Annotated in this window: 53 protein-coding genes (2 of these 53 cut by a window edge); 33 read left to right on the top strand and 20 right to left on the bottom strand. The window is 72.9% G+C overall.

Features of this window, described 5'->3' with window-relative positions; all coding sequences use genetic code 11:
* From ACSP50_RS10655 to ACSP50_RS10600, 12 genes are all read left to right on the top strand, one after another.
* Positions 1-153: the 3' portion of a phage tail protein gene (locus ACSP50_RS10655; protein ID WP_014689187.1), read on the top strand. Its footprint begins 318 nt before the window's first position; 153 of the gene's 471 nt are visible here — the last part of the coding sequence; the start codon falls outside the window, past its left edge; it ends in the stop codon at positions 151-153.
* 799 nt (positions 154-952) lie between these two features.
* A complete protein-coding gene (locus ACSP50_RS10650; RefSeq protein WP_014689186.1) occupies positions 953-1762 on the top strand; it encodes a hypothetical protein in 810 nt (269 codons plus the stop codon).
* A gap of 22 nt (positions 1763-1784) precedes the next feature.
* On the top strand, positions 1785-2456 hold the full coding sequence (locus ACSP50_RS10645; protein ID WP_014689185.1) for a LysM peptidoglycan-binding domain-containing protein: 672 nt from the start codon (positions 1785-1787) through the stop codon (positions 2454-2456).
* Positions 2446-4086, top strand: a complete 1641-nt coding sequence (locus ACSP50_RS10640) for a VgrG-related protein (protein WP_014689184.1) — start codon at positions 2446-2448, stop codon at positions 4084-4086. The genes ACSP50_RS10645 and ACSP50_RS10640 overlap by 11 nt, the downstream gene beginning before the upstream one ends.
* A gap of 20 nt (positions 4087-4106) precedes the next feature.
* A complete protein-coding gene (locus tag ACSP50_RS10635) occupies positions 4107-4502 on the top strand; it encodes a PAAR domain-containing protein (protein WP_014689183.1) in 396 nt (131 codons plus the stop codon).
* Positions 4499-4897, top strand: coding sequence for a GPW/gp25 family protein (locus ACSP50_RS10630; protein ID WP_014689182.1), 399 nt, complete (start codon positions 4499-4501; stop codon positions 4895-4897). Before ACSP50_RS10635 ends, ACSP50_RS10630 begins: the two co-directional genes overlap by 4 nt.
* Complete coding sequence (locus ACSP50_RS10625; protein WP_014689181.1) at positions 4894-6837, top strand: putative baseplate assembly protein; 1944 nt, start codon at positions 4894-4896, stop codon at positions 6835-6837. The genes ACSP50_RS10630 and ACSP50_RS10625 overlap by 4 nt, the downstream gene beginning before the upstream one ends.
* Positions 6834-7337, top strand: a complete 504-nt coding sequence (locus ACSP50_RS10620; protein ID WP_014689180.1) for a phage tail protein — start codon at positions 6834-6836, stop codon at positions 7335-7337. The genes ACSP50_RS10625 and ACSP50_RS10620 overlap by 4 nt, the downstream gene beginning before the upstream one ends.
* A 61-nt stretch (positions 7338-7398) precedes the next feature.
* Positions 7399-7749 (top strand): hypothetical protein, encoded by a 351-nt coding sequence (locus ACSP50_RS10615; RefSeq protein ID WP_014689179.1) that lies wholly within the window; start codon positions 7399-7401, stop codon positions 7747-7749.
* A gap of 90 nt (positions 7750-7839) precedes the next feature.
* Positions 7840-8064: a hypothetical protein gene (locus ACSP50_RS10610; RefSeq protein ID WP_231956894.1), complete on the top strand. Its 225-nt coding sequence runs from the start codon at positions 7840-7842 to the stop codon at positions 8062-8064.
* A 192-nt stretch (positions 8065-8256) separates the two neighbouring features.
* Positions 8257-8604, top strand: a complete 348-nt coding sequence (locus ACSP50_RS10605) for a PadR family transcriptional regulator (protein ID WP_043511166.1) — start codon at positions 8257-8259, stop codon at positions 8602-8604.
* Positions 8601-10010: a hypothetical protein gene (locus tag ACSP50_RS10600; protein WP_014689176.1), complete on the top strand. Its 1410-nt coding sequence runs from the start codon at positions 8601-8603 to the stop codon at positions 10008-10010. The genes ACSP50_RS10605 and ACSP50_RS10600 overlap by 4 nt, the downstream gene beginning before the upstream one ends.
* A gap of 18 nt (positions 10011-10028) precedes the next feature.
* Here ACSP50_RS10600 and ACSP50_RS10595 read toward each other — a convergent pair whose 3' ends face one another.
* Together ACSP50_RS10595 and ACSP50_RS10590 are read right to left on the bottom strand one after the other, a co-directional pair.
* Positions 10029-11483: a HAMP domain-containing sensor histidine kinase gene (locus tag ACSP50_RS10595; protein ID WP_014689175.1), complete on the bottom strand. Its 1455-nt coding sequence runs from the start codon at positions 11481-11483 to the stop codon at positions 10029-10031.
* A complete protein-coding gene (locus tag ACSP50_RS10590) occupies positions 11480-12160 on the bottom strand; it encodes a response regulator transcription factor (RefSeq protein ID WP_043513908.1) in 681 nt (226 codons plus the stop codon). Before ACSP50_RS10590 ends, ACSP50_RS10595 begins: the two co-directional genes overlap by 4 nt.
* A 95-nt stretch (positions 12161-12255) precedes the next feature.
* On the opposite strand from ACSP50_RS10590, the gene ACSP50_RS10585 reads away from it, so the two are divergent.
* Positions 12256-13644, top strand: coding sequence for a DUF2079 domain-containing protein (locus ACSP50_RS10585; RefSeq protein WP_014689173.1), 1389 nt, complete (start codon positions 12256-12258; stop codon positions 13642-13644).
* A gap of 24 nt (positions 13645-13668) precedes the next feature.
* Here the strand turns inward: ACSP50_RS10585 and ACSP50_RS10580 are convergent, their stop codons facing one another.
* The gene (locus ACSP50_RS10580) at positions 13669-14106 is read right to left on the bottom strand and encodes a chemotaxis protein CheW (protein ID WP_014689172.1); all 438 of its coding nucleotides are present in this window, start codon (positions 14104-14106) and stop codon (positions 13669-13671) included.
* 144 nt (positions 14107-14250) lie between these two features.
* Here ACSP50_RS10580 and ACSP50_RS10575 point away from each other — a divergent pair, with 144 nt between their 5' ends.
* Complete coding sequence (locus ACSP50_RS10575; protein ID WP_014689171.1) at positions 14251-15075, top strand: LLM class flavin-dependent oxidoreductase; 825 nt, start codon at positions 14251-14253, stop codon at positions 15073-15075.
* Here the strand turns inward: ACSP50_RS10575 and ACSP50_RS10570 are convergent, their stop codons facing one another.
* Both ACSP50_RS10570 and ACSP50_RS10565 read right to left on the bottom strand, forming a co-directional pair.
* Positions 15076-15705 carry a PilZ domain-containing protein gene (locus ACSP50_RS10570; RefSeq protein WP_014689170.1) on the bottom strand — a complete coding sequence of 210 codons (630 nt, stop codon included), beginning with the start codon at positions 15703-15705 and terminating at the stop codon, positions 15076-15078. It lies immediately after the preceding gene.
* A gap of 149 nt (positions 15706-15854) precedes the next feature.
* On the bottom strand, positions 15855-17099 hold the full coding sequence (locus tag ACSP50_RS10565) for a hydrolase (protein WP_099343732.1): 1245 nt from the start codon (positions 17097-17099) through the stop codon (positions 15855-15857).
* 131 nt (positions 17100-17230) lie between these two features.
* Between ACSP50_RS10565 and ACSP50_RS10560 the strand changes: the two genes are divergently transcribed.
* The 3 genes from ACSP50_RS10560 to ACSP50_RS10550 all read left to right on the top strand — a co-directional run bounded on the left by ACSP50_RS10560 (position 17231) and on the right by ACSP50_RS10550 (position 20151).
* Positions 17231-18355 (top strand): sensor histidine kinase, encoded by a 1125-nt coding sequence (locus tag ACSP50_RS10560; protein ID WP_014689168.1) that lies wholly within the window; start codon positions 17231-17233, stop codon positions 18353-18355.
* Positions 18343-18984 (top strand): response regulator transcription factor, encoded by a 642-nt coding sequence (locus ACSP50_RS10555; protein WP_014689167.1) that lies wholly within the window; start codon positions 18343-18345, stop codon positions 18982-18984. Before ACSP50_RS10560 ends, ACSP50_RS10555 begins: the two co-directional genes overlap by 13 nt.
* A 69-nt stretch (positions 18985-19053) precedes the next feature.
* Positions 19054-20151, top strand: a complete 1098-nt coding sequence (locus ACSP50_RS10550) for an NADH:flavin oxidoreductase (RefSeq protein ID WP_043511160.1) — start codon at positions 19054-19056, stop codon at positions 20149-20151.
* A gap of 12 nt (positions 20152-20163) precedes the next feature.
* On the opposite strand, the gene ACSP50_RS10545 is transcribed toward ACSP50_RS10550, so the two are convergent.
* Positions 20164-20607, bottom strand: coding sequence for a MarR family transcriptional regulator (locus ACSP50_RS10545; RefSeq protein WP_014689165.1), 444 nt, complete (start codon positions 20605-20607; stop codon positions 20164-20166).
* A 25-nt stretch (positions 20608-20632) separates the two neighbouring features.
* On the opposite strand from ACSP50_RS10545, the gene ACSP50_RS10540 reads away from it, so the two are divergent.
* Both ACSP50_RS10540 and ACSP50_RS10535 read left to right on the top strand, forming a co-directional pair.
* Positions 20633-21817: a multidrug effflux MFS transporter gene (locus tag ACSP50_RS10540; protein ID WP_014689164.1), complete on the top strand. Its 1185-nt coding sequence runs from the start codon at positions 20633-20635 to the stop codon at positions 21815-21817.
* A 157-nt stretch (positions 21818-21974) separates the two neighbouring features.
* The gene (locus tag ACSP50_RS10535) at positions 21975-23552 is read left to right on the top strand and encodes a methyl-accepting chemotaxis protein (protein ID WP_043511159.1); all 1578 of its coding nucleotides are present in this window, start codon (positions 21975-21977) and stop codon (positions 23550-23552) included.
* A 119-nt stretch (positions 23553-23671) separates the two neighbouring features.
* Here ACSP50_RS10535 and ACSP50_RS10530 read toward each other — a convergent pair whose 3' ends face one another.
* The 6 genes from ACSP50_RS10530 to ACSP50_RS10505 form a co-directional block, all read right to left on the bottom strand.
* Positions 23672-24283, bottom strand: a complete 612-nt coding sequence (locus ACSP50_RS10530) for a TetR family transcriptional regulator (protein ID WP_014689162.1) — start codon at positions 24281-24283, stop codon at positions 23672-23674.
* 8 nt (positions 24284-24291) lie between these two features.
* Positions 24292-26136, bottom strand: coding sequence for a PAS domain-containing sensor histidine kinase (locus ACSP50_RS10525; RefSeq protein ID WP_014689161.1), 1845 nt, complete (start codon positions 26134-26136; stop codon positions 24292-24294).
* Positions 26137-26361: 225 nt separating this feature from the next.
* Positions 26362-28074, bottom strand: a complete 1713-nt coding sequence (locus tag ACSP50_RS10520; protein WP_014689160.1) for an ABC transporter family substrate-binding protein — start codon at positions 28072-28074, stop codon at positions 26362-26364.
* A gap of 83 nt (positions 28075-28157) precedes the next feature.
* A complete protein-coding gene (locus tag ACSP50_RS10515) occupies positions 28158-30299 on the bottom strand; it encodes an ABC transporter ATP-binding protein (RefSeq protein ID WP_014689159.1) in 2142 nt (713 codons plus the stop codon).
* The gene (locus ACSP50_RS10510; protein ID WP_014689158.1) at positions 30296-31204 is read right to left on the bottom strand and encodes an ABC transporter permease; all 909 of its coding nucleotides are present in this window, start codon (positions 31202-31204) and stop codon (positions 30296-30298) included. Before ACSP50_RS10510 ends, ACSP50_RS10515 begins: the two co-directional genes overlap by 4 nt.
* Before the next feature lie 11 nt (positions 31205-31215).
* Positions 31216-32214, bottom strand: coding sequence for an ABC transporter permease (locus ACSP50_RS10505; protein WP_014689157.1), 999 nt, complete (start codon positions 32212-32214; stop codon positions 31216-31218).
* A 506-nt stretch (positions 32215-32720) separates the two neighbouring features.
* Here ACSP50_RS10505 and ACSP50_RS10500 point away from each other — a divergent pair.
* The 7 genes from ACSP50_RS10500 (at position 32721) to ACSP50_RS10470 (ending at position 39825) form a co-directional block, all read left to right on the top strand.
* Positions 32721-32927, top strand: coding sequence for a hypothetical protein (locus ACSP50_RS10500; RefSeq protein ID WP_043511156.1), 207 nt, complete (start codon positions 32721-32723; stop codon positions 32925-32927).
* A 157-nt stretch (positions 32928-33084) separates the two neighbouring features.
* The gene (locus ACSP50_RS10495) at positions 33085-33981 is read left to right on the top strand and encodes a TauD/TfdA family dioxygenase (protein ID WP_155123469.1); all 897 of its coding nucleotides are present in this window, start codon (positions 33085-33087) and stop codon (positions 33979-33981) included.
* Positions 33978-35099, top strand: a complete 1122-nt coding sequence (locus tag ACSP50_RS10490; RefSeq protein ID WP_014689155.1) for an alpha-hydroxy acid oxidase — start codon at positions 33978-33980, stop codon at positions 35097-35099. Before ACSP50_RS10495 ends, ACSP50_RS10490 begins: the two co-directional genes overlap by 4 nt.
* 98 nt (positions 35100-35197) lie before the next feature.
* The gene (locus ACSP50_RS10485) at positions 35198-36400 is read left to right on the top strand and encodes a cytochrome P450 (protein ID WP_014689154.1); all 1203 of its coding nucleotides are present in this window, start codon (positions 35198-35200) and stop codon (positions 36398-36400) included.
* A 19-nt stretch (positions 36401-36419) separates the two neighbouring features.
* Positions 36420-37262 (top strand): alpha/beta fold hydrolase, encoded by an 843-nt coding sequence (locus ACSP50_RS10480; protein ID WP_014689153.1) that lies wholly within the window; start codon positions 36420-36422, stop codon positions 37260-37262.
* A complete protein-coding gene (locus tag ACSP50_RS10475) occupies positions 37259-38587 on the top strand; it encodes a hypothetical protein (RefSeq protein WP_014689152.1) in 1329 nt (442 codons plus the stop codon). Before ACSP50_RS10480 ends, ACSP50_RS10475 begins: the two co-directional genes overlap by 4 nt.
* Entirely contained in the window at positions 38584-39825 is a 1242-nt protein-coding gene (locus tag ACSP50_RS10470) for an MFS transporter (protein WP_014689151.1), read from the top strand. The genes ACSP50_RS10475 and ACSP50_RS10470 overlap by 4 nt, the downstream gene beginning before the upstream one ends.
* A gap of 15 nt (positions 39826-39840) precedes the next feature.
* Here ACSP50_RS10470 and ACSP50_RS10465 read toward each other — a convergent pair whose 3' ends face one another.
* Both ACSP50_RS10465 and ACSP50_RS10460 read right to left on the bottom strand, forming a co-directional pair.
* A complete protein-coding gene (locus ACSP50_RS10465; protein WP_014689150.1) occupies positions 39841-40650 on the bottom strand; it encodes an SDR family NAD(P)-dependent oxidoreductase in 810 nt (269 codons plus the stop codon).
* Between the two features lie 58 nt (positions 40651-40708).
* Positions 40709-41938: an MFS transporter gene (locus ACSP50_RS10460; protein WP_014689149.1), complete on the bottom strand. Its 1230-nt coding sequence runs from the start codon at positions 41936-41938 to the stop codon at positions 40709-40711.
* An 85-nt stretch (positions 41939-42023) separates the two neighbouring features.
* Here ACSP50_RS10460 and ACSP50_RS10455 point away from each other — a divergent pair, with 85 nt between their 5' ends.
* Positions 42024-42572 (top strand): ABATE domain-containing protein, encoded by a 549-nt coding sequence (locus tag ACSP50_RS10455; RefSeq protein ID WP_014689148.1) that lies wholly within the window; start codon positions 42024-42026, stop codon positions 42570-42572.
* 32 nt (positions 42573-42604) lie between these two features.
* Here the strand turns inward: ACSP50_RS10455 and ACSP50_RS10450 are convergent, their stop codons facing one another.
* The 6 genes from ACSP50_RS10450 to ACSP50_RS10425 form a co-directional block, all read right to left on the bottom strand.
* A complete protein-coding gene (locus ACSP50_RS10450; RefSeq protein ID WP_014689147.1) occupies positions 42605-43111 on the bottom strand; it encodes a flavin reductase family protein in 507 nt (168 codons plus the stop codon).
* 5 nt (positions 43112-43116) lie between these two features.
* Positions 43117-44529, bottom strand: coding sequence for a trehalose-6-phosphate synthase (locus ACSP50_RS10445; protein WP_014689146.1), 1413 nt, complete (start codon positions 44527-44529; stop codon positions 43117-43119).
* 58 nt (positions 44530-44587) lie between these two features.
* Complete coding sequence (locus tag ACSP50_RS10440) at positions 44588-45646, bottom strand: zinc-binding dehydrogenase (RefSeq protein ID WP_197688126.1); 1059 nt, start codon at positions 45644-45646, stop codon at positions 44588-44590.
* A 38-nt stretch (positions 45647-45684) separates the two neighbouring features.
* Positions 45685-46860, bottom strand: a complete 1176-nt coding sequence (locus ACSP50_RS10435) for an acyl-CoA dehydrogenase family protein (protein ID WP_014689144.1) — start codon at positions 46858-46860, stop codon at positions 45685-45687.
* An 87-nt stretch (positions 46861-46947) separates the two neighbouring features.
* On the bottom strand, positions 46948-48117 hold the full coding sequence (locus ACSP50_RS10430; RefSeq protein ID WP_080127769.1) for a transposase: 1170 nt from the start codon (positions 48115-48117) through the stop codon (positions 46948-46950).
* 32 nt (positions 48118-48149) lie between these two features.
* The gene (locus ACSP50_RS10425) at positions 48150-49694 is read right to left on the bottom strand and encodes a GMC family oxidoreductase (RefSeq protein WP_014689142.1); all 1545 of its coding nucleotides are present in this window, start codon (positions 49692-49694) and stop codon (positions 48150-48152) included.
* Between the two features lie 549 nt (positions 49695-50243).
* Between ACSP50_RS10425 and ACSP50_RS10420 the strand changes: the two genes are divergently transcribed.
* From ACSP50_RS10420 to ACSP50_RS10395, 6 genes are all read left to right on the top strand, one after another.
* Positions 50244-51596, top strand: coding sequence for a M1 family metallopeptidase (locus ACSP50_RS10420; protein WP_099343730.1), 1353 nt, complete (start codon positions 50244-50246; stop codon positions 51594-51596).
* A gap of 40 nt (positions 51597-51636) precedes the next feature.
* Positions 51637-52353 (top strand): dienelactone hydrolase, encoded by a 717-nt coding sequence (locus ACSP50_RS10415; RefSeq protein ID WP_014689140.1) that lies wholly within the window; start codon positions 51637-51639, stop codon positions 52351-52353.
* 37 nt (positions 52354-52390) lie between these two features.
* Positions 52391-52840 (top strand): hypothetical protein, encoded by a 450-nt coding sequence (locus ACSP50_RS10410; protein ID WP_014689139.1) that lies wholly within the window; start codon positions 52391-52393, stop codon positions 52838-52840.
* Between the two features lie 119 nt (positions 52841-52959).
* Positions 52960-54528: a polysaccharide deacetylase family protein gene (locus ACSP50_RS10405; protein WP_014689138.1), complete on the top strand. Its 1569-nt coding sequence runs from the start codon at positions 52960-52962 to the stop codon at positions 54526-54528.
* A gap of 171 nt (positions 54529-54699) precedes the next feature.
* Positions 54700-56016, top strand: coding sequence for a hypothetical protein (locus ACSP50_RS10400; RefSeq protein WP_014689137.1), 1317 nt, complete (start codon positions 54700-54702; stop codon positions 56014-56016).
* Positions 56013-56814, top strand: the beginning of a protein-coding gene (locus ACSP50_RS10395; protein WP_014689136.1) for a PAS domain-containing sensor histidine kinase. Its footprint extends 1127 nt past the window's final position; only the first 802 of its 1929 coding nucleotides appear in the window; it begins with the start codon at positions 56013-56015; its stop codon lies beyond the right edge, outside the window. The genes ACSP50_RS10400 and ACSP50_RS10395 overlap by 4 nt, the downstream gene beginning before the upstream one ends.

Here is a 56814-nt window from a genome sequence, read left to right as displayed (position 1 = left end):
GACGGCCGTGGCCGTGCCGTACAGACATGGCGGTTCACCGACGCGTATCCGGTGCGGTGGACCGGGCCGAGGCTGGCCGCGACCTCCCGGGACCTGGCCGTCGAGGAGTTGGAGGTCTGCCACAGTGGTTTCACGATGGCGGCCGGTCGCTGACCGGTCGCGCCGCACGCACGCCTCGCCGCTGATCGCGGTCGTCCCGGTGCGCCGGCCCCGGTGGCTGGCCGGTGTGCTGCTGCTGCGGCGGCTGCGGGCCGGACGTCTGCCGTCCCCGGCGGACCGGATGCCGCTCGGCCGGGCCCGGCAGCCGGCCGGTCGGCGGCCCCCTCGTCACGAGCCGGCGCATGATCGGATCGCTGCCGGCCGTGGCTGCCGGACATCCGGGATTGATCGTCCGGCCACGCCCGCACGGCGTGGGCCGGGGCCGCTGATCGAGGTGGGGGCGGTCGCCGGGCTCCGGGTGGCGGGTGGATTCGCGCCGCCACCGGAGCCGGCCTTCGCGGCGGCGGCGCCCTCCGGCCCTCGACGTGCCCTAGCCGCCGGTCCGGTCGCGAGCGGACACCGGAGCGCCGGCCCTCGACGGCTCGCCCTGTGCGGTCGCGCCGTGCCCGGTCTCGGCCGGCCGGCGCGGCGTGCCGTCCGCCGGGGCCGGGTGGTCGCGGGGGCGATCGCGCGTTTCGATGTCCGGCCCGCGGCGTCCCGGTATCCCCGGCACGCCGGTTCCGCCGGGCCCGCGAAGGCCGAGGGGTCCGGTGGCCCCCATGGCGCCGCCGGCCCCCACGGGTCCACCGGTCACCCCGGGCCCGCCGGGTCCCCCGGCCCGGCTCGGTCCCCCGGCCCGGCTCGGTCCCCCGGTCCGGCTCGGTCGCGGCATCCCGCCGGTTCCGCTGAGCAACGCTGGCGGGCCGCCGTGGCACGGCTGCCGCTCGAGGCGCCCCGACCCTTCCCCACACGGATGTCTCCCCTGCTCAGGGTGCTCACCGGCGGGATCTCGGCGCGATACACCACCGGGCGCGCCACCCGGCTGGCCCTGCGGGCGGCCGGCGCGTACGGCGCCACGACGCGCGCCACGGTCCACCTGCCCGACGAGCCGGCCCGGGTCGATCCCGGCCTGCTCGCCCACGAGCTGGCGCACGCCCGCACTCCGGTCGGCCGGCCGCGCTTCTCGCTGCGGTCGGCGCACGGTGCGGCCGACGCCGACGAGCGGGCGGCCCGCCGGGACGAGGCCACGATGCGACGGATCGTCGCGGGTGACGTGCCGGTCGCGTCCCTGCCGGTCGGCCAGGCCGCCGCGGTGCCCCTCGGCAGCGCATCGGCGCGCCCTCTCGGCGACCGCCATGCGCCGTCTTCCGGCACCGTCGCGACACCGGCTGCCGGCCACCTCGCCGCCCTGTCTGCCGGCAGCGTCTCGGCGCTGCCGGTCGGCACCGGCGCCGCGGCGATGCCCGCCCTGATCGAGGCGGCGGTCCGCGCCGCCGAGGAGGCCGCCCGAGCGGTCCTGGACACCGGGACAGCCGGGACGCCCGGCCTCCCCCCGACCTGGGACACCGGCCCGGTCCTCGCCCCGGGCCGCCCCACCGGCACACCGGCCGGGCCGGCCGACCCGGCCGCGGCGGTCGTCGAGGCGGCGCCGGTTCCCGGCCCGAATCCGGGACACGAACCGGGCGCCCGCGAACGGGGCGTCGACGAGATCATCCGCGCGGTGGAAGAGCGGGTCCTGGACCAGGTGGAGCGTCGCGGCGGCCGGTTCTCGTCGTTGTTCTGATCAAGAGGGGAGGAGGGAGAGCGTGGACCAGCCCGCCAAGGCCTACATCGAGGTCGAGCGCACCGGCGAGCGGATCGACTGCCTGTTCAACCCGGCCGAGCTGACCGTCGTGAAGGCGAACACCTGGCAGGCCGGGGAAGCGAAGGGCGTCGACGCGCCGCTGCTGCGGTTCCAGGCCGGCCAGTCGGCGACCATCGCGCTCAGCCTGGTGTTCGACACCACCAGGACGGGAGGCGACGTAACCTCGTACACCTCGAAATTGTTGAATCTGCTCCGGGTCGATCCCGATCTGCCGTCGAACGACCCGGCGCGCGCCTCCGGCCGCCCGCCCTGGGTGAAGTTCCACTGGGGTGAGCTGCACAGTTTCCGCGCGGTGATCGACCGGCTGCAGGTGCGGTACACCTACTTCGCGTCCAGCGGACGGCCGCTGCGCGCCAAGGCCGACCTCACCCTGCGCCAGCTTCAGGACGAGCACGAGCATCCCCTGCAGAACCCCACGTCGCACACCCCCGCGCCGCACTCCGTCCACGTGGTCCGGCCCGGAGAGACGCTCGACCGGATCGCCGCCGCGCGATACGCCGATCCCGGCCAATGGCGGCTGATCGCGGCGGCGAACGGCGTCCTGGACCCGCTGGATCTGCCGGCCGGCACCTCGCTGGTGATCCCGGAGAGGCCGGTACGCCGTGACCGCTGACCGGGGGCTCGACACCGTGGCGATCACCGTCGACGGTGCGCCGCTGCCGACCTCGCTCTATCCCCGGCTGATCCGGGTCCGGGTCCAGGAGTCGATCCACCTGCCCGACCAGTTCACGATCCGGTTCGAGGACGCCCACTTCCAGCTCTTCGACCAGCACCGGTTCCGTCCCGGCACACGGGTGGAGATCGCGTTCCGGTCCGACGCCGACCCGGTGGTGGTGACCTCCGGGGAGGTCACCACGGTCGAGGTGGCGCCCGGCGTCTCCGGACGTCACGAGCTGGTGCTCACCGGCCTGGACCTGGCGCACCGGCTCGCGCGCGGCCCGCGGACCCGCAGTTTCACCGGCATGTCGGACGGCGATGTCGCCGCCCGGATCGCCGCCGACCACGGCTTGGACGCCGATGTGGACGCGACCGGCGCCGCGCAGGACTACGTGCTGCAGATCGCCGAGACCGACCTCGCGTTCCTGCGCGGGCTGGCCGCCCGGACCGGGTTCGACGTCTGGGTCACCGGTGGGACGCTGCACTTCAAGCGCCGCCCGTCGAGCCGGGTCACGCCGCCCCCGATGCGCTGGGGCGACAACCTGCTCGACTTCAGCGCCCGGTTCGCCTCGGCCGAGCACTGCGACGAGGTCGTGGTGACCGCCTGGGACCCGGTGGAGAAGCGGACGGTGACCGGACGGGCGGCCGAGCCGGAGTACGGCACCGACGCGCCGGCCGCCGCCCAGTCGGCGGAGGCCGCCCGGGGCGCGTTCGGCCGTACCGTCCGCCGGACCGGACAGGTGCCGGCGAGCGGGCTGGCCGAGGCGGAGGCCTACGCCCGATCGCTGTTGTCGAAGGCCTCCGGGTCCGAGGTGGTGCTGCGCGGCCTCGCGAAGGGCAACCCGCTGATCGCGGCCGGGGCCCGGGTGCAGCTGGAGCGGGTCGGGCAGCGGCTGGCCGGCGGCTACCGGGTGACCTCGGCCGAGCACGACTTCGGGGCCGGCGGCCCGTACCTGACCAGGTTCGTCTGCGGCACCCGGGACGCGGGTGAGCTGGCCGACCTGCTGCGCCCGGCGCCCGGCGCCGAGCCGCGGTCGCTGATCAGTGCCGTGGTGACCTCGAACGCCGATCCGGAAAAGCTCGGCCGCGTACGCGTACGCTTCCCGACCCTGTCCGAGCAGGACGAGAGCGCCTGGGCCCGGGTCGTGACGCCGGGAGGCGGTCCGGGCCGGGGCATGCAGTGGCTGCCGGAGGTCGAGGACGAGGTGCTGGTCGGGTTCGAGCTCGATGACCGGACCCGCCCGTACGTCCTCGGTGGTCTTTTCAACCGCCGTGACGTGCCGCCGGATCCGGACGTGGCCCGCGACGGCGCGGCGACCCGGCGGGTGCTCGCGAGCCGCTGCGACCACCGGCTCACCTTCGACGACGACAGCCCCGGCGCGGTGGAGCTGGCGCTGTCCGGGGGCGACTCGGCGCTGCGCCTGACCGGGGACGAATCGGCGCTGCGGGTCGCCGGCGCCCTGAAGGTCACCGGGCGCACGATCGAGATCGCCGCCACCGACCGGCTCGTGCTGCGCGCGCCGACCGTCGAGATCACCGCGGACGCCGAGCTGCGCGCCGCCGGCCGGCCGATCCGGCTCAACTGAGACCTCAGGGAGAGACACCCATGCCGAACGCGGCCCGGGAGGGCGACCCGGTCACCGGGACCGACACCCACCTCGTGCTGGTGCCCGGGCCGGGCGGGCCGGTGCCCGTACCGCAGCCGCTGCCCTTCGCCGGGACGCTCGTCAGTGGGCTCTCCCCGGACGTGCTGATCGACGGGCGACCGGCCGCCGTCGTGGGCAGCGGGGTGGTCAACAGTCCGGGACACCTGCCGGTCCCGCCCGGCACGGGCTTCGTCAACCCGCCGCTCAATCGGGGCACCGTACTGAGCGGCTCGCTGACCGTGCTGGTCAACGGCGCGGGCCTGGCACGGCTGGGCGACCCGGTGACGACCTGCTGTGACGTCCCGGGTGCGCCCGCCACGATCACCGCGGGCTCGCCGGGCGTGGTGGCGGGATGAGCGACCTGATCGGCGCCGGCTGGGCATTCCCCGCCGGGGTGACGCCCGCGGGCGGGGTGCGCCTGGCCCGGGGCGGCGACGAGCTGGACGGCGCGATCCGCATGATCCTCGGCACCGCGCCGGGCGAGCGGGTGATGCGCCCGGACTTCGGCTGCGCGCTCTGGGAGCAGGTCTTCGCGCCGGTCAACCCGGCGACGCTCGGGCTGATCGAGCAGGCCGCCCGGGAGGCCCTGGCCCGCTGGGAGCCCCGGATCGTGGTCGAGGACGTGACCGCCTCCGCGGACGGCGAGGCCGCCGTGCTGGTCACCGTCGGCTACCGGGTCCGGGCCACCAATGACCGCCGCAACCTGGTCTACCCGTTCTACGTGATCCCCGGTGAGGAGCCGACCGAGTGAGCCTGCCCGCGCCCGACCTGGACGACCGCACGTTCCAGGACATCGTCGACGAGGCCAAGCGCCGGGTCGCCGCCGCCTGCCCGGCGTGGACCGACCACAACGTCTCCGATCCCGGCGTCGCGCTGATCGAATTGTTCGCCTGGATGACCGAGATGACCATCTACCGGCTGAACCAGGTGCCGGACCGGCTCTACCTCAAGTTCCTCGAACTGGTCGGCATCACGCTCGCCTCCGCGACCCCGGCCCGTACCGGCCTGCTCTTCCGCCTCGATGGACCGGCTCGGGACACGGTCGTCGTCCCGCGCGGCACCCGGGTCGGCACCGCGCGCGGCCGCGACGGTGACCAGGTCGTCTTCATGACCGACGCGGACCTGCGGGTCACTGTCCCCGAGGTGATCGCGTGCCGGACCAGGACCGGCGGGACCGACACCGACCACACCGGTGAGCTGCGAGCCGGGGAGGCGCGCATCGCGGTCTTCCCCGGGGTGGCCGCCGGCGACGCGCTCTACCTCGGCCTGAGCGCGGACCACGGCGGCAACCTGCTGCAGCTCGACCTCGCCGTCGCGGGCGCGCACGGCGCCGGCATCGACCCGGAGCACGCCCCGATCGTCTGGCAGTACTGGAACGGGGGCGGGTGGGAGGACGTACGGGTACTCACCGACACGACCGGCGGCCTGAACCGCCCCGGGACCGTCGAGATGCTGATCGGCCCGGTGCAGGGTGAGCTGGTGATCGGGGGCGTGCCGGCGCACTGGCTGCGCTGCGTGCTGCGCCCGGCCGCCGGGCAGACCGGATACCGGACCTCGCCGATCCTGCGGTCGGTGGCGATCGGGGGCTACGGCGGGCTGGCGCCGGCCCTGCACGCCGAGCCCGCGCCGGGCGAGCTGCTCGGAGTCAGCGACGGCCGGCCCGGGCAGACGTTCGTGGTCCGCCGCGCACCCGTGCTACCCCGGGCCGACGGCGAGACCGTGCTGGTGGTCCCCGGCAACGGTGCCGGCCAACCCGAGGAGTGGACCGAGGTGGCGTCGTTCGCCGGCGCCGGACCGGACGACCGGCATCTCACCTGGTGCGGCGCCACCGGCGAGATCCGGTTCGGCCCGCGGGTCATCGACCGGCACGGCCAGGCCCGCAGTTTCGGAGCCGTGCCGCCGGAGAACGCGCAGATCCGGGTCACCGGATACCGGTTCGGCGGCGGGGCGCGCGGCAACGTGGGCGCCGGAAAACTCACGGTGCCGCTCTCCGCCGTGCCGCAGCTGCGCACGGTCACCAACCCGGAGGCCGCCACGGGCGGCGCCGACCCGGAGACCACGGACAACGCCCGGATCCGCGGGCCGCTGGCGCTGCGCAGCGCCGACCGGGCGGTCACCGCGGCCGACTTCGAGCGGTTCACCACCGAGGTCTCCGGCGTGGCGCGGGCCCGCTGCCTCCCGCCGGACGAGCCGGGCGGGCCGGTCCGGCTGCTGGTGGTGCCGGCGACCGCGCGGTCGCCCCGGCACCTCGGGCTCGACGATCTCCGACTGCCGGAGGCGGTCGGCGAGGACATCCGTCAGGAGCTGGACGGCCGGCGCCTGCTGAGCGTGCGGGTCCGCGTCGAGGTTCCCCGCTACCAGGGCATCCGGGTCAGCGCCGGGGTACGGGCCACCGCCACGGTCTCCGCGGACGTGGTCGGGCAGGACGCCGAGGACGCGCTCTACCGGTTCCTCGACCCGGTGGCCGGTGGTCCGGGCGGTCACGGCTGGCCGTTCGAGCGCGCGCTCGGGGTCGGCGACATCTACCTGGTCCTGGGCGCGGTGCCGGGAGTGGCCGCCGTGACCTCGGTCAATCTCACGCTGACCGATCTGTGGGGTGAGCGCGAGGACGCTCCCGGGGGCCAGGAGGTACCGCTCGTACCGTCCGCACTCTTCCTCTCCGACCGGCACACGGTGGCGGTGGCCTGGTGACCTGGCTGCTCGCCCAACTGCCGCAGACGATGGCCCGTGACCCGTTCCTGGCCGGGTTCGTCACCGGTTGCCAGCAGGTGGCGGACTCCGTCCGGGCCCAGATCGACGACCTGGAACACGAGCTCGACGTCGACCTGGCCTCACCGGAGATGCTCGCGTACCTCGGGTCCTGGCTCGCGGTCTCGCTGCGGCCGGCCACCACCCCGGCCGAGCTGGACGACCAGCGTCGGCTGATCCGCGCGGTCGGATCGGTGATCGGGTACCGGGGCACCTGTTACGGGCTCGAACGCCTGCTGAGCGCACTGACCGGGGCCCACGTCACGATCGGCGACCCGGGCGGGGTGGCGTTGCCCGGTGAACCGGACCGGCCGGGTGGTGACGTACGGATCGAGATGTCCGGCACCGGGAGGTGTGACGTGGCCCAGGTGCACGCGGCGATCCGGGAGGAGCTGCCGGTCGGCGTCGGCTACCGGCTCGTCGTGGCCGGCCGGGAGCAGTGATGCGGCGCCTGCGACGCGGTCCCCGCGTTTCCGGCCCGCGCGTCTTCTCCGGGGACATGTGATGGAGCCGGACGATCGGATGTTGCGCCTCCCCCGGACCCCGGGACAGGAGGCGGACACGGGTGGCCGGAGCGCTGCCCGTGACGACCGGCTGCGGCCACCGGAGAAGCGCGTCCCCGGCCCGCGATGCCCCGACTGCGGTCACGGCAACCCCACGGCCCGGGTACGGTGCGAGGTGTGCGGCGCGGAGCTGTGGCCCACCGCCGCGACCCGGCCGTCACCGCCGCTCGCGCCGCCCGATCCGGCCCCGACCGTGTCCCCCGACCGCCGCCCGGCGCTGGTGCTGCTGCTCGTGCCGCTCGCGGTGACGGGTGCGATCTTCCTCCTGGCGTACTTTCTGATCAGGCACTGATGGCCCGGTGAGCGGCGGCGGCCTCCGCTCCTGACCCGGGCCGGAAAGGGGGCGGGGTGGCCGGGTCGCCCGGATGACACCATGATCGGCATGACCGCCGACGAACACGCCGCCCGCGCCGCCGAGCTCATCGACGAGGCGGAGCGCCTCTACCAGATCTGCCTCGTCGACTATCACACCAACATCAACGAGGACGATCACTCCGAGGAGCCGTACGTGCCGGGCGCGGACCTGGCGATGCTCACCGCCACCACGCAGCTCGCCCAGGTCCACGCCACTCTCGCACTGCGCGGCCCGGCCGCCGCGAACGGCTGACACACGCCGGCCGCCGCAAACGGCTGACACACGCCGGCCGCCGCAAACGGCTCACGCACGCCGGCCGCCGCGAACGGCTGACACACGCCGGCCGCCGCGAACGGCTGACGACCGCCGGCTGACGACCGTACCGAGTAATCGATGGTGCCCTTGATCTTGTCTCATATAAAGATCATCTTTATATTGGGCGGCATGACGGAACCGATGCGCGACCCCAGCTTCTGGGTTCTCACCGCCCTGGCGCCCGAGCCGCGGCACGGCTACGGGGTGATCCGGGAGGTGAACCGACTCTCCGACGGCCAGGTGACGTTGCAGGCCGGGACCCTGTACGCGGCCCTCGACCGGCTCACCTCGCTCGGCCTCATCGAGGCGGACCGTGAGGAGACGGTGGACGGGCGGCCGCGACGGTACTACCGGCTGACCACCGACGGCGCCGCCGCGCTGGACGCCGAGACGGAGCGGCGGCGGGCGGCGGTCGCCGCGGCCACCGCGCAGCTGTCGGCGCGCCGCCGGCTCGGGCTGAGCCTGAGCACCTCGTGAGCGAGCGGCTGGCCCGCCGGTATGCCCGGCTGCTCCGGTGCTATCCGCCCGGCCCCCGCCGCGCCGAGATGCTCGGCACCCTGCTGGAATGCGCGCCGCCCGGACGCGACCGGCCGACCGCGGTGGACATCGTGAACCTGACCCGTTACGGGCTGCGGGCCCGCCTCGGCCGGCCCGCGAGCACCAGCGTGGTGCTGCTGTCCCTGCTGGTCGCGCTCGTCTGCGGGCTGCTGGGCGCGGCCACCGGCGCCCGCCTGGGCTGGATGCTGCAGAAGCCGCTGCCCTCGGGGGCGCAGGCGCGAGAGCTCACGACGGCCGCCTTCCCCGGGCTGCCGGTGCTCGGTGGCGGCGACGCCCCGCCGTTCGTACCGGCCTCCGGCGCGGACGGCGGTGAGGTCTACGGCTTCGCCGAGTACTGGGTGCGCAACACCCCGGAGACCCGCGACGTGCCAGCCTACACCAGAGGCGTCCGGGACCGGCTGGCCGGTGCGGGCTGGCAGATCCGCGACGACGTCACCGCCGAGCAGGACGACGAGCAAGCGTCGTGGAGCGCCGGGTTCACCGCCACCCGGGACGACCTGATCCTGAACTACAGCGCCTACTACGTGAAGGACCACCCCTGGTACGACTCGGACGGCTCGGCCGGCTTCCAGTTGTCCCGCACGACGCCACCGTGGCCGGCCCGGTTCGCGGTGCCGGCCGGGCTGCTCGCGGCATGCGCCGGCTGGCTGCTGTTCGGCTGGGCGAGCCGACGCAGCGAGGGCCGTCCGGCCCGGACCAGAGGCGCCGTCCTGCTCGTCTGGTCGGCGATGCTCGTGGTCGCGGCGAGTCTGTACTTCATCTGCCTGTGGTACACCCAGCCCGGGCCGCTGGAGGGCCGCCCGCTGTGGACGACCCTGGATCAGCTGTCCGGGGCACCCACCACGCTGGTGTTCGGCCTGGGCATGCTGGCGCTGGTGACGGCCGCCCTGCCGGCCCGGCACAGGATCCTCGCGGCGGCGGCGCTGGTGCTGTTCATGGTGGTCGCCATGAACGGCCGGCCGAGCTGGACACGACCGGGATGCACCCCGTCCGGGCCGCCCGCCGCGCTGCCGGCCGCCGAGGTGGCCACCGGCCTGACGGCCCGCGTCTACGTGACCGGCGACGCCTCCGCCGAACAGCGCAACATCGCCCAGGCCGCGATCTGGCATGTGCCGTCCGTGCGGTCCACGGCCTGGTCCGGCGACGTGACCGACCAGGACTACCGCGACGCGTACTGCGGCGGCGGCCGGATCACCGGTGCCTCGCGGGCGACGCTGCCCGGGTTCTGGCTGGTGGAGCTGAGCAGCCCCGGCGGGTTCGACGGCCTGGTGGCCGAGGTGGGCGGCCTGCCCGGGGTGGCGGCCGTCCGGCACTCCGCCCCCTGAGGACCGGGACCGGACCATTCAGGCGGCGGTGACGGTCAGGGTCAGCTCGAACGTCGCCCCGGGGACGGGCCGGTCCGCCACCCGCAGGATTCCCCCGAGCTGGGTGGCCAGCTCCCGCGCGAGCGACAGTCCGAGGCCGGCGCCGCCGGCGTGCCGGTCCCGCGCGGCGTCCACCCGGGTGAAGCGGTCGAAGATCCGGTCACGGTCGCCCGGGTGGATGCCCGGGCCGTCGTCGGCGACCTCGACCCGCAGCCGGGTCCGCCCGGCGGCGGCCGGGTCGGCGGTGATCCGGATCTCGACGCGCCGTCCGGCATGCCGGACGGCGTTGTCGAGCAGGTTGCGGACGATGCGTTCGAACGGGACCCGGGCGAGCCGTACCGGCACGGGCGGGCCGGCGGGGCCGGTCACCGTGACGCCGTCGCGGGTGATGGTCTCGACCGCCATCCGGGACAGCACGGCGACGACGTCGGCGTCGACCTCCGGTTGCGGTGGCGCGGTGCCCGCGTCCAGGCGGGCCAGCAGGAGCAGGTCGTCGGCCAGGCCGGTGAGCCGCTGGGCCTGGGCCACCGCGGTCGCCGCGGTGGCCGGCCAGTCCGTGCGGTCCGGATACGCCTGGGCCACCTCCAGGCCGGCCCGCAGGATCGCCAGCGGGCTGCGCAGCTCGTGGGCGGCGTCGGAGACCATCCGGCGCTGGGCCCGATCGGCGCGCTGCAGCCGGTCCAGCATGGCGTTGATGGTGGTGGCCAGCGCCGCGATCTCGTCGCCGGTGGCCGGCACCTCGACGCGGTCGGCGAGCCGGCTGGCGGTGACCTCCGCCGTCCGGGCCCGGATGGCCTCCACGGGGCGTAACGCCCGGCGGGTGGCGAACCACGCGACCAGGGCCACCACCAGGACGGCCAGCGGGACGGCGCCGACGAGGATCCGGTCGACGGTGGCCACCGCCCGCTCCGCGGCGAGCGGGGTGACGAACACGTAGACGGCGAACGTCGGCCCGAGTTCCGGGTGGTCGGTCATGCTGACGGGGGCGCCCTGGATCCGGACGCCGGTGACGGTCCGGCCGTCGAGGGCGTGGTCTCCGGGTGGGTCGGCCAGCCGGACCGTGGCGGAGACCTCCGGCGTGTCCATCGAAATGTCGCCGGGCAGCGGGTCCGCCGCCGGCATGACGGCCCGCCCGTCGCTCTCGTACGGGGCCAGGTCGGGGCTGGCCGAGAGCACCGCCCCGGTGGTGTCGACCACCTCGAAGGTGACGTCGGGGTAGAAGGCGGGCCGCAGTTCCTCCGCGCCGCCCGTCCCGATCGTGGTCGCCGCCAGACCCATGGCGTTGACCTGCTGGACGGCGCTGCGCCGGCCCGCTTCCAGCTGCTGCTGACCGACGAAGTGCCGGGCCCACAGTCCCCCGCCGGTCAGTATCACGGCGGCCGCCGCGGCGGCCGCCAGCGCGGATCGGGCGCGCACCGACCGCAGGCCGGTCATGCCGCCGCCCGGTCGTCGACGAGGCGGTAACCGGTGCCCCGCACCGTACGCAGGCTGCTGCGCCCGAAGGGCAGATCGATCTTGCGGCGGAGCCGGCCGACGCGCACCTCGACCAGGTTCGGGTCGTCCACGTCCTCGGGCCAGACCTGACGCAGGATCTCCAGTTTGGTGACCGGCTCGCCCGCACGGTGCGCGAGGAGGTCCAGGATCGCGAACTCGCGGGGGGTCAAGGTGATCGGCACCGTACCGCGCCGGCAGGTCCGCGCGGCCCGTTCCAGGACGAGGTCGCCGACGGTGAGCCGGACCGGGACGGCGGCCGGACCGCGGCGCACCAGCGCCCGCAGCCGGGCGACCAGCACCGGGTAGGAGAACGGTTTGCTCAGGAAGTCGTCGGCACCGGTGTCGAGCGCCTCGATCTGGTCGTAGTCGCCGTCCTTCGCGGTCAGCACCAGGATCGGGGTGCGGATCCCCTCACGGCGCAACGTCGCGCAGACACGGTAGCCGTTGAGTCCCGGCAGCATCAGGTCGAGCACGATGCCCGCGTAGTCCTCGAAGCGGGCCAGGTCCAGCGCGACCCGTCCGTCACCGGCGACGTCGACGGTGTACCCCTCGGCCGTCAGTCCCCGTTGCAGGATGGTCGCCAACTCGGGCTCGTCCTCGATCACCAGCAGGCGCATGGCGTGCAGCATCGCATGGCGCCGGATCGTTTCCTGATCGCTCGGTCAGGTCGGGTCAGGTACGGGTCAACCCGCCCGGCGCAGGATCCCGCTCCATGATCGTCCTCAGCCACGACGTGGTCCCGGCGGCGCGCGCCACCCCGGTGCGCCGCTCCGGCGCCGTGCTCGCCTGGTCCGGCGCCGGCGGACTCGCCGTGATCTACCTGCTGCTGTCCCTGCTCAACCATCGGCGGCTCCGGACCACCGGGTTCGACCTGGGCATCTTCGAACAGGCGGTGCGTTCGTACGCCGCGGGCCGGCCCGGCCTCGTACCGCTCAAGGGGCCCGGTTTCCCGCAGCTCGGTGACCATTTCTCGCCCGTGCTGGCCCTGCTGGCACCGCTCTACCGGATCTTTCCCACACCGGTGACGCTGCTCGTGGCCCAGGCGCTGCTGCTGGCGGTCGCCGTCGTACCGATCATGTCGCTCGCCCACCGGCGGCTCGGCGCGTTCGCGGCGGTGACCGCCGGGGCGGGCTACGGACTGTCCTGGGGGATCGCGTCGGCCGTCGGCTTCGACTTCCACGAGGTGTGCTTCGCGGTGCCGCTGCTGTCGTTCAGCCTCGCCGCGCTCGCCGACCGGCGGCTGCGGGCGGCCAGCGGGTGGGCGCTGCCCCTGCTGCTGGTCAAGGAGGACCTGGGCCTGACCGTGGCGGTGATCGGCCTGCTCGTCGCGGCCTTCGGGGCCCGCCGCCTGGGTGGCGGGCTCGCCGCCGCCGGGCTGCTCGGCACCGCACTGGCGATGGGGGTCGTCGTCCCCGCCCTGAACCCGGACGACGCCTACGCCTATTCGGCGGCGGTGGGTTCCGGGCTGCAGCATCCGGTGACGGCGGTCAAGCTGCTGACCGTGCTCGCCCTGCTGGCGCCGACCGCCGGCGTCGCGCTGCGATCACCGCTGGCCTGGGTCGCGGTACCGACGCTGCTCTGGCGCTTCGCCTCCGGCAACCCGAACTACTGGGGCACCGGCTTCCACTACAGCGCCGTCCTGATGCCGGTCATGATGCTGGCGTTCGTCGACGGCCTGACGCGCCGGCGGCCCGCCGCGGACCGCACCGGTGCCGCGGCGACCCGGCTCGTGCTGGTGGCCAGCCTCGCCGTCACCGGGTTCCTGCTGCCGCGGTACCCGCTGGCGCAGTTGGCCTCGGCGCCGATCTGGCGGGGCGACCCCCGCGGTACCGCCGCGCATCGGGTCCTCGACCTGATTCCGGACGGCGCGACGGTGTCCGCCGCCAACCGGCTCGTTCCGCAGCTGACCGGACGGACGACGGTCACGCTGTTCGGGCTGGACTATCCGGGCCCGGCTCCCCGGTACGTCGTGGTCGACCTGGAAGTCGACGACTGGCCGCTGCCGCGCGACATCCGGCTCGCCAGGGTCGAGGCCCTGGTGGCCGCCGGCTACCGGACGGTCACCAGGGACAGTGGATTCGTGCTGCTCGAACGTCCCTGACCGGAGATCCCGGCCGGTGCCGCCTCAGGCGGTGACGCGCGAGGTGTTCACGCACTCGGCGACGTCGAGCACCAGCAGCAACCGGCCCTCGGTCTTGTACGCACCGGTGACCAGCGCCCGGGACGGGCCGGTCAGCGTCGCCGGCGGCTCCTCGAACATCTGCGCGTCCAGGTACGCGACCTGGCCGATGCGGTCCACCAGCAGGCTCACCGGCTCGCCGTCGTGCCGGACGATCACGTTCATCACCAGGCCGGTCATGTCCCGGCGGGGCAGACCGAACTGCACCCGCAGGTCCACCGCGGCGATCACCTGACCGCGCAGGTTGAACAGGCCGCCGACCGCGGTGGGGGCCATCGGCACCGGGGTGTACTCGCTGTAGGACAACACCTCCTGGACGGCGTCCACATCCACGCCGAAGAACTGACCGGCGACCTCGAAGGTGACGAACTGACGACTGGACAAGAGCGGACTCCCAGGTGAGGACATGCCACGGCGGAACACCAGGTTTATCGGTGGATCCGGGGCCGACCCAAGAAGTCCGGCGGGACCGATCCGGAAATCTCGGCGGTCCGCCACTTTCGACGTTTCACCCATGGGAGAGAACGGGTGGAGCTGGGCACCGCGGTCATCCCGATCGGCTACGAGAGCCCGTTCCGCCTCGCCGAGGACCTGTCGCTGGCCGACGTGCTGTCCCGCGGGCGCCTGCAGGCCGGGTTCAGCGCCGGGACCCCGCCGCACGCCGAGCTCCTCGGGCCGCTGGTGTTCGACGGCGACTGGCGCGGCTTCGACCTGTCGCACGGGCGGATCGCCCGCCTGGCCGACAACCTGCGCGGGGACTACCTGGGCGGGCCGGATACGGTGATCCGGTCGCCGGGCAACACCCAGCGGCCCCGGCTGCAGCCGCACAATCCGGGTCTGATCGACCGGCTCTGGTACGGCGTGGGCAGCGCCACGTCGGCCCGCTGGGCCGGGGCGAACGGCCTGAACCTGCTCAGCGGCAACATCGTCGCCGGCGAGCGGCACGACGACTTCGCCGCCGCCCAGCTGCACCTGCTCGAGGAATACCGGCGCGACGTCGCGCCGGGCCGGCCGGCCCGGGTCGCGATCGGCCGGGTGATCGTGCCGACCGACAGTGCCGATCGGACCACCCGGGACCGCTATCGGGCGTACGCGGCGAGCCGTCACGACCGCACCGGCAAGCCACAGGGCGAGCGGCGGATCCTGTTCGCCCCCGACCTCGTCGGCCCGGCCGCGGAGATCGTCGAGCGGCTCACCGCCGACCCGGTGCTGGCCCGGGTGTCGGAGCTGAGGCTGGAGCTGCCGTACGAATTCCGCCGCGACGACTACGAGCAGATCCTGCACGACACGGTACGGCTGATCGCGCCCGCCCTGGGCCGGCGCGGCGCCGCACCGGCCGCCGCCCGGGCCTGATCAGCCGACCACGGCCGGGGCACTCGCCTCGACGAACCGGACGACCCGGGCCCGGACCTCGGGGTTCATGTTGATGAACAGCAGGCGCACGTCGCCCGGCTCGTCGCCGCCGGCCCGGACCTGACAGGTGATCCCGGCCAGCCCGTCCGGCAGCCCGATCTGCACCTCGATCAGGACGTCGCGTTCCAGGTCCTCGACGAGCCGGATCAGCGCCTCGTCGCCGATCTCCTCCAGGTCGACGGTCACGTGCGCCCCACCGGCCGACAGGTCGACCGTCCGGCCGGGGAACAGCTGTCCGGACGGCAGCCGCACCGCGGCCGGCAACTGCACCCGCACCCGCTCGGTCCGCCGCCGCTGGATGCCGCCGGCCGCCCCGTCCACCCGCAGGTAGACGCCGGGGAGGCTGCCGGCCGGCGGGGCGATCACCGTGCCGTCGATGCTGCACCCGCGATTGTTCTGGGTCCACAGCAGCGTGGCGTCGACCCCGATCATCGCGAACCCGGTCAGCCCGAGGCGCAGGGTGCCGTCGGCCTGCCGGGTGACCCGGCAGGTGCGCGCCTCACCGCCACCGAGCGACACACTGACCAGTGGCACAGCCCACGGCTGCGGCTGCTCCCACGTCGCACTCATGCCGTGCCCGTCCCTTCCTGGAACCCCTCACGCGAGCCGCCGGGGCGGCTGTCCATGCCGCATGGTTATCGGCACCGCGCGGACGCGCTGAAGAACGAACCGCAGCCGCTCTCCCCGGGACCGGCCACCCCGCCGTGGGCGAAGCCTCGTCACCGGACGAAGTCGATCTCCGGGTAACGCGGGTCCGGGGCGGCGAGCAGGCGACCGTCCCGGCCTCGCAGGTGCCGGTCGAAGAAGGCGCGCAGATAGGTGCGCTGGATCCCGATGGATCGTGCCGGGTCGAGGGTTCCGACCAGGTCCGCCAGCTGTTGCGGGGTGAGCCCGATCTCGGTGCCGGCCTGGGGATAGAGGGCGATGCCGTCGTTGAACGACCCGTGGACCGAGTCGCGCAGTCTCAGCTGGCGCTTCCAGCCGCGGTGGGCGGCCCAGAACGTGTTCCAGGTGGGATCCTCGGCGCCGGGCCCGTGGTCGCTGCTGACCAGCAGGAACGGCCGGGTCGAACCACCGGCCGCGGCGGGGCCGACGAAGGTGCCGTCCAGGTTGACGCCGGCCTTGACGCGGCGATCGTCGTGCATCACGGCGGCGGCGGTGCTGCCACCGAGGGAATGACCGAACATGCCGATGCGGTGCAGGTCGAACGCGCCGCGCAGACCGTCCGGCAGCCGCCGGCGGCCGACGTCCGGATGGCCACCGGCGTCGAGGACGGCCAGCTGGTCGAGGACGAACCGGGTGTCGGCGGCACGGACGGCGGCGGCCTGGACGACGACCTCGTCGGTGAGATCCGGCGGGAGGGCGGCGACCTCGACCCGCCCGCCGGGGAACTCGACCTCGGAGGCGTCGTGGGTGTGATCGATGGTCACGACGAGGTAGCCGTGGGCGGCCAGTTCCTCGACGAGGACGGTACCGGTGCCGCGATCGCCGCCCAGGCCCGGTGAATACAGCAGCACCGGGTGACCGCCGGTCCTGCGCAGGACCGGCGCCCCGGTCCGGCCGTGCGTGCGGGTGCTCAGGATCCGGTCGGCGGGCAGGCCGAAGGTCTCGGCGAAATGCGGCACCGCGCCGGGTGACAGCCACGGCTCCGGCAGATGGCCGCGAAGGTCCCGGGCCGGATACCAGATCTGGATCATGATCTCCCGGGCCCGGCGACCGGGCACCCACGGATCGATGCGGCTCGTGTCCCGCAGGTGCAGGGCGACGGTGCCGACCCCGGCGGTGCCGGTCGGCGCGGGCAGGACGTATCCCCCGGTCGACCGACGACGGGCAGCGGCGGGGACAGCGGGTCCGATGCCCGCGGCCAGGCCGATCCCGGCGGCGAGGGTCGCGGTGAGCAGCGTACGGCGGCGCAGGGGGCGTACCGCAGCCGTGGTGTCGGTGTTTGTGGTCGGTTCCAGCATGCCCATCACGCTGCCGGACGCGCGACGCGGTGTCGGTGGGGCGGGCAGCCGGTCCGGGGTGGGGTTTTCCGCACCCCGGACCGGCGGGTGGCCCCGTCGCCACGGCGCCGGACGGTGTTTACCTTGATCACATGACAGCGGCGGAAGTGGGGAACTCCCGGACGGTGCCGGCCGGCGCGGCCCGCACCTGGCGGGTTGCCGTCCACACGCTCGCGGGCCTGCCGCTCGGCGTGCTCGGTCTCGCGCTGACCGGCGTGCTGCCGGTTGGCGCCGTCTACTGCGCGGGCTGGAGCCTGCTGTACGCCGGCCCCGGCGACTGGCCGGCGACTGCCGGGTTCGTGCTGCTCGCCGTGGTCGCGCCGGGGCTGGCACCGGAGGCCGCGCGGCGCCTGACCGGGGTGCAGCGGCGGCGGTTCCGGGTGCTGCTCGGCGCCGACATCCCACCGCCGGTCCGGCCGGCCCGCGGGCGGCAGATCGCCTATCACCTGCTGGCCTGCTTCACCGGCGTGGCGTTCGCCGTTCTGGTGCTCGTGGCGCCCTGGACGGCCGCCCGGGTGGCCCGCGCCGACACGGCCCTGGCGCGCGCCCTGCTCGGCCCCGGCCGCCGGGCGGAGCTGTCGATGCGGGTGGAGTCGCTGGCCCGGAGCCGGGCCGACGTCGTCGCCGCGACCGACGCCGAACGCCGCAGGATCGAACGCGACCTGCACGACGGCGCCCAGCAGCGGCTGGTGTCGCTCGCGATGAACCTGGGCATGGCCCGCGCCACCCTCGCCGGGACATCCGGGCCGGCGATGCGGGCGATCGAGGACGCCCACGACGAGGCCGTTCAGGCGCTCGCCGAGATGCGCGAGTTCGTCCGGGGGCTGCATCCCGCCGTGCTCGACGACCGCGGGCTGGACGCGGCGCTGTCCGGCATCGCCGCCCGGGCCCCGCTGCCGGTCCGGCTGCTCGTCGACGTGCCGGCGCGGTGCTCGCCGGTGGTCGAGGCGATCGCCTACTTCGTCGTCTCCGAGGCGCTCACCAACGTCAGCAAGCATGCCGGCGCCACCCGCGCCGAGGTGATCGTCGAACGCGCCGCCGACCGGCTCCGGGTCGTCGTCACCGACGACGGCCGGGGTGGCGCGACCACCGGCGGCGACGGCACCGGGCTGGTCGGACTGGCCCGGCGTGCGGCCGCCGTCGACGGGACGTTCGCGCTGCACAGCCCGACCGGCGGGCCGACCACGATCACCGTGGAGTTGCCGTGCGGATCGTGATCGCCGAGGATTCGGTGCTGCTGCGGGCCGGTCTGACCAAACTGCTCACCGACGGCGGTTTCGACGTCGTCGAGGCGGTCGCCGACGCCGTCGAGCTGCTGCGCGCGGTAGCGGCGCACCGGCCCGATGTGGCGCTCGTCGACGTCCGGATGCCACCGTCGCACACCGACGAGGGCATCCGGGCCGCCCTGGTCATCCATCACGAGTTCCCGGCCGTCGCCGTCGTCGTGCTGTCCCAGTTCGTCGAGGAGCGGTACGCCACCGACCTGCTGTCCGTCCGGACCAGCGGCGTCGGCTATCTGCTGAAGGACCGGGTGGCACACGTGCCGGACTTCCTGGCCGCCATGCGCCGGGTCGCCGCCGGCGGTACCGCGCTCGACCCCGAGGTGGTCGCCCAGCTGCTCGTGCGGCATCGGGCCGACCCGCTGCAGCGGCTCACCCCCCGGGAGTCGGAGGTGCTGCGGCTGATGGCCGAGGGCCGGTCCAACAACGGCATCGCCGGCGAGCTGAGGGTCAGTCACAGCGCGGTGGAGAAGTACATCGGCAGCATCTTCACCAAGCTGGATCTTCCGCACACCGACTCCGACCATCGCCGGGTCCTCGCCGTCCTCCGGTATCTGCGCCCCTGAAGCCGATAGGAGAAATATGACATGCGCCACATCCGGATTAAGGGCGCGCCCACCGGTCTTGAGCGTGGTGTGACTATCGATCCGGCGCCGCTGTTCACCCCGTACAAGATCGGCGATATCGATCTTGCCAACCGCTTCGTGATGGCGCCGATGACGCGGCAGTTCTCGCCCGGTGGGGTTCCCGGCGAGGATGTCGCGGCCTACTACGCGCGGCGCGCCCCGCACGTCGGGCTGATCGTCACCGAGGGCACCTACGTCGACCACCCGTCGGCCGGGTCCAGCGACCGGGTCCCGCGCTTCTACGGCGCGGACGCGCTGGCCGGCTGGCGGGCCGTCGCCGAGGCCGTCCACGCGGCCGGCGGCCGGATCGTGCCGCAGCTGTGGCACCTCGGCGCCACCCGGGCCGCGGGCGCCCCGCCGCACCCCGAGGCGCCGGTGCTGAGCCCGTCCGGCCGGCGCGCCGACGGCACCGTGGTCGGCGAACCCGCGACCACCGCCGACCTGGACGCGGTGGTGGCCGCGTTCGCCACCGCGGCCCGCGACGCGCAGCTCGCCGGCTTCGACGGCGTGGAGCTGCACGGAGCACACGGCTACCTGCTGGACCAGTTCCTCTGGGCGGGCACCAACCACCGCGGCGACGGGTACGGCGGCAGCCTCGCCAACCGGGCCCGGCTCGGCGCCGAGGTGGTCGCCGCGGTCCGGGCGACCGTCGGACCGGACTTCCCGGTGCTGTTCCGGTTCTCGCAGTGGAAGGGCACCCATTTCGACGCGCGGATCGCCGACACCCCCGGTGAGCTGGAGCAGATCCTCGCCCCGCTGGTCGACGCCGGGGTCACCGGCCTGCACGTCTCCACCCGGCGGTACTGGACGGCGGCCTTCGAGGGTTCGCCGCTGACCCTCGCCGGCTGGACCAGGAAGGTGACCGGGCTGCCGGTCGTGGCGATCGGCTCGGTCGGGGTCGCGCAGGCCTTCCGCGGCGAGACCGAGGAGCCGGCACCGACCCTCAGCGTCGCGCCGCTGCTCGAGCTCTTCGAACGCGGCGAGTTCGACCTGGTCGGCCTGGGACGCGCCCTGCTCTCCGAGCCGGCCTGGCCGACGAAGCTGCGCGCGGGCCGGTTGGCCGACATCCGCCCGTACGACAAGGCGGACGAGGCCCGCCTCAGCTGAGCCGTCCGCGGGTCAGGGCTCGTCGGCGGTGAGCTGCCGCTCCAACCGGCCGAGGAGGTCGGTGCACCGGCGGACCGCGTCCAGGTCGTCGCCCAGGTCGCCGGCGAGCTCGCGCGCCCAGGCCGCGCGCAGCACCCGCAGGTTGGCCGCGGCCAGCTCGGTCGGGTGCACGGCGACGCCGCGGCCGGCGGTCGCGGCACGCGACACCATGCCCTTGCCCTCCAGCCCGCGCAGCGCCGTGCTGACGTTGGTGCGCTGCAGCCGGGTGCGCCGGGCGATCTCGCTGGGCGCGGCGCCCGGGTGGAGGTCGACGATGCGCATCACCTGCCGCTCGGTCTCGGTCAACGGCACCACGTCCGGACTCTCGTCCGGCGTGCGGGCGCGCACCAGGCGGCCGACGTTGAGGATCAGGTCGGCGAGATCCGCGAGCGCGGCGCCGGCATCGTCACGGGTCACCCCCTGATTATGGCATCATAATTATGTGTCCATAACTCAAGCTCCGCCCACGGCGCGGCACCGGGCGCGGCTGGCCCTGATCCTGGGCGCGTTGAGCGCGTTCGGCGCGCTCACCATCGACATGTACCTGCCGGCCATGCCCGGGATGGCCGACGAGTTGGACGCCGGCGCGACCCTGGTACAGCTCACCCTGACGGTGTTCGTCGTCGGGCTCGCCGTCGGCCAGGTGATCGTCGGCCCGCTCTCGGACGCCTGGGGCCGGCGGCGGCCGCTGCTCGCCGGGATGGCGCTCTACGTGACCGGATCGCTGTGGTGCGCGCTCTCCCCCACCGCCGGCTATCTGATCGGCGGCCGCGTGCTGCAGTCGCTGGGCGCGGCGGCCGGCACCGTCCTGGCCCGGGCCATCGTCCGCGACCTCTACCAGGGCACCGCCATGACCCGCTTCTTCGCCACCCTGATGGTGGTCAACGGGGTCGCACCGATCGTCGCGCCGGTCATCGGCGGCCAGCTGCTCACCTTCACCACCTGGCGGGCGGTGTTCCTGGTGCTGGCCGCGGTCGGCGCCATCCTCCTGGTCACTGTCGCCCTCGCCCTGCCCGAATCGCTGCCCCGGGAACGGCGTGCGCCGGCACACCCGCGGGCGACCCTGCGGGCGTTCCGCACGCTCGGCACCGACCGGCACTATCTGCGCTACGTCGTCGCCGCGGCGCTGATGTTCGCGGCCGTCTTCGCCTACATCTCCGGCTCGTCGTTCGTCCTGCAGGACGCCTACGGACTCAGCGCGCAGCAGTTCAGCCTGGTCTTCGGCCTCAACGGGCTCGGCATCGTGGTGTTCGGGCAGATCGGCGGCATGCTCGTCGGCCGGGTCACCGGCGAGCACACCCTGCTGCGGGTCAGCCTCTCGATCGCCGTCCTCGGCTCGGCCGGGGTGCTGGTCTGCGCCGTCGCCGGCCTGCCGCTGCCCCTGCTGCTGGCCTTCCTGTTCCTGCCGGTCGCCATGCTCGGCATCGTGCTGGCCAACGCCACCTCGCTGGCCCTGGCCGGGCACGGGTCGGCCGCCGGGGCCGCCTCGTCCCTGCAGGGCCTGCTGCAGTTCCTGGTGGGCAGCCTCGCCGCCTCGGCGATGACGCTGGCCGGTCCGGCGACCGCCATCACGATGGGCGCCACCATGGTGATCTGCTCGATCGCCGCCCTCGCCACCCTGCGCTGACGCGACTTTCCCTCAGTGCAATTTCCGAATGGCTTTTCCCTGCGTGCAACTTCGGCGCTGAGGGTCATTCCGCGCGGCCCGGCACCGATGGTATGGCCGGAAGCGGAATCATCCGAGGGGGACGCGAATGATGATCGCACGAATTTTTGCGCCATTGATGCTGGCAGTCACCAACCGCCGGGTCGGCACCAAGATACTGCTGGCGGTCGCCACGATGGCGATCGCGACGGTGGCCGTCGGCATCGCCGCGATCTCCGGCATGCGGCAGATGCGGGCCGCCGCCGACTACGTCTACCAGCAGAATCTGGTGCCGATCACCCAGGTGACGGCGATGCAGCGGTCGGCCGGCGTCACCAAGGCCAGCCTGCTCACCGCGGCCTTGTCGCGGCAGGGCGTCGAGGCCCGCTTCGACCAGGGCGAGGATGCCGCTTTCGACGCCGCCTTCGCGGCTTACACCTCCTCCGACATGCGCGGCCGGGAGGCGGAGGTGGCGACCGTGAGCGATGCCGTACACACTTATCGGAAATTGCGCGACGAACAATTGTTGCCGGCCATCCGCAATCATGACCGGGCCGCATTCGTCAGCGTCTGGGGCGGCGCGATGACAACCACCTCGGACCGGCTGGACGGCAGTCTGCAGAAACTCGTCGGCATCGAGACCGGGGTGGCCCGGGAGAAGAACGCCGCCACCGCGGACACCTTCCGGCAGGCGGTGATCGTCCTCGGTGTGGTCAGCGTGGTGGGGATGATCGCGGCCGGGCTGTTCGGGGCGGCGGTCGCCGGGTCGATCTCGCGGAGGTTGAACCGGTGCGTGACGGTGCTGCGCAGCATCGCGGACGGCGACCTGACCGCCCGCACCGAGGTGACCGGCAGCGACGAGGTGGCCGGGCTGGCCGCGACCCTGGACCGGACGACCGCCGCCACCGCGGCCATGGTCGGCGGGATGGCGGACGACGCGGCCTTCTTCGGGTCGGCGTCGCAGCAGCTCTCCGAGGTGTCGACGCACCTGTCCACGGCGGCGGAGCAGACCTCCGGCCGGGCGGTCGCGGTCTCCGCGGCGGCCGAGGAGGTGTGCCGGCACGTGCAGACCGTCGCCGCGGGCGCCGAGCAGATGGGCGCCTCGATCGCCGAGATCGCCAGCAACGCCACCGAGGCGGCCCGGGTGTCGGCGCGCGCCAGCAGCTCGGCGGAGCGCACCAACGACGTGCTCGCCCAGTTGGACCACTCGTCGGCGGAGATCGGCGACGTCGTGACGATCATCAACGTGATCGCGCAGCAGACCAACCTGCTCGCTCTCAACGCGACCATCGAGGCGGCCCGGGTCGGTGAGGCCGGCAAGGGGTTCGCGGTGGTCGCCGGCGAGGTGAAGACACTGGCCCAGGAGACCGCCAAGGCGACGCAGGACATCTCCGAGCGGGTGGCCGCCATTCAGCGGGACGCGGCCGAGGCGCTGACCGCGGTCGCCGAGATCGCCGAGGTGACCGGGCAGATCAACAGCTACGCGGGGACGATCGCGGCGGCGGTCGAGGAGCAGAGCGCCACCACCGCCGAGATGGCCCGCAGCGTGGCGCACGCCGCGACCGGGTCGAGCGACATCGCGGTGGCGGTGGCCGAGGTGGCCGAGGTGGCCGCCGGCACCGCGACCAGTGCCACCCAGACCCGGGCGACGGCCGGCGGGCTGGCGGAGCGGGCCGGCGTCCTGCAGCGGACCGCCACCAGCTATCGCACGGCGTGACCCTCTGGCGGTCGGTGCTCGCAGCCCGGGCCGGCCGGCGGCGGGCCGGCGTGCCCCCGGCGGCGGTCAGTGCTCGCAGCCGCGGTCGGCCGGCGGCGGGCCGGCGTGACCCCCGGCGGTCAGTGCTCGCAGCCGCGGTCGGCCGGCGGCAGGTCCGCGTCGTTGCCCAGCGCGGCCAGCAGGCGGTAGATGCAGGAGATCACCTCGGCGAGCCGCTCGGGTGCGGTGTCCGGGTCCCAGTGCTCCATGGCGAGCCGGGACACGGTGCCGGCGATCCCGGCCAGCAACTGCGGATACACCGCCTCCGGGGGCAGCCCGGTACGGGTACAGGCCCAGCGGACGACCTCGGCGTCGAAGGTCTCGATCGCGGTGATCCACCGTTGCCGCAGCGCCGGGTTGGCCCGCACCAGGCGCATCCGGGCGGCGAGATCCTCCGGGTCGGTCATCAGAAACTGAATGTGCACCGTGCACAGGCTGTTGAGCAGCGGTTCGTCCGCCGGGCGGCCGGCCAGCAGAGCGGCGAGCGTGTCGACCCGCGACGGGCCCGGGTCGACCAGCGCCGCCTCCTTGGAGTCGAAGTAGTTGAAGAAGGTCCGCCGCGACACCGGCACCTCGGTGGCGATGTCCTCGACGCAGACCTCGTCGAAGCCGCGTTCCTCGAACAGCCGGCGCGCCGCGTCCTGCAGCGACCGGCGGGTCTCCCGCTTGTTGTGCTCGCGTCGCCCGGCCACCCGGCGGCCTAGCCACGCCGGCTGACCGCGGGGGTCAGCGCTGTTCCGACGGCGGCGAGCAGTTCCACGGCGGTGAACGGCTTCTGCAGGATGCCGGTCGCCGCGCTGAGGTCGTACCGGTGGCGGAGCTCCTCATCGCTGTAACCGGACATGAACACCACCCGGAGATCGGGATGACGGGTACGCAGTTGATCGGCGATCGCCGGACCGGACCGGAACCGCAGCATGATGTCGCTGAGCAGTACCGCGGCGCCGGCCACGTCGGCGTCCCCGGCGGCGTTCTCGTCGAGCGGGACGGTCTGGTACCCGTTGCCGTTCAGGATGCGGACCACCAGGTCGCGAACGAACTCGTCGTCCTCGACCAGCAGGATCCGCTCGCCGTGCCCGGTGACCGGGCGGTGCGCGTCCGGCTCCGGCTCCTGCCCGGTGGTGTCGCCGGCCAGCGGCAGCAGGATCTCGAAGGTGGTGCCGACCCCGGGCGTGGAGTCCACCTGGATGCTGCCGCCGGCGTCGCCGACGATGCCGTAGACGGTGGCCAGGCCCAGGCCGGTGCCGCGGTCGGCCGGCTTGGTCGTGAAGAACGGCTCGAACAGCCGGTCCTTGACCTCCGGTGACATGCCGCATCCGGTGTCGCTGACCGTCATCCGCACCCGGCGGCCCGGCGCCCGGCCGGTCTCGATCAGCACCACCCCGCCGTCGGGCATCGCGTCCCGGGCGTTGATCACCAGGTTGAGCAGGATCTGGTCGAGGCGCCCCCGGTTGGCGCTGACCGGGAGGGCCTGCGGGTGCGGCCGGCAGAGCAGACTGATGTTGGCCCCGATGGTCCGGGTGAGCAGCTCGCTGGACGCGCTGACCACCTCGTTCAGGTCGACGATCTCCACCGTGGCGGACTCCTGCTTGGCGAACAGCAGCAGCTGTCCGGTCAGCGCGCGTGCCCGGTCCGCGGCGTCGCGGATCCGGGCCAGGTCCCGGCTGCCGTCCTCGGTGACCTCCTCGGTGAGGAAGTCGGCGTAGTTCAGGATGATGGCGAGCAGGTTGTTGAAGTCGTGCGCCACCCCGCTGGCCAGCTGTCCGAGGCTTTCCAGCCGGGCGGCCCGCGCCGACCGTTCGCGGGCCAGCCGCTCCTCCGCCTCGCGCCGCTTGACCTCGGTGATGTCGCGCTCGGTGGAAGCCGTCGCGACCACCTCGCCGGTCTCGTCGCGGATCGGCGACACCGCGACGGAGACCAGCATCTCGGCGCCGTCGGCGCGGATCCGGCGGGCCTCGTCGAGGTGGACGCGCTCACCGGCGGCCAGCGAGGCCAGCGCCCGCCCGAAGGCGGCCTGCCGGTCGGCCGGCAGGAACCGGCCGAACCCGGTCCCGACGACCTGGTCGGCCGACTGGCGGTAGAGCTGTTCGGCGCCGCCGTTCCAGTGGGTCACCACCCCGTCGAGCGAGGTCACGATGATCCCGTCGGCGGACTGCTCGACGACGGCCGCCAGCATCTGCCGCTCCTGGGCGGCGACAGTGGCGGCGCGCAGCAGCAGTCCGAGGTGTCGGGCGACCGACCAGCTGACCACGGTCATCACCACGATCAGCATCAGTCGCAGGACCTGGTCGGCGGTGCCGAGCAGGCCCTGCCAGGTGGAGACCGTGAACGCGGCGGCCAGCGCATAGCCGCCCACACCGAGGACCGCCACCGGCCGGGCGGTGGCGGCGACGAACGCCGGCCCGACCGCCAGCATGCCGAACATCAGCATGCGCGGCGGCGCCACGGCCGCCGCCACGGCGGACAGGGTCACCGCCGCATAAGCCACCGGAATGTACGCCGCATGGATGCCGTGAACGACGACCGCCGATTGCCGGAAATTCATGGTCCGGGCCTTTCCACGAGGCCGGAGTACTGCGGTTGCTGATTAACGGCAGACTAAACCTCGCTCAGCGGCACCGGTCGGGCTTCGGGGAAAGCCGGTGCGCGCAGGCGGGCGACGATGCGTGAGATCCGCGACCGGGCCGGCGCGGGCCCGATGGCCGGAGAAACGGCTCGCGCCGCGCGGAGGCAGCCTCCGCGCGGCGCGAGCTTTGGTGAGGAGTCGTCGTTACTTGACGAAACCGATGTTCTCGTAGATGACGCTGGCGAAGCCCTTGGCGCCGAAGTTGGCCAGGTCCTTCTTGGTGGCGATCAGCTCCGGGCGCTGGTAGAGGGTCAGCGAGTGAACCTCCTGCCAGATCTGGGCGTCGGCCTGGTTGGCCAGCGTGGCCGCCTTGGTCTTGTCCAGCTCGGCGGTCGCGTTGTTGAAGGTGGTGTCCAGCTCGGGCGAGCCGACCCGGGCGTAGTTCTGCTGGATGTCCAGCTCACCCTTGGCGTTCTTGGTCGGGTTCGCGTAGATCGACTTGGCGGAGCTGACCGGGAACTGGGTGCCGATCCAGGCGAAGACCGTCATGTCGAAGTTGCCCGGGGTGACGTACTTGTCGAAGAAGTCGTCGACCGGCACCGCGTTGATCTTCACCTTGGCGCCGACCTGGGCCAGCATGTTCTGCACCAGCTGGGACTCCTGCTCGGAGGACTTGACGCCGGTCGGGATCACAAAGTTGATCTCGAGCTTCTTGCCGTCCTTCTCGCGGGTGTCGCCGTTGAGCTTCCAGCCGGCCGCGTCCAGGCCCGCCTTGGCCTTCTCCACGTCGTACTTGCCGATGTCACCGGAGTTGTCCTGGTAACCGGCCTGGTTCGACATGAAGATGTGGTTGTTGAGCGCCTTGGGATCGATGCCGAGCGGGCCGGTCAGGGCCTTGGCGATGGCGGTCCGGTCGATCGCCTGGGCGAGCGCCTGGCGCACCTTGACGTCGGACAGCACGGTGCTGGTGCCGTTGATCGTCAGGTGCCGGAAGTTCGGGCCGGCCGCCTTGCGGATCTCCGCGGTGCTGATCTTCAGGGCGCGCTGGTAGGCGTCCACGTTGGAGCCGATGTCGACGAAGTCGATCTCACCGTTGGCCAGCGCGTCGACCTGCGCGTTCGGCTCGATCGCCCGGAAGACGATCTTGTCGAGCTTGGCCGGGTCGCCCCACCACTTCTCGTTGCGGACCAGGGTGATGGTCTTCGCGGTGGCGTCCGCGGAGTCGAACTTGAACGGGCCCGCGGTGGTCTTCAGCGGGGACTTCTGCCAGCCCGCGTTGAAGGTCTTCGGGTCCTTGTTCGTCGACGCCGGGTAGAACGGGGTGAACAGCGACTGCCAGTCGGCGTACTTCGTCTTGAAGGTGACGATCGCCTCGTGGTCGTCCTTGCCCTTGGCGACGCTCTCGATGTTCTCGTAGCCGTTGGAGGCCGAGATGTTGTACGCCTTGTCCGCCCCGCTGGTGGACTTCCACTGCCAGTAGAGGTCCTCCCAGGTGATCGGGGCGCCGTCGTTCCAGGTGGCCTTCGGGTTCAGCTCGAAGGTGACGACCTGCTTCGGGTCGGTCTTGAGGACCGGCTCGGAGGCGAGGTAGTTCTTGTTCCAGACCGGGGTGGCGTCAGCCTCGTAGTTGTACAGCTGCGGCATCATCGCCAGGTTGACGTAGCTGGCGTCGACGTCGGTGCCGTCCAGCTCGTAGTAGTTGAAGTTCGCCGGGAAGCCGCTCAGCGCCCAGGTCAGCGTGCCGCCGTCCTTGACCTGGTCGCGCGACTTCGGGTTGATCTGGTTCTCGCTCGCCTTCGGCGGCGGGGCAGCCTGATTGGTGGTCGTGCCGCTCGACCCGCTGCACGCGGCGGTCCCGATCAGGGTAGCCGCCACGACCGGCGCGAGGATCGCTCGCGCGCTCCAGGGTTTCCTCACCAATTCCTCCACAACTAAGCGTCTACAAAGGACGCAGGTTCTTTCATTTACACCAGCCGGTGCGGACTCCGCCACACCGGCCGTTAAATCGCCTTGACCGGAGCCGCGTAGTGACAGGCGGACTCGTGGTCCGGGACCACGGTGTCCCGGACGGTCAGCGCCGGGGACTCGTCGAGGCAGCGCTGCCGCTGCGCGTCGTCGAGCTCGTTGGCGAACTTGGGGCACCGGGTCCGGAATCGGCAGCCGGACGGCGGGTTCGCCGGGCTGGGCAGGTCGCCGGTGAGCAGGATCCGCCGGCGGCTGCGCTCCTTGACCGGGTCGGGCAGCGGGATCGCGGAGAGCAGCGCCTGGGTGTACGGGTGCTCGGGCGCCTCGAAGACCTGGTTGGCCGTGCCGATCTCGACGATCCGCCCGAGGTACATCACCGCCACCCGGTCGGCGATGTGCCGGACCACCGACAGGTCGTGCGCCACGAACAGGTAGGAGAGGCCCAGCTCCACCTTCAGCTGCTCGAGCAGGTTGATCACGCCGGCCTGGATGGAGACGTCGAGCGCGGACACCGGCTCGTCGAGCACCAGCACCTTGGGCTCCAGGGCCAGGGCCCGGGCGATGCCGATCCGCTGCCGCTGGCCACCGGAGAACTTGGCCGGGTACCGGTCGGCGTGCTCGGGGCGCAGCCCGACCAGGCGCAGCAGCTCCCGGACCCGCTTCTCCCGCTCGGCGGCCGGAACCCCGTGGGTGGCCATCGGCTCGGCCAGGATGTCACTGACCGGCAGCCGCGGGTCCAGCGAGGCCAGCGGGTCCTGGAAGACCACCTGAAGGTCGCGCCGGATGGCGAAACGCTCCTTGCGGCTCATCGCGGCGGTGTCCTTGCCGAGCACCGCGATCGTGCCGGAGGTCGGCTTGGCCAGCTCCAGGATCTCCATGATGGTGGTGGTCTTGCCACAGCCGGACTCACCGACCAGGCCCAGCGTCTCCCCCTCGCGGATGTCGAAGCTGATCCCGGCGACCGCCTGCAGGCTGCCGACCTTGCGGCGCAGCACGCCACCCTTGGTGATCGGGTACTCCTTGACCAGCTCGTTGACCTCGAGCACCACGGGGCGCTGCTCGCGGGGCAGCCGGGCCGGGCCGGTGGCCTCCGGCACCACCGTGGTGGGGAAGACGTCGACGTTGGTCAGTTCCTTGCGGGCGATCTCCGGGCTGCGGTGGCAGGCGGCCAGGTGCCCGGCGCCGTCGATCACCACGCCGAGCAGCTCCGGCTCGGTCTCCTCGCAGACCTGGATCTTCATGGGGCAGCGCGGCGCGAACGGGCAGCCGGCCGGCAGGTCCACCATCGACGGCGGGACGCCGTCGATCGGGGTGAGCCGCTGCCGCTCGCCCATGTCGAGCCGCGGGATCGAGCCGAGCAGGCCCATCGTGTACGGCATCCGGGGCCGCTGGTAGACGGTCTCCACCTGGCCGGTCTCGACCACCCGGCCGGCGTACATGACCAGCATCCGGTCGGCGAACCCGGCGACCACGCCGAGGTCGTGGGTGATCATGACGATCGCCGCGCCGGTCGCCTCCCGGGCGGTCTGCAGCACCTCCAGGATCTGCGCCTGGATGGTCACGTCGAGCGCCGTGGTCGGCTCGTCCGCGATGATCAGCGCCGGGTCGTTGGCGATCGCCATCGCGATCATGACCCGCTGCCGCATGCCGCCGGAGAACTCGTGCGGGAAGCCCTTCGACCGCTGCCGCGGGTTCGGGATGCCGACCAGGTCGAGCAGCTCGATCGCCCGCTCGGCGGCCGCCTCGCGCTTGATGTCCTGGTGGATCCGGATCGTCTCGGCGATCTGGTCACCGACCGTGTAGACCGGGGTCAACGCGGAGAGCGGGTCCTGGAACACCATCGAGAGCCGCCGGCCGCGAACCCGGGAGAGCTGCTTGTCACCGAGGCCGAGCAGCTGCTGGCCCTCGAAGGTGGCCGAGCCGGTGATCGTCGCGGTGTCCGGCAGCAGGCCCATGACGGCCAGCGACGACACCGACTTGCCGGACCCGGACTCGCCGACGATGCCGAGCACCTCACCGGGTCGCACGTCGTAGCTGATCCCCCGGACCGCGGTGACCGGGCCCGCCGGGCTGCGGAAGGTCACCGACAGGTCGTCGACCCGCAGCAGCGGCTCGACGGCACCGGCTCCACTGCCCCCGGCGGGGGAGGGATACCGGGTCACGATCGCGTCGGTCACTTCGCACCTTCGATCTCGGAGTTCGGGTCCAGCGCGTCGCGCAGGCCGTCGCCCACCAGGTTGACGGCGAGGACGAGCAGCACCAGCACGCCCGCGACGAAGTAGAACTGCCACCAGTTGGTCAGCGCCGCGCCGGAGCCGTCGGCGATCAGGGTGCCGAGCGAGACGTCCGGCGGCTGCACGCCGAAGCCGAAGAAGGAGAGCCCGACCTCGGCCAGGATGATGCTGCTGACGCCGACGGTCGCGTCGATGATCAGCAGCGACGCCATGTTCGGCAGGATGTGCCGCAGGATGATCTTCCAGCCGGGTACGCCCATGAAGCGGGCCGCCTGGACGAACTCACGCTCGCGCAGCGACTGGGTGATGCCGCGGACCACCCGGGCGGTGATCATCCACTGGAAGCCGGCCAGCAGCACGATGAACAGCAGCCAGCTCCCGTCCCGCAGCGCGGTCGAGAAGATCGCGATGATCAGGAAGCTGGGCAGCACCAGCATCAGGTCGATGATCACCCGGATCACCATGTCGGTGCTGCCCCGGAAGTACCCGGCGAAGGCGCCGGCCACGGCGGCCAGAGCGGTCGAGGCGCCCGCCCCGAGCAGACCGATGACCAGCGACTTCTGCAGGCCGCGCAGGGTGCGGGAGAAGACGTCGCCGCCGGTCTGGTAGGTGCCGAACCAGTGCTCCGGGGTGGGCGGCGACTGGAAGGCCTCGAAGTCCAGCTGGTCGTACTTCCACTTGTAGAATAGCGGGCCGAGGTAGGCGATCAGCACCATCAGCACGACCACGATCAGCCCGACGACGGCCAGCCGCTGGCGCAGGAAGCGCCGCAGCACCAGGCGGTTACGGGAGACGGAGCGGGGCGCCGGCGGAGCGCCGACCACCACGGATTCGGTGTCGGTAGTCATCTCGGTCCCCCTCAGCTCGCCCGGACCCGCGGGTCCAGCATCGCGTAGACGACGTCGGAGAGCAGGCCGGCGATCAGAACCAGCACGGCGACGAAGAGGGTCACCCCGGCCGTCGAGTTGATGTCGTTCTTGGTGATGGAGTCGACGAAGTACTCCCCCATGCCGTGCCAGCCGAAGATCTTCTCGGTGAAGGTGGCACCGACGAAGAGCAGCGCGAACTGGTAGGAGAAGAAGGTCGCCATCGGGATCAGGGCGGTGCGCAGGCCGTGCCGGGTCAGCGCGGACCAGCGCCGCAGCCCCTTGGCCTGTGCGGTCCGCAGGAAGTCGCTGCCGAGCACGTCGAGCATCGAGTTGCGCTGGTACCGACTGTAGAAGGCGAAGCCGTTGACGCCGATCGCGAGCACGATCGTCGGCAGGACCAGGTGCCCGAAACGGTCACTCAGACCGGCCCAGGACCAGGTGTCCAGGCCCGGCGTGATCTCACCGACGGTGAACACGAGCGGGTTCGACTCGTGGCCCGACGCCTGGTTGAACCAGATGCCGCCGTTCTTCATCAGGACGGCGAGCACCACGGTGGGGACCGATAGTAGGACAAAGGATATGCCGGTTAATGTCTGATCAGACCACTTATGTTGCTTGATCGCACCGTACGCGCCGGCGACCACGCCGAGCAGCGTGCCCAGGATCGAGCCGATCAGCATCAGCCGCAGACTAACCCACATCCGCCGGCTCATCTCGGTGTTCACCGACTCGCCGTCGACCGTCTTGCCGAGATCGCCGTGCGCGACCCCCTTCGCCCAGGTGGTGAATCGTTCGACGAGCGGCGTCTTGTCGTTCATGTTGAGCTCGTTGAGCCGCTGGTCGACGACCGCCGCCGCCGGGGCGGGATTACGCCCCTCATACCTGCTCCGCGGATGGAGCTGCGTCGCAGCGAGAAGGTACGCGACCACGGTCGCGACCAACGCGAGTACTACGAGGTAACCCACCCTACGCAGGAGGAATTTGCCCATTGCGCTATTGCCTCCAGGCCGGGACTCCGATATCTGCCGGGACGTTAGCAGAGGCGCCGGGGGCCGCCAAGATCGATGCCGAATTCGTTGCAACAGCGATGTTCAACCGACGCGGGGCCCATCCGGGAGCGATTGTTTCACGGTTGATTCGCGGGAGTAAATAGGCCCCTGTGCCCAACTAAGGGTTCGTTAAGCCGTTCCCGACATATTTATGAGCGCCGGTCTCCGGGCCGGCCGGGACCCGCGCCCGCGCGCCGCGGCTGCAGCGCCGCTTCGGCACCGCGCCCTCGCAGGTGCGGGCCGGTCACCGCGTTCGCCGCGCTCCTGCCGCCGGCCGGGATCTTCACCGCGCACCGCCGGGTGGTCATCGCCGGGGGAGCTCGCCTCCGGCGTGGTGGCCGGGATCAACGCCACCCGCCCACCCGGGCGGTCATGCCGGTCGCCCTCGCGGCGTGCGGCTTCGTCCGGCTCATCGGCGGCGGCCCCGCCCGGCACGCCCCGGCAGGATGGTCGACCACGGAACCTCCACCTCCGGTTCACGCTCGGCGCGGTCGCCGTCGTGGACCGGGGTGTTCGTGCCGACCACCGGGCAGCGGCCGCCGGCCGCCGCGGAGCCGCGACGGCGGCGGCGCAGTCGCCCCGACGAGGTCGCCGACGAATGCGGCGGCGTTCCGGACGTCATCGACTTCGAAAAGGAGTTCGATCGTCGGTAATGCGCTAGGGGTCAGCGTCCGACCGCAGGGGTTGTTGCCCGATTTCGATCCACCTAGAGTTGTCCTACAAGAAAGCTGAACGGCCGACATGAATGGTCGGCTCGCTTGATCGAGACCGCTCGGGGGGGGGGGTGTGGCGCGCATGCTCGAAATGGGTGTGACAACGCATTCGGACGACATTGTCACGGCGTACCTCGCACCGGCGGAATCCGCCGACATGGCGCGGCGGGCCCGGCGTGAGATCACCGGGACCGGCGCGCCGGGCGACTGTTTCCGGCGCGCCGGCCGGCACGCCGGGATCCTGCCCGCCCGGCTCCGCGAGGCGCTGGCCCGACTGCGGGCCGGCAGCCTCGACGCGGTGGTGGCACACGGGCTGCCCGCCGACCCGACCGACGCCGACGCGCCGCCGCTGCTCGGACTGACCTGGCTAGGCATGCTGACCAGGCAACTCGGCCACGAGTTCGGGTATCCCGCGGAGCAGAACGGCACCCTCGTGCACCACGTGCGGCCGCGGCCCGACCGCGCCGCCACCCAGTCGAACGCCTCCTCCGCGGTGGATCTGCGGCTGCACACCGAGATCGCGTTCCACGACGTCCGGCCCGACTTCGTGCTGCTGTACGGCGTCCGCAGCCCCGAGCCGCGCCCGGCGACCCGCCTCGTCCGGGTCGCCGACGCCGTCCGGAACTGCTCCCCGGAAACCGTGCAGCGGCTGCGCCGGCCACAATTCCGAATCAACGCCCCGGACAGTTTCTCGCCCGGTCAGGCCGTCGCGGAAAATGTCGCTCCGATGGGCGGTACGCTGCGCCAGCCGACCATCCGCTGGCACAGTTCGATAACCGGTGTCGACGACGTCGATCAATGCGCTATTGCGGAGTTCCAGGCCGCCGCCGACCGCGAGGAACACCTCGTCCGGCTCGCCCCCGGCAGCTTTCTGGCCTTCTCCAACAGCCGGTGCCTGCACGGCCGGGACGCCTTCGAGGCGCACTACGACGGGCACGACCGGTGGCTGCTGCGCACCTACGTGCGGCACGACCTCACCCGGGGGCGCGGATGAACACCGCGGGGATGCTCGACCTCGACGACTTCCGGCGGGCCTGCCAGGGCGTGCTGGACGCGGCCCGGTGGTCCTACCTGGCCGGCGGCGCCGGTCACGACGACGCGGTCCGGGAGAATGAGGCGGCGCTGCGCCGGCTGCGGCTGCGGCCCCGCCCACTGAACGGCGTCGCCGACCCGGACCTGACCGTGGACGTGCTGGGCTTCCCCGCCGCGATGCCGGTGCTGCTCGCGCCGACCAGCCCGCTGCGCCTGTTCCATCCGGACGCCGAGCTCGCGGTGTCCCGGGCCGCCCGGCGGGCCGGGGTGCTGCCGATCGTCAGCAACGACAGCCACCACAGCCTCACCGAGATCGCGAAGCAGGGGCCGTGCTGGTTCCAACTGTACTGCTACGGCAGCCGGGCCGACGTGGTGCGCACGATCCGGCTGGCCGAGTCCGTGGACGCCCGGGCGCTGGTGGTGACCATCGACAACAGCCACCCGTCGCGGCGGGTCGCGATGCTGCGGTCCGGCTTCGCCACCCCGCCCGAGGTGGAGTTCGGCATCCACCGGGAGAGCGGCTTCTCCGACGGCGCGGTGCCGCCCGACACCCGGCTGCCCCGCTGGCCGTTGACCTGGGAGCTGCTCGACCTGATCCGGTCGCAGACCCGCCTGCCGGTGGTGGTCAAGGGCGTGCTGCATCCGGCGGACGCGGCGCTGCTCACCGATCGGGGGGTGGCCGGCCTGATCGTCTCCAACCACGGCGGGCGGCAGCTCAACGACTCGATCGCGGCGATCGACGCGCTCCCCGGCGTGGTGGCCGCGGCCGCCGGCCGGCTGCCGGTCCTGCTCGACGGCGGGATCCGCACCGGTGGCGACGTGGTCAAGGCGCTGGCGGCCGGGGCGGCCGCGGTGTGCCTGGGCCGGCCGTACGTCTGGGGCCTGACCCTGGACGGCGAGGACGGCGTGCTCGCCGTGCTGGAACTGCTGCGGGCGGAGTTGCTCGACGTCGCCCGGCAGACGGGACTGCGCGCGCTGCGCGCGGTCCCCGCGGACCTGGTGGCACCGCCACCGCCATCGTTCACGGGGAGAGGAGGTGGACCACATGATCCAGCGCATCAAGGCGCGCTTCGCGCGTAAGGCCCTGGCCGGCGCGTACCCCTGGCACTGAGATGGGTGATCGGCGGCCGGTGACCCCGCGGGGTCACCGGCCGCCACCGACACGGGAGGACAGATCAGTGACCACGGCGCCGCCGGTCCCGGCCAACCTGTCCCGGGCCGGCCTGATCCAGGAGTACGACCGGGACCGGCTCGGCTTCGTGATGGACGCGGTCCGCCGGTTCGGCCCGGTGACCGAGCTCAGCCCCGGCACCGTGCTGGTCGCCGACGGCGAGGTCGCCCACGACGTGCTGCGCCGCACCAACCGGGACTTCCTGATGGACCGCGACCGGGCGTGGCGGCCCACCGGCAGCCGGCGCGGCGAGGACGCGTTGGAGAGCTGGATGTCGGCACGCCGGGCGATGCTGTCCGCCCTCTCCGGCGGTCTGGTCGCCGAACACCTGAGCTGGTATTCGGGCGAGCTGACCGGGCTGCTCGACGCGTGGGCGGCGCGCGGCGGCACCGGCGACCCGCTGACCCCGCTGGTGCGGCTGAGTACCGACGCCTTCCTGCGGCTGTGCGCCGGCCCGTCGAGTCGCGGCGCCGACCGGCGCGAGCCGGCCGCCGCCGTCGCCGGACTGCTGGACTCGCTCACGCCGATCGTCGGCTCCTCCTACGAGCTGCCCTGGTTCCTCGACCGGCTCACCCCACGCCGGCGCCGCGCCGTCCGCGCCCAGCACCGGCTCGCGGAGAGCCTGGGCGCGCTCGTCGACCGGGCCCCGTCCGGCGGGCTGGTCGCGGCGCTGCGCGACGCCGGGGTGCCGCGTGAGCCGCTGGTCCGGATCCTGATCTCGGCCACCATCGCGGGGCGGTTGGTGCCGGCCGCCGCGACCGCGTGGACGCTGCGCGCGCTGGCCGTGCACCAGCCGGACGACGAGCCGGCGCACATCGTCGACGAGGTGCTGCGCCTCTGGCCGCCCACCTGGCTGATCCACCGCACCACACACGGCGAGGAGATCAGCGGGGACTGGCGGTTCCCCGCGCGTACCGCCGTGATGATCTGCCCCTATGCCATCCACCGCGACGAGCGCCACTTTCCGGACCCGGCGGCGTTCCGGCCGGCGCGCTGGCGCGACGGCCGCCTGCCGGCCGGCGCCTACCTGCCGTTCGGCGGCGGCCCCCGCTGGTGCGTCGGCACCCACCTGGCCAAGGCGCAGCTCGTCGAGGCGGTCCGGGTGTTCCGGCGGTACCGCCTGACCGACACCTCGGACGCCGTCACCCTGGACACCCGCTCCACCCTGTATCCGCGCGGCCTCGCCCTGGGCGTCGGCCGTCCCGCATGACGAGGAAGGGAACAACCCGATGAGAGTCCGCGCCGGACGAGTACGCCTGCACGTCACGACGATCGGTGACGACTGGCGCGACGGCGTCCACCGGCCCACGATCATCGCGGTGCACGGCGGCCCCGGCATCGACGGCACCATGCTGCGCCTGACCATGCTGCCGGCCGCCGAGTACGCCCAGGTCATCGTCCCCGACCTGCGCGGTCACGGGCGCAGCGACCGGGGTGGCCCGGCCGAGTGGACCCTGGACACCTGGGCCGACGACCTGGCCGCGCTGGTGGACACGCTGGGCCTGGAGAAGCCGTACCTGCTCGGCACCTCGTTCGGCGGGTTCGTGGTGCAGCGGTTCCTGGGCCGGCACCCGGAGCTCGCGGGCGGCGCGATCCTGATCGGCACCGGCGCCCGGCAGGCCAGCCACGACGAGATCGTGGAACGCCACCGGGTGCTCGGCGGCGACCGTGCGGCCGCGGTGATGCGCCGGTCGCTGACCGACCACTCGCCCGAGGCCGAGCGGGAGTGGGCCGAGGTCTGCGGGCCGCTGGCGATCCGGCGGGCGCCCGACGAGGCGTACCAGCGGGTGCTCCGGGACCGGATCACCACTCCGGAGATCAACGCCGGGTTCATCGCCCAGCTCGACCGGCTCGACCTGCGGCCCGATCTGGCCGCCGCGAAGTGCCGGGTGATGGTCCTGGTCGGCGAGCACGATCCGCTCATCCCGTACGCGGTCGCCGAGGAGATCGTGGACAGCCTGCCCGGCCGCGCCGGCGAGCTGCACGTCGTGCCCGGCGCCAGCCACCAGGCCGTCTGGGACGCGCCGGCGGCCACCCACGCGCTGATCCGCAAGTTCACGGAGGAGTCGTGACCGCGCCGTTCACGCAGCCCACCGCCGAGGAGTTCCGGGCCGCCACCACCGAGCTGCGCGAGCTGAACGCGCCGTACGCCCGGGAGCGGCTGATCTTCCGGCCGCCGGTCGAGTCGCCCGGACAGGTGCGCCGGCTGGAGGCCGCCTGCCAAACCGTCTTCGAGGGGCTGGACGCGGTACTGCGCGAGGTCTGCGGCGGCGACGTGCTGCGGATGGCGCGGCTGTGCCGGGCCACCGAGCCGGAACTGCAGTTCCTCACCCACCAGACGGATCAGAACTGGTCGACGGTGGCCCGCCCGGACGTGATCAGCTCCGGCGGCCGGACCGTCGTCGTCGAGATCAACGGGGACTCCCCCGCCGGGCTGTTCGGCCTGCACGACATCATCGCCCGCGCCCAGGCGGCGTTCCAGCGGCCGGCACCGCAGGCCCCGGCCCGCCCCGCGGTGGCGATGCGCGGCCTGCTGGACAGCCTGGAACGCAGCTTCGGCCGGCTGACCGGCACGGTGGCGATCTGCTACTGGCGGCACGAGCAGCAGGCCGGGCCGCTGGACTGGCAGTACGAGCTGTTCGCCCGCGAGCTGCGCCGGCACGGCGTCGACGCGGTGCACTGCGCGCTCGAGGATCTGCGGATGGATGACGCCGGCGTCGCCTACCAGGGGCGCCCGGTGCAGGTGATCTACCGCTACTTCGAATCGCCGGAACCCACCGAACATGACGAGTTCACCCTGCTCAAGCAGCTGTTCGCGCTGGCCGGCGCGGGCCTGGTCGGGCTGTTCACCGGGTATCGCGCCGAGGTGCTGGCGTCCAAGGCGGCACTCGCGGTGCTCTCCGACGAGACCGTGGTGGACCGGCTCGACGCGGACCTGCGCGACCGGCTGGCCGCGCACGTACCGTGGACCCGGGTGCTGGAACCGCGCCGGACCACCGTCGAGGGCGCCGACGTCGACCTGCTGCCCTGGGTGGCCGCGAACCGGGAACGGCTGATCGTGAAACCGGTGCGCGGGCACGCCGGCAAGGGCATCACGGTGGGCCGCGAGGTGTCGGCGCGGGCGTGGGCCGAGGCGGTCGGCGCCGGGGTGCGCGGCGGGGCCGGCGACCACCCGTACATCGTCCAGCAGGTCTTCGAACCGGACCGGCTGCCGGTGGCGTTCACCGACGCGACCGGCCGGGCCACGGTCACCGAGACACCGTCGGTGAACGGTGTCTTCATCGTGGACGGGCGGGCGGTGGCGGTGCTGCGCCGGTACGCGGTGAACGCCACCGGCACCATCAACATCAACCCGTTCAGCGGGTACGCCCCGTCGCCGGTCTGGACCGCGTCATGAGGTGGCATCCGGCTCCCACGCTGTTCGCCGCCGGCGCCTCGGCCAGCCTCGGCGACGGCATCCGCTACGCCGCCTTCCCGCTACTGGCCGTGCACGTGACCACCAACCCGATCAGCGTGGGCGCGGTCTCGGCCGCGCTGTCCGCCGCGCACCTGCTGTTCGGTTTCCACGTCGGTGCGGCGGTCGACCGGTTCGACCGGGTCCGGCTGCTGCGCTCGATGCAGCTCACCCGGCTGGCCGTCGTGCTGGTGCTGTTCGGCGCGGTGCTGACCGGCACCGCGTCGCTGCCCCTGCTGCTGGTGACCGCGTTTCTGCTGGGCGCGGCCGAGCTGGCGGCCGACACCGCGGTGCAGTCGCTGACCCCGGTGGTGGTCCGCGACGCCGGGCTGGAACGGCTCAACGCCGGGCTCACCGCCGCCCAGTCGATCGGCGAGGACTTCGCCGGCCCGGCCGCGGGCGGCCTGCTGTTCTCGCTCAGCCCGGCGGCGCCGTTCGCGGTCTTCGCCGCGGCGATCGGCGGCAGCTGGGCGGTGCTGACCCGGCTGCGGGTGCCGGGCCGGGTGGCGCCGCCGCCGGGCGACCGGCCGTCGCTGACCGCCGAGGCCCGGGAGGGCTTCCGCTACCTGGTCCACCACCCGTCGCTGCGCGCCCAGGCGCTCTGGGCGACCGCGATGAACCTCGGGGTCGCGGCCGCGAACGCGACCCTGGTGCTGTACGTCGTGCAGCGGCTGCACCTGGGCGACAGCGCGTACGGCCTGCTGCTGACCGGGGCCGGGATCGGCGGCGTGGCCGGCGCGGTCGCCTCGCCGTGGACGATCCGCCTGCTCGGCCGGCTCGGCACCATGATCACCGCGAGCCTGGTGGCCGGCGTGGTCACCCTCGGCATCGCGTGCACCACGTCGGTCGCGGTGATCGTCGGCTGCCAGTTCCTCGCCGGGTTCTCCGGGGTGTCGTTCTCGGTGGTCGGCCGGTCGCTGCGGCAGAGCATCACCCCGGACGCCCTGATGGGCCGGGTGACCGGCATCTACCGTCTGATCGGGTTCGGTTCCCTGCCGCTGGGCGCGCTGGCCGGTGGCGCGGTCGCGCACTGGCTGGGCCTGCGCACCCCGTTCCTGCTGGCCGGCGCCCTGATGGTGGTCAGCACGCTGACCCTGGGCCTGCTGACCCGCCGCGCCCAGCCGCCGGCCGCGACCACGGCGGCGACGGCCGGACGGCAGGTGGCCGGCGTCCCCGGATGAGCCCGGGGCGCACGCTCAGGACTCGGCCGCGACCGCCAGGTGCTGCCACGCCTGCCAGGTCTCCAGCCGGTCCTCGTACTCCCGGGTGACGATGTCCAGCGGCGCGCTGCCGAAGAAGACGCGCAGCGGCGGCCGCGGATCGTCCACGACGGCCAGCAGGGCGGCGGCGCTGGCCCGCGGGTCGCCCACCCGGCGGGCCGTGGGCCGGCGGTCGCGGGCCGCGCGGACCAGGTCGTACTCCGGGGACTCGGCGCTGTGCCGGGCGGAGCGGCCGGCCCAGTCGGTGCGGAACCCGGACGGCTCCACCAGGGTCACCCGGATGCCCTGGGCGGCCACCTCCTGGGCGAGCGACTGGGTGAGCCCCTCGACCGCGAACTTGGAGGCGCTGTACGCCCCGAGGCCGGGGAACGCGACCAGTCCGCCGATGCTGGACACCTGGATGATGTGCCCGCCGCCGCGGACCCGCAGGATCGGCAGCGCGGCCTGGGTGACCCAGAGCAGGCCGAGCACGTTGGTCTCCAGCTGGGCCCGGATCTCCTCCTCGGCGAGCTCCTCGACCATGCCGAAGTGGCCGTAACCGGCGTTGTTGACCACCACGTCGAGACCGCCGAAGTGGGCGGCGGCGCGGCGCACCGCCTCGACCGCCGCGGGGCGGTCGGTGACGTCGAGCCGCAGCGGGAGGAACGTCTCCGGGAACTCCTCGGCCAGGCCGGCCAGGTCGCACGGCTGCCGGGCGGTGCCGGCCACCCGGTCGCCGCGGCGCAGGGCCGCGGCCGCCCACTCCCGGCCGAAACCGCGGGAAGCGCCGGTGATGAACCAGATCATGCGGCGGCCTCCGCCCACTCCCGGCCGAAGCCACGCGGGACGCCGGTGACGAACCAGATCATGCGGCGGCCTCCGCCGACTCCCGGCGGCCGGCCGGCGCCGTGATCCGCAGGCGCAGCAGGTGCCCGGCGAGGGCGGCCACCCCGGCGACGGCCACCAGCGCGGCCACCGCGCCCCAGCCGAAGTGCAGGTAGATCCGGGCGCCGGCCCACGAGCCGCAGGTGCCGCCCAGGAAGACGGCGGTCATGTACACACTGTTGAGCCGGCTGCGGGCGCCCGGCACCAGGGCGAAGATCCGCGCCTGGTTGGCCACCTGGCTGGTCTGCACCGACACGTCGAGCAGCAGCATGCCGGCGGTCAGCCCGATCAGGCCGGGCACGCCGTGCCAGGTCCCGGTGAGCAGCACCGCCGCGGCCAGCAGCAGGCCGCCGAAGCAGAGCACGCTGATCACGTCCGGCCCGCGCCGGTCGATCTGCCGGCCGGCCACCGGCACCGCGAAGACGCTGGCCGCGCCGACCAGGGCGACCAGGCCGACGACGCTGGTGCCGTAACCGAACGCCGGTCCGGTGAGGTGGAGCGCGATGCTGGTCCAGGCCGCGGTGAACGCGCCGAACAGCAGGAACTGGTAGAGGCAGGACCACCGCAGGGCGGGCTGGGTGCGCAGCAGCCGCAGCGAGGTGGCCAGCAGGGCGGGATACCGCTCGGTCGACGAGGGTGCGGTCGCCGGCAGCGCCACCACCAGGGCGATCGCGAGCAGCACCGCGAGCGCGGCGGCGATCAGGTACGGCGCGCGCCAACCCAGCAGCTGGCCGAGCGTGCCGCCGAAGGTGCGGGCCAGCAGCACCCCGCCGAGCAGGCCGCCCTGCAGGATGCCCACGGTGCCGGCGGCGCTGGTCGGCCCGGCCAGGTCGGCGGCCATCGGGATGAGGATCTGCGGCACCACGGTGGCCGCGCCGACGATCGCGCAGAACGCGAGCAGCGGCGGCACCGAGGAGGAGATCCCGGCCAGGAACAGGCCGGCCGCCACGACGCCGAACAGGGTGGCGATCAGGCGGCGGCGGGGCAGCCGGTCGCCGAGCGGGACGAGCAGGAAGATCCCGGCCGCGTAGCCCAGCTGGGCCATGGTCGCGACGGTGGTCGCCGTGCTCTCCGAGATGTGCAGGTCCCGGGCGAGCAGCGGGGTGATCGCCTGCGGGAAGTAGACGTTGGCCACACCGACGCCGCAGGCCAGGGCCATGAGCAGGATCAACCGGCGAGACGGCGCCGGGGATGACTTCAGGTCCGTCACGACAACTCCTCGTAAGTGGGTATGGAACCTATATAACCGGTTCCCGGGGAACGGGTCAAACCGGTTCCTGAGATACGGTGCAGGGGTGGCAGCCGAACCGTTCCGTCAAGGCGCCGGGCGCCTGTGCCTGGACTTCACCCGCACGCTGCGCCGTCGCGGCCATCCCGACGCCGTCGAGGAGCTGCCCACCCCGGCCGCGGTCCTCGCCTGGGTGACGCAGTTCGGCCCGGTGCCGGCCACCGTCGCGAGCCTTCCGCCGGCCGACGTGCAACGCTTTCGGGAGGCGGTGTTCACCCTGGTCACCAAGGGACCGGCGGGGTGCGCGGCGACCGACCTGGACCTGGTCAACCGGATCGCCGCGGCACCACCGCCGATCCCGGCGGTCCAGCCGGCCGGCACGCTGGACTGGACCGCCGGCGACCCGGTCGCCGCCACCCTCTCGCTGGTCGCCCGGGACGCCCTCGACCTGGCCACCACGCCGGCCGCGAGCCGGATCCGGGAGTGCGCCGACCCGGCCTGCAGCGCGCTGTTCGTGGACAACTCGCGGCCCGGCACCCGGCGCTGGTGCGCGATGAGCGCATGCGGCAACCGGGCGAAGAAGACCGCCTACCGCGACCGGGCCACCGCAGGCTGACCGAACGGCACCGGCAAGGCGCAAGGGACCGCCTACCGCGACCGGGCCACCGCGAGTTGATCGAGCGGCACCGGCCGGGCGAAAGCGCGGTCGCAGTGCACCAGCGGGGCCGGCTCGGCCACCGTGACCGCCAGCACCCGGCCGACCAGGATGCTGTGGTCGCCGCCCTCCAGGACACTGTCCAGGGCACAGGCGGCCCGGGCCGCGGCGCCGGGCAGACCGGGCAGACCCAGCTCGTACGGCCGCATGTCGCCGGCCGCGAACCGGTCCTCGCCGGAGCGGGCGAACCGGGCCGCCACCGCCGCCTGATCGGCGGCCAGTACGTTGACCAGGAAGCGCTCGGCGCGCACGAACGCGGCGTGCGTGCTGGCGGACTTCGCCAGGCAGAGCAGCACCAGCGGCGGGCTCAGCGACAGCGAGCTGAACGCGCTGGCGGTGAAACCCCACCGCCGGCCGTCCGGGTCCACCGTGGTCGCCACCACCACCGGCCCGGGCACCCGGGCCATCAGACTGGTGAAGTCGGACGTGGTCACCGACATCGCGGTCACCCCTCTCCCGCCGGATCGTCGAGCCGGGCCAGGAAGGCCTGGGCCCAGTCAGTCAGGTCATGGGCGAAGACGTGCTCGCGCATCGCCCGCATCCGGCGCACGCCCTCGGCCGGATCCAGTTCCAGCGCCCGGCGGAACGCCGCCTTCACGTCGTCGCCGTGGTGCGGATTGACCGGCAGCGCCTGGGGCAGCTCGGCGGCCGCGCCGGCGAACTCGCTGAGCACCAGCACGCCGCCGCCGTCGTGCCGGCTGGCCACGTACTCCTTGGCCACCAGGTTCATGCCGTCGCGCAGCGGCGTCACCGTGAGCACGTCGGCGGCCAGGTAGAAGGCGGCCAGTTCGGCCTGGTCCACCATGGTGTGCAGGTAGTGCACCACCGGGCGGCCGACCCGGCCGTGGTCGCCGTTGACCGCGGAGACCAGCCGCTCCACCCGGTCGCGCACCGCCCGATACTGGTCCACCCGTTCCCGCGCCGGATTGGCGATCTGCACGACCACCGTGTCGGCGGCCTTGATCTGGCCGTCGGCGAGCATCTCGTGGATCGCCCGCAGGCGCACGTCGATGCCCTTGGTGTAGTCGAGCCGGTCGACGCCGAGCACCACCCGGGCCGGGTCGCCGAGCTCGGCACGGATCTGCGCGGCCCGGAGGCGGACCTCCGGGCGGCGGGCCACCCGGTCCCAGGCCGGCGCGTCCACCGAGATCGGGAAGGCGTCGACGCGTACCGCCCGATCCTCGACGAACAACGACCCGGGACCGGCCCGGCGCGCCCCGGCGAACCGCACGGCCGCCTCGGCGAACCCCACCGCCGCGGCCGGGACCTGGAAACCGACGAGGTCCGCGGCGAGCATCCCACGCAGGATCTCGGCCCGCCACGGCACCTGCTGGAACAGCTCCACCGGCGGGAACGGCACGTGCAGGAAGAAACCGATCCGCAGGTCGGGCCGGAGCCGGCGGAGCATCTCCGGCACCAGCTGCAACTGGTAGTCGTGCACCCACACGGTGGCGCCCGGCGCGCAGGTCTCCGCCGCCACCCGGGCGAACCGCTCGTTGACCCGCACGTGCCCGGCCCACCAGCGGCTGTCGAAGGTCGGCCGGACCACCACGTCGTGGTACAGCGGCCACAACGTGGCGTTGGCGAACCCGTCGTAGTGGTCCCGGACGTCCTGTTCGCTCAACCGGACCGGAACCAGGGTGGTGCCGCCGTCGGTGAACGGCGCGACGTCGACGCCGGCGACGCCGGGCCAGCCGACCCAGGCACCGTGCCGCCGGCTCAGGAACGGTTCGAGGGCGCTGACCAGGCCGCCCGGGCTGCGCTCCCAGAGCAGGGCACCGTCCGCGGCCACCCGGGACTGGACCGGCAGGCGATTGGCGACGACCACGAAGCGGGCGTCGTACGATCGCTGCTCCATCGACTCTCCTCTTTCCTCGGGGGCGGCGGGAGCCGGGCCGGAGCCCGGCCCCCGGCCGCTAGCGGAAGTCGACGATGGTCTTCAGGCTGGTGGTGTGCCGGTAGTTCTCCAGCACGTCGACCAGGCCGTCGTAGTCGTCGAACCGGCAGACGTGGGAGAGCAGCCGCCGGCCGTCGACGATCCGGGAACGCAGCATCTGCATCGCCGACGTGATCACGTTGGCGGTCTTGTGCATCGGGAAGTGCGTCACGTCGAACGGCGCGGCGCTGATCCGGATGCCCTTGGCGAGCATCAGCCAGGTGTCGAACTTCTGCATCTCCTGCGACGCCCCGTACAGCACGTAGTGGCCGCCCGGCTTCAGCTTGCGCATCGCCACCCGGCGCGGGTCGTTCTCCTCCGGCACTCCGCTGATCGTCGGCAGCGTGTCGAAGACGTAGTCGAAGGTGCTCTCCGGCACCGTGTCGATCAGCTCGTGCGGCAGATACGCGTGCTGCGAGAAGTGCTCCTCGGCGTGCTGGTTGCGGGCCGGGTTGGCGTCCATCGAGACGATCCGGTTCGGCGCCAGCAGCCGCTGGATGACACTGCCCGCGATGATCCCGATCGGGCCGGTGCCCAGGATCAGCACCCGGTCGCCGACCTGCGGCGGGTTGGTCAGCACCGAGCGCAGCGCGCCGGTGGTCGGCTCGATGAACGAGGCCTCCAGGTCGCTGAGGTCGTCCGGCACCTTGACCGCGGCGGCCCGGTCGTCGTCGAAGAAGTGCCGGTCGGCCCAGAACACGTCCTCGAGGATCTGGCCCGAGAAGATCGGCCGCAGGCTGCGGTACTCGGCGAAGCCGCCGTAGTCGGTCTGCCCCCAGTAGACGATGCGGTCGCCGATCCGCACGTCGACACCGCCGCCGTCGAACTCGGGTCCGATGTCGACGACCTCGCCCAGGTACTCGTGGCCGAGGATCACCGGGTACTCGGAGGGGAACAGGTGACCCTCGAAGAACGAGATGTCGGTCGAGCAGATGGAGACACAGCGGGTCTTGAGCAGCAGGCCGTCGGCCGGGGTCGCCGGCACCGGCACTTCGGCGAGCACCGTCTTGCGCGGTGCGAGCAGCTGAACTGCCTTCATGTTCGGCATTGCGGGGTCCTTTCGGGAAGCGGAAGAGATCAGCGGCGGACGCGCAGTTCGCCGCCGACCAGGTACTGGCCGACCATCTCGAAGTGCTGCGGAGCGAGGGTGATGTGCTTGACCGCCGAGTGCACGTCGCGGAACGCCCGCTCCAGCCGGCTGGTCTCATAGAGCGAGGTGGAGCCGGCCAGGTCGTACGCGATGTCCACGGCCTGCACGGCCAGTTCGGCGACGGTGGCCGCGGTGAGCCGGACGGTGGCGGTCAGGCGTTCGCCGCCGCTCTCACCGGACTCGGTGACCCGCTCGGCGGTGTCCCGCAGCAGCGTCCGCGCGGTGTGCACGTGCATGGTGGCCCGGGCCAGGCGGTCCTGGACCACGTGGCTACGGGCCAGGCTGCCCGAGCCGCCGGTCTGCACCTTGCCGCGGACCAGCTCGGTCACCGTCGCCACGGCGTCCCGGGCCACCCCGGCGGCGGTCGAGGCGGAAGTGAACGGGCCGAAGTCGTAGTAGCCGATCGGGTAGGCGCGGGAGAACCGGCCGGCCGGCGGCCGCAGCATCGCCGCCTGGTCCACCGTGTACTCGGCCGGCACGAAGACGTCGTCGGCCTCGAAGTCGTTGCTGCCGGTGCCGCGCAGACCCAGCGTGTGCCAGTTGTCCAGGAGCCGGACCGCGGACACCGGCACGAACAGCATCCGCAGCTCGGGCGCGGACCCGCGCAGCACCGGCTGTCCGTCGCGGTGCACCGGCGCGGCACAGACCAGCCAGTCGGCGAACGCCGAGCCGCTCGCGAAGCCCCACCGGCCGCTGATCCGGTACCCGCCGGCGGTCTCCTCGGCCCGCCCCGCCGGGTTCACCGCGCCGACCACCAGACCGCCGCTCTGCTTGAACAGCTCCCGGGCGGTCTGCTCGGGCAGGTAGTCGGAGATCCGGCCGATCGCCCCCTGCACACCCATCTGCCAGGCGACCGAGGCGTCCAGCCGGGCCAGCGCCTGGATCACCAGCGATCCGGTGTGCAGGCCGACCTGGCCGCCGCCGAACTCGGTGGAGACCCACATCCGCGGGATCCCGGCGTCGCGCAACGCCTCGAAGACGGCCTGCGGGGTGCGGCGCTCCCGGTCGGCCTCGGCGCGGTGCCGTTCGATCAGCGGCGCCAGCGCCGCCACCCGGGACAGCCATTCCGATTGTTCCCCGGTCTCGGGGGGTTCCCACAGCACGACGAATCACCTCACCATCGGGAAAAGGTTTGGAAAGTGATAGGAAAAGCATGCGCCGATCCGTTGGGGAAAGAAACGGCGACTTCGTCAAATCGTTCCGGGAAAAACTGCCCCGGCGGCCTGCAGAACGGCCGAGCAGACATCAATCAATTGCAAGGTGTACGCCGCGGACACCATCGTCATGTGGTGATGCCAGCCGGGGAACGAGCGTCCCTCGTAATCCAGCACGCCGAAATCCCGGCGCAGTTCGGCCAGTGTCCCGGCGGTCCGGTCGGCGTACCGGCCCAGCTCCAGCGTGGTGCCCGGCCGGTCGGCCCGGTTGGTCAGCCAGTACCGGGTGAACCGGCGGGATTCCGGCGACCACTCGCCCAGCAGCCACAGGTCGGCGCCCCGGCCGCCACGCAGCGCCACCGACTGCACCGCCACCGTCCGCGGCGTGCCGTCCGGGTCCGGCACGGTGACGCTGTGCCGGGCCCGACCGGCCGCCGCGGCCTGCAGCAACTCGCCTACCGTCGGCGAGGTCCCGTCCCCCGGCCGGCCCGCCCGGCACGCCGGGATGCGCTGGCCCGGGGACACCGCGATGACCAGCTCCCGGCGTCCGGCCAGCGCCACCACCAGCGGCCACACCTCGTCCAGCTCGCTCAGGTCGGCCACCAGCGGCAGCCCGGCGCGGAACCGGGCCGATCGCCGCACGACGTCGAGCACGTGCCGCCACACCGGTCGCGCCTCGACCGAGTCCGGGATCCGGGCCCGGGCCCGCCGGGCCCGGTCGGCGCCCCACTCCGGGCCGAGCACCAGCTCCCAGTCCACCGGCACCAGCTGCCGCCCGGTGGCCAGGAACAGGCTCACCACCAGCTGGCAGTTGACCGTGCGGCCGGCCGCCACGACGAACCGGCGCTGCACCCCGACGCTCTGCGAGCCGCGTTTCGGGATCGCCGACACCGCGACGGTGAGCGCCTGCCCGGGCGCGGCGTCCCAGAGCATCTCGGCGAGCCGGCGCCGCGGACCGCCCCAGTCCCACGGGCTGAAATTGATGAACTGGCGCAGGCCGCGCGCGACGAAAGATTCCGCGCCGACCGAGCGGGCTATTTCCTGAACGGTTTTCTTGCCGCGTGCGGTGAGCATTCCCCGGAGATAGATTCGCGCCCACCGGCGCTGATCGGCCCGGCCCAGATCACCGAACATCTCGTCGACGAATGCGGAGACCCGGGTCTCCTGCGGCGATCGCACACTGTCGTCCCCGTACACCATTCGCATCCCCGTGTCGTTTCCAGCGGTGCCCCGACGAGTCAACGGCCGCTGATGATGACCTCACTCGCGCGTTCCGCGAGCATGGTGACCGGCGCCTGGGTGTGCGCCCGGACGATGCTGGGCATCGCCGCGGCGTCCACCACGCGCAGCCCCCGCACGCCTCGAACGCGGAACGACAGATCGACCGGCGAGTCGTCGCCCGGCCCCATCCGGCATGTGCTGACCGGATGGAAGATGCTCAGGCCGGTGGCCCGGACGTACCGCTCGATCTGCGCCCGGTCGGTGGAGAGCGCGCCGTCGGTGAGCGGCTCACCCCGCCAGCGGCTCAGCACCGGCTGCTCCAGGATCCGCTGCGCGGCGCGGACCCCGGCCACCACGGTGTCCAGGTCGGCGCGGTCACTCAGGTAGCCCGGGTCGATCAGCGGGGCGTCGGACGGGTCGGCCGAGCGCAGCGTGATCGACCCGGTGCTCTCCGGCCGCAGCAGGATGACCCCGAGCGCGAAGCCGTGCTCGGCGCTCGTCTTGTGCTCCCCGTACGGCAGCACCAGGAAGACCACCTCGATGTCCGGCCCGGGCAGGTCCGGATCGGTGCGCAGGAAGGTCAGCGCCTCGGAGACGATCGAGTTCAGCGGGCCGGTCCGGTCCCGCAGGTAGGCGCGCATCTGTTCGGGGCCGGCCGACACCCCGGGCGACTCGAAGCCGCGGCCCGCGAACGCGAGCGGGACGAGCAGGTGGTCGGCCAGGTTGCGGCCGACCGCGGGCGCGTCGACCACCACCGGGATGCCGTGCTCGGCCAGGTGCCCCGCCGGGCCGACCCCGGAGAGCATCAGCAGGTGCGGGGTGCCGACCGCGCCGGCCGCCAGCAGCACCTCGCGGTTCGCCCGGACCTGCCGGATCTCGCCGTCGATCTCCACCTCGACGCCGGTCGCGGTGGTCCCGTCGAAGATCAGCCGGCGCACCCGACCACCGGTCACCACGCGCACGTTGTCCCGCTCGGCGCACCGGTCCAGATAGCCCTCGGCGGAGCTGTGCCGCAGCCCGTCGACATGGTTCGCCCGGGCCAGCAGCGTCCCCTCCTGCTGCTCGCCGGCCGGGGCGTGCCCGGCCAGCGCGGCGGCGCTGAGAAAGTCGGCGGTCACCGGGCTCGGGTACCGGATGCCGGCCAGCGGCAGCCGCTCGGCGACCGCCCGCTCGAAGTACGGCAGCACGTCGGCGTAGCCCCAGCCCGGGTAGCCCTGCTCGGCCCAGCCGTCGTAGTCGGCGCGGTGCCCGATCGTCCACAGCTGCGCGTTGATCGAGGCCGATCCGCCGAGCCCCTTGCCGCGCGGGTACGGGATCACCCGGCCGTCCAGCCCGGCCTGCGGCACGGTGGTGAAACCCCAGTCCACCTCACTGCCGAAGGTCCGCGGGAACAGCATCGGGATGCGCAGCTCCGGGATCGAACGCGGATCGGTGGCGCCCGCCTCGAGGACCACCACGGTGTGCTCGCCGGACGCACTGAGCCGCTCGGTGACCACGCATCCGGCGGACCCGGCGCCCACCACGACGTAATCCGCGGCCAGCGAAGTATCAATCTCGGTCACGGTGCAATCTCCTCGGTCGGTCGACATGACAACATTGTTGACCCATGTCAATTTGTTAACGCTCTACCCGATCGGACTGCTTGAATTTACCCAGCCGGTCGCACGCGCCAAAGAGAAAGCTTCCGACTTCGCCAATTCGCGCACTGAGCAGCGGAAACGTGACGATCTGAAAATTAGGCAAGTGACGTTCATTACTGGCTCCGTCCACTCACGACACCTCTATTTCACCTCCATGCAACAAAGAGGCGCCCGAGGTCCAAGATCTATTTATCCTGGGGGAAATCAGAAGTGGATCTTCAGCCAGCCGCGGTACCGCTCGCCCGACGACCGGTACGGCGGCGGCCGCAACTCGGCCAGGATCTCCCGATCGGTGGCCGGGCCACCAGCCAGACCAGCACCAGCTGAACGAGCCCTTGCGCCCGCGTCGCACTTACCGCCGCAGTGCGCCCCACCGGTTCCACCCACGACGTCGTGCGGCGGGGCGGCACCGACCCGGGGACAAGGGTTTTCCCCGTTGTCCGGGGTGCCGGCGACATTCATGCTCGTCGAATGATGGGACGCAGATTGGCGACCGGGCTGCTGCTCGGCGCAAGCCTCGCCGTGCCGGCCACCCCGGCGCTGGCGACCACCTCGGCACTCGCGGCCGACACCACCCGGACGCCGGCCACCCCGGCGTACACGGTCGATCTGACCAGCAACGGCACCGGCGGCACCTGGACCGGGCACGAGAGTGTGACCTTCAGCAACGCATCGCCGACGCCGCTGACCGAGGTCTATCTGCGACTGTGGGACAACTACCACGGCAGCTGCCCGTCGACGCCGATCACGGTGAGCAACGTGACCGGCGGGACGGCGTCGGCGCTGACCGTCGGGTGCACCGCCATGAAGATCACGCTCCCGGCGCCGCTGGCCCAGGGGGCGAGCGGCAGCATCGGGTTCGACCTGTCGATCGTGGTGACCTCCGGGGTGGACCGGTTCGGGCACGACGGCAGCTACTACTTCATCGGCAACGCGCTGCCGGTGCTGGCGGTGCGCGACGCGGCCGGGTGGCATCTCGACCCGTACACCGACAACGGCGAATCGTTCTATGCCCTGGCCAGTGACTACACGGTGAAGCTCGACCACCCCAGCTCGATCGTGGTGCCGGCGACCGGGACGTCCACCGACGTCGCCGGCGGCAGCGGGCGGACGGTGACCACGGCGGTCGGCAGGCAGGTGCGCGAGTTCGCCTGGGCGGCCGGGCCGTTCGCGAAGACGTCCGGCACGACGGCGGCCGGGGTCAAGGTCAACGTCTACCGGGTGGGTTCGATCGGTGCGGGCAGCGCCACCTCGATGCTGAACACCGCGACCGCGGCGCTCGACGCGCACGCCGCGCGGTTCGGCGCGTACCCGTACGGGGAGGCCGACGTCGTCCTCGACAACGGGTTCTGGTTCGGCGGGATGGAGTATCCCGGCTTCGTGCTCGACCTGGTCAGCACCACGGCGCTCGCGCACGAGCTGGCGCACCAGTGGTTCTACGGCATCGTCGGCGACGACGAGTACACCACGCCGTGGCTCGACGAGGGCTTCACCGACTACGCCACCGACCTGTACTTCAACAAGACCGGGTCGGGCTGCGGCATCACCTGGCAGTCGTCGGCCGAGAAGGTGACGAACTCGATGGCGTACTGGGACGCGCACTCCAGCCGATACAGCACCGTGGTCTACGGGTACGGCAAGTGCACGCTGCACGACCTGCGCCGGCTGATCGGCAGCACGGCGATGACCAACCTGCTCAGGTCGTACGCCGCGGCGCACTGGTACGGGATCTCCACCGTGGCCGACTTCAAGGCGGCGGCCCAGGCCGCAGCCGGCTCCACCGATCTGACCTCGTTCTGGGCGGCACACCGCGTCGAGGGGTGACCGTGGTTCACCGGCGGCACGGTGGGGTACGACAGCGTCCATGCGGATTCATGCGGCCGGGACGCTGCTCGACGGGGACCTCACCGTTCCGCCGGACGCCGCGGGCATGGTGCTGTTCACCCAGAACGGCCCGCGGGACCGGGCGGTCGCCGCGGCGCTGCACGAGGTGAGCCTGGCGACCCTGCTGATCGAGCCGCTGACCGCGCCGGAGCGGGGGGACGACACCCGCCGCTTCGACGTCGACCTGGTCGCCGACCGGGTGATCGGCACCCTCCGCTGGCTCCGCGCCCAGCCCGTCACGACGTACCTCCCGATCGGTCTTTTCGGAGCGGGCGTCAACGCCGCCGCCGCGCTGGTCGCCGCCGCCGCCCGGCCCGGCGACGTGCAGACCGTGGTCACCCGCGGCGGCCGGGTCGACCTGGCCGGCGGGGCACTGGCCCAGCTGATGGCGCCCGCCCTGTTCATCGTCGGCGAACGCGATCAGCGGCTGCGCCTGCTCAACGAGGAATCCCGTCAGGCCGCCCGCTCGCACGCCGACATGTGCGTGATCCCGGGCGCCGACCGGTTCTTCAGCGGCACGCAAGCCCTACGGCAGGTCACCGTGCAGGCCGCGGACTGGTTCCGGATCCACCTGGCGGCCCCGGTGCCGCAGCGGCCGCCGGAGATCGACACGGCGCTGCCGGTCGAGCACTCGAGCCTGATCGACATGTTCCCGGCGCCGTCCACCACCCAGGAACGCTGCCCCGACGACGCGTGACCTCCGCCGGTACCGGGGTATGGTCGGGGACCGGACCATGACCCGCAGCGTGACCACCGAGAACCTGGGCGCCTGGCTGCTCAAGGGCAACGCCGACACGGCCGACCTGGCCGGCCGGTTCGCCCGCGAGCCCCGGGTCGAGCGGTGGTGCGTCCGGCCCGGATACCGGCTGGACCTGATGCGGGCCGGGCAGCCGGTGCTCTTCTGGGCCAGCGGCAGCCGGCGGCGTGACCTGCCGTATGGGATCTGGGGCTGGGGACGGCTGCGCGGGCCGGCACGCCGGGGCGGGCCGGAGGCCGGCTGGTGGGTGCCGCTCGACCTGGTCATCGCCGAGCCGGGGCGGCGGCTGCGCCGGGACGAGCTGCGCGGGGATCCGGTGCTGGCCGGGCTGGAGGTGCTGCGGCAGCCGCAGGGCTCCAATCCGTCGTTCGTGACCGGGGCGGAACTGGCGGCGATCCGGCGCCGATGGATCAGCGATGATCGATAAATGTCATCCTTTCGGTGGAAATTGACCGGGAGTGCTAGCCTCGCCCGCTGGCGGGCCGAGCAGTGCGGTGAACGGCACTGCGGACATTCGGCTCGCGTTCGGCTGATGCGGAGGTAGTGATGTCCGACGAGCCCACGGTGGCGACACCCGGCGGCGATCGATCCGACCAGCCTGAGGAGGCGACCGTCGCGTTGCCGGGGGCGGCGGCCGAGGCCTCGTTGACGAAAGCCGATAAATCCGAAATTTCGGACGGGGCGGATGAGGCGACCGTCGCGTTTTCCGGCAGCACGCCGGTGGACGACGAGAAGACCGCGGTCCTGAGCGAGCCCGCCGAGGCCGGCAAGGCCGCCCCGGTCGGCAAGGCCGCCGCAGCAGGTGCGGCCGCCGCGGCGGGCAAGGCGACGGAAACCGCGAAGGTCACCGCCCCTGTCAAGGCCGTGGGAACCGCCGGGTCCGCGGACGAGGCCACCACGGTCCTTTCCCCCACGGGCACCGATGACGAGGCGATAACGGTCATCCCGGCGTCGAGCAGGGCGGACACCGCGGAGGAGGCCACGACGGTGATGCCGGCGGGCGCCGCCGCGCAGCCGCCGGAGGAGAACACGGTCGCCCTCCCGGCCGCGGACCGGATCATCGCGCTCCCCGCGACCCGGCCGACCCCCGCCCCGGCCGCCGACCGCACCATCGCGCTCCCCCCGCCCCGGCCGACCCCGACCCCGGCCGCCGACCGCACCATCGCGCTCCCCCCGACGCCGGCGCCCGCCGCCGACCGGACGGTCGCGCTCCCCACGGCCGCCGCTCCCGCCGCCGACCACACCATCGCGCTCCCCCCGAGCGGCCCCGCGTCGGCGCCTGCCGCCGCACCGGCGAGAACTCCGCTGCTGACCCGACGCCGGCTGATTGTCGGCCTCACCGGCGCCGCCGGCGCCGCCCTCGCCGCCACCGCCATCCACGCCGCCACCGGCGACTCCACCCCGGAGGCCGGCAAGCCCATCCCGGCCCAGTCCTCCGCCCGCACCCGGCCCCGGGAGCCGGAGAGCGCCCCGGTCAAACCGACCCCGCTCCCGGTCCAGCGCAAGCCGATCTCCACCCTCGCCGAGTACGCGAAGGCCTCCGGCGCGGCCCCGTTCCCCAGCGACGCGATCGCGCTGACCATCGACGACGGCCCGCACCCGGTCTGGACCCCGAAGATCCTGAAGCTGCTGGACCAGTACCAGGTCCCGGCGATGTTCTGCATGATCGGCAACCAGGTGCTCGGCCACGAGGAGGTGGCGAAGATGGTCACCACGGCCGGCCACCAGCTCGCCAACCACACCTGGAGCCACCCCACCAAGCTGGGCGAGAAGCCGAGCCGGGTGGCCCGCAAAGAGATCGAGCAGGCCCAACTCAAGATCAACCGGACCACCGGGTACACCCCGAAGCTGTTCCGGTCGCCGGGCGGCGACTGGTCCCCGCAGCTGCTGCACGACGTGGCGATGGCCGGCCTGCTACCGCTGGACTGGAGCGTCGACCCGCGGGACTGGACGATGCCGGGGGTCCCGACCATCGAGAAGAAGCTGCTGGCCGCCCACCCGGGTCAGATTCTGCTCTGCCACGACGGTGGAGGCGACCGCTCGCAGACCTTCCAGTCGCTGAGCGTGGTGATCCCGGCGCTCAAGGCCCGTGGCCTGAAGTTCGTCGCCCTCTGAGCAGTGCCCCGTTCGTGGCGGTCTGTCCTCGCGACCGCCACGCCGGGCTGTCCGGCACCGGATCGCCGATCCCGCGATAGGCGCCACTCCGCGTGACTACCCTCACTTAACGCCCGCCGGTGGCGAGCCGATGAGAAAAGGGGTGAGACGTCCGCGGAGGTGAGGGTCCGGATGCTTCCGGAACAGGTCGGTGACTGGGTGCTGCACGAACTGCCCCGGCTGAACGAAGCGATCCTGAACCAACACGCGCCGCCCGAGCTCCTGGTCACCGAGTTGTGCGAGCACGTGCTGCCCGGCCTGCCGGACCCGACCCAGCTGACCCCGGTGCAGGCGCAGCGGCTCGTGGTGCATCTGGGCTTCGCCGGGGCGTCGGTGGCCCGCCACTACCAGGAGCACACTCCGGGCGGCACCGAACATCCGGAACGGGCCTTCGACGTGTTGACGGCGGGTGAGGAGCGGATCCCTTTTCGCCGCTACTTCGCCGGGCTCGCCCAGCACACCGGCACCGGCCACTACGACCGGGACAGCTACGCGTCGCTGGTCCGGTGGAACGTCGGCACGGTCCGGGTGCGGCTGCACGGCGAGGTGGTCGCCGAACTGCCCGGTGTCTTCGACGACGGGCGGATCCGCAGCTACACCGGCACGGCCGGGGAGGAACGCTTCTTCCTGCTGGTCAAGCAGGGCGAGGCGATCGAGCTGGCGGTCAACTGCGCGCTGGAGCCGCTCACCGCCGAGCACGCCAGCCTGATCTGTGAGAAGGCCCGGCACCGGGTCCGGGAGGCCACCGTGCTGCTGGCCGAGCTGCGCCGGCTGTTCCGTGACTTCGCGTCCCGGCCGGCCGAGGAGACGATGGCGGCCGACGCGTTCATGGACGTGTTCCGGCAGTTCGCCGCGCACTGGACGCCGGGCGACATCCCGCCGAGCGGCGCGCTCGACCCGGAGGCGCTCAAACGCGACTTCCTGCTCGGCATCGACGAACCGGAGTACGACCGGCAGGCCCGTCGCCTCTTCCCGGCGCTGCTCGACCAGGAACGTACGGAAATCGGGAATCTGATGTCGGACTGCCCGCTGCCGTGCCGGGTGCTCGCCGAGGTGGGCGTGGACGAAGCCGATCTGCGCCTGTCCGACGAGGGTGACCTGCGCCGGCTGGTGGCCCACCACCCGGCGCTGATCGACTGGCACCGGCTGCTCACCATGCACGCCCAGGTCTCCGGCGCGCACCTGATGCTGAGCAAGAAGTTCCTGTTCAAGCCACAGCGGCAGCGGGACGCCGCGGGCCTGGGCGACCAGCACCTGGTGTCGAACCGGGCCGGCACCACCGGGATGACCGAAACCTACCTGGAGCGCCTGACCCGGGCCCGGCAGCGGCACACCCTCGCCGCGCTGCGCCCCGTGCTGATTCCGGAAAACCGGGATCCGGGCGCCGATCCGGCGGTACGGTCCGACCGGGGAGCGGCCGCGCCGGTCGTACTGGAGCTGACCGGATGAGCGGAACGGACGACGGGGTACGTCAGGGCACCCGCGAGCTGCCCGGTCGTGATCAGCTGATGGCGCTGATCGACCACACCTCGTCGGTGATCTACATGCGCAACGCCGACGGCCGCTACATGCTGGTCAACCGGGAGTACGAGCGGCTGTTCGGGCTGCGCCGCGAGGACATCGTGGGGCTCACCGACCACGACCTGTTCCCGCCGGCGACCGCCGACGCGTTCCGGGACAACGACCTGCAGGCGCTGGCCGGCGGCGTGCCGGTGCAGATGGAGGAGCGGGTGCCCGGGGACGAGGGCGAACGCATCTATCTGACGGTCAAGTTTCCGCTGATCAACGGGGACGGCACGCCGTACGCGGTGGCCGGGATCTCGACCGACATCACCGAGCGCAGTCGGGCCGAGGCCGCGCTGCGCGACAGCGAGGAGCGGTTCCGGCTGCTCGCCGAGCACGCCCAGGACATCATCTTCCGCTACCGGCTGGCCCCGGAGCCGGCGATGGAGTACCTGAGCCGGGCGGTCGAGCAGATCACCGGGTTCACCGCCGAGGACTTCTACGCCGACCCGGAGCTGATCGAGAACCGGATCGAGCCGGAGGACCGGCCGGTGTTCGAGCGGTCCTGGCGGATGCCCCGCTCCGGGACGACCAGTTTCCGGCTGCGGCGCCGCGACGGGGAGGTGGTCTGGATCGAGCAGCGGGCCGGAGCCGTCACCGCGCCGGGCGGTGCACTGGTGGCGGTCGAGGGGATCCTGCGCGACGTCACCGAGCGGATGGCCGCCGAACGGGAACGCGCCGAGC

This window comes from Actinoplanes sp. SE50/110, assembly GCF_900119315.1.
Taxonomy (GTDB): domain Bacteria; phylum Actinomycetota; class Actinomycetes; order Mycobacteriales; family Micromonosporaceae; genus Actinoplanes.
This window is presented reverse-complemented; position numbering and strand designations above follow the sequence as displayed.

What these genes read in the sequence shown, in the direction of transcription:
- ACSP50_RS10650 (WP_014689186.1), top strand. Translation starts at nt 953, where the DNA reads ATGTCTCCCCTGCTCAGGGTGCTCACCGGCGGGATCTCGGCGCGATAC.
- ACSP50_RS10635 (WP_014689183.1), top strand. Translation starts at nt 4,107, where the DNA reads ATGCCGAACGCGGCCCGGGAGGGCGACCCGGTCACCGGGACCGACACC.
- ACSP50_RS10630 (WP_014689182.1), top strand. Translation starts at nt 4,499, where the DNA reads ATGAGCGACCTGATCGGCGCCGGCTGGGCATTCCCCGCCGGGGTGACG.
- ACSP50_RS10615 (WP_014689179.1), top strand. Translation starts at nt 7,399, where the DNA reads ATGGAGCCGGACGATCGGATGTTGCGCCTCCCCCGGACCCCGGGACAG.
- ACSP50_RS10610 (WP_231956894.1), top strand. Translation starts at nt 7,840, where the DNA reads ATGACCGCCGACGAACACGCCGCCCGCGCCGCCGAGCTCATCGACGAG.
- ACSP50_RS10605 (WP_043511166.1), top strand. Translation starts at nt 8,257, where the DNA reads ATGACGGAACCGATGCGCGACCCCAGCTTCTGGGTTCTCACCGCCCTG.
- ACSP50_RS10595 (WP_014689175.1), bottom strand. Translation starts at nt 11,483, where the DNA reads ATGACCGGCCTGCGGTCGGTGCGCGCCCGATCCGCGCTGGCGGCCGCC.
- ACSP50_RS10590 (WP_043513908.1), bottom strand. Translation starts at nt 12,160, where the DNA reads ATGCGCCTGCTGGTGATCGAGGACGAGCCCGAGTTGGCGACCATCCTG.
- ACSP50_RS10585 (WP_014689173.1), top strand. Translation starts at nt 12,256, where the DNA reads ATGATCGTCCTCAGCCACGACGTGGTCCCGGCGGCGCGCGCCACCCCG.
- ACSP50_RS10570 (WP_014689170.1), bottom strand. Translation starts at nt 15,705, where the DNA reads ATGAGTGCGACGTGGGAGCAGCCGCAGCCGTGGGCTGTGCCACTGGTC.
- ACSP50_RS10565 (WP_099343732.1), bottom strand. Translation starts at nt 17,099, where the DNA reads ATGCTGGAACCGACCACAAACACCGACACCACGGCTGCGGTACGCCCC.
- ACSP50_RS10560 (WP_014689168.1), top strand. Translation starts at nt 17,231, where the DNA reads ATGACAGCGGCGGAAGTGGGGAACTCCCGGACGGTGCCGGCCGGCGCG.
- ACSP50_RS10535 (WP_043511159.1), top strand. Translation starts at nt 21,975, where the DNA reads ATGCTGGCAGTCACCAACCGCCGGGTCGGCACCAAGATACTGCTGGCG.
- ACSP50_RS10525 (WP_014689161.1), bottom strand. Translation starts at nt 26,136, where the DNA reads ATGAATTTCCGGCAATCGGCGGTCGTCGTTCACGGCATCCATGCGGCG.
- ACSP50_RS10510 (WP_014689158.1), bottom strand. Translation starts at nt 31,204, where the DNA reads ATGACTACCGACACCGAATCCGTGGTGGTCGGCGCTCCGCCGGCGCCC.
- ACSP50_RS10505 (WP_014689157.1), bottom strand. Translation starts at nt 32,214, where the DNA reads ATGGGCAAATTCCTCCTGCGTAGGGTGGGTTACCTCGTAGTACTCGCG.
- ACSP50_RS10500 (WP_043511156.1), top strand. Translation starts at nt 32,721, where the DNA reads ATGGTCGACCACGGAACCTCCACCTCCGGTTCACGCTCGGCGCGGTCG.
- ACSP50_RS10490 (WP_014689155.1), top strand. Translation starts at nt 33,978, where the DNA reads ATGAACACCGCGGGGATGCTCGACCTCGACGACTTCCGGCGGGCCTGC.
- ACSP50_RS10480 (WP_014689153.1), top strand. Translation starts at nt 36,420, where the DNA reads ATGAGAGTCCGCGCCGGACGAGTACGCCTGCACGTCACGACGATCGGT.
- ACSP50_RS10470 (WP_014689151.1), top strand. Translation starts at nt 38,584, where the DNA reads ATGAGGTGGCATCCGGCTCCCACGCTGTTCGCCGCCGGCGCCTCGGCC.
- ACSP50_RS10465 (WP_014689150.1), bottom strand. Translation starts at nt 40,650, where the DNA reads ATGATCTGGTTCATCACCGGCGCTTCCCGCGGTTTCGGCCGGGAGTGG.
- ACSP50_RS10450 (WP_014689147.1), bottom strand. Translation starts at nt 43,111, where the DNA reads ATGTCGGTGACCACGTCCGACTTCACCAGTCTGATGGCCCGGGTGCCC.
- ACSP50_RS10445 (WP_014689146.1), bottom strand. Translation starts at nt 44,529, where the DNA reads ATGGAGCAGCGATCGTACGACGCCCGCTTCGTGGTCGTCGCCAATCGC.
- ACSP50_RS10440 (WP_197688126.1), bottom strand. Translation starts at nt 45,646, where the DNA reads ATGAAGGCAGTTCAGCTGCTCGCACCGCGCAAGACGGTGCTCGCCGAA.
- ACSP50_RS10430 (WP_080127769.1), bottom strand. Translation starts at nt 48,117, where the DNA reads ATGCGAATGGTGTACGGGGACGACAGTGTGCGATCGCCGCAGGAGACC.
- ACSP50_RS10420 (WP_099343730.1), top strand. Translation starts at nt 50,244, where the DNA reads ATGATGGGACGCAGATTGGCGACCGGGCTGCTGCTCGGCGCAAGCCTC.
- ACSP50_RS10415 (WP_014689140.1), top strand. Translation starts at nt 51,637, where the DNA reads ATGCGGATTCATGCGGCCGGGACGCTGCTCGACGGGGACCTCACCGTT.
- ACSP50_RS10410 (WP_014689139.1), top strand. Translation starts at nt 52,391, where the DNA reads ATGACCCGCAGCGTGACCACCGAGAACCTGGGCGCCTGGCTGCTCAAG.
- ACSP50_RS10405 (WP_014689138.1), top strand. Translation starts at nt 52,960, where the DNA reads ATGTCCGACGAGCCCACGGTGGCGACACCCGGCGGCGATCGATCCGAC.
- ACSP50_RS10400 (WP_014689137.1), top strand. Translation starts at nt 54,700, where the DNA reads ATGCTTCCGGAACAGGTCGGTGACTGGGTGCTGCACGAACTGCCCCGG.